The sequence below is a fragment of the Limnohabitans sp. WS1 genome, assembly GCF_003063265.1.
Taxonomy (GTDB): Bacteria; Pseudomonadota; Gammaproteobacteria; order Burkholderiales; family Burkholderiaceae_C; genus Limnohabitans_A.
Map to the genome: position 1 here is coordinate 1 of NZ_NERU01000009.1, position 57671 is coordinate 57671.

The 57671-nt window shown below is 59.7% G+C and carries 55 protein-coding genes and 1 pseudogene (1 of these 56 running past the window's edge); 50 read left to right on the top strand and 6 right to left on the bottom strand.

The window, feature by feature from the left end:
• Positions 1-349: 349 nt before the first annotated feature.
• Positions 350-508, bottom strand: coding sequence for a hypothetical protein (locus B9Z48_RS21665; RefSeq protein WP_199233505.1), 159 nt, complete (start codon positions 506-508; stop codon positions 350-352).
• A 217-nt stretch (positions 509-725) separates the two neighbouring features.
• Between B9Z48_RS21665 and B9Z48_RS12060 the strand changes: the two genes are divergently transcribed.
• From B9Z48_RS12060 to B9Z48_RS12145, 18 genes are all read left to right on the top strand, one after another.
• Positions 726-1640: a polyprenyl synthetase family protein gene (locus B9Z48_RS12060; protein ID WP_089956606.1), complete on the top strand. Its 915-nt coding sequence runs from the start codon at positions 726-728 to the stop codon at positions 1638-1640.
• Between the two features lie 32 nt (positions 1641-1672).
• On the top strand, positions 1673-2890 hold the full coding sequence (locus B9Z48_RS12065) for a methyltransferase (protein ID WP_108378694.1): 1218 nt from the start codon (positions 1673-1675) through the stop codon (positions 2888-2890).
• Positions 2891-2927: 37 nt separating this feature from the next.
• Positions 2928-3881 carry a chlorophyll synthesis pathway protein BchC gene (bchC, locus tag B9Z48_RS12070; protein ID WP_108378696.1) on the top strand — a complete coding sequence of 318 codons (954 nt, stop codon included), beginning with the start codon at positions 2928-2930 and terminating at the stop codon, positions 3879-3881.
• Positions 3878-4882, top strand: a complete 1005-nt coding sequence (locus B9Z48_RS12075; RefSeq protein ID WP_108378698.1) for a chlorophyllide a reductase iron protein subunit X — start codon at positions 3878-3880, stop codon at positions 4880-4882. Before bchC ends, B9Z48_RS12075 begins: the two co-directional genes overlap by 4 nt.
• Positions 4883-4912: 30 nt before the next feature.
• Positions 4913-6466 (top strand): chlorophyllide a reductase subunit Y, encoded by a 1554-nt coding sequence (gene bchY, locus B9Z48_RS12080; RefSeq protein ID WP_108378700.1) that lies wholly within the window; start codon positions 4913-4915, stop codon positions 6464-6466.
• Positions 6463-7989, top strand: a complete 1527-nt coding sequence (bchZ, locus tag B9Z48_RS12085) for a chlorophyllide a reductase subunit Z (RefSeq protein ID WP_089956619.1) — start codon at positions 6463-6465, stop codon at positions 7987-7989. Before bchY ends, bchZ begins: the two co-directional genes overlap by 4 nt.
• A 140-nt stretch (positions 7990-8129) precedes the next feature.
• Positions 8130-8273, top strand: coding sequence for a light-harvesting antenna LH1, beta subunit (gene pufB, locus B9Z48_RS12090; protein WP_019425952.1), 144 nt, complete (start codon positions 8130-8132; stop codon positions 8271-8273).
• A gap of 44 nt (positions 8274-8317) precedes the next feature.
• Positions 8318-8542 carry a hypothetical protein gene (locus tag B9Z48_RS12095; protein WP_089956622.1) on the top strand — a complete coding sequence of 75 codons (225 nt, stop codon included), beginning with the start codon at positions 8318-8320 and terminating at the stop codon, positions 8540-8542.
• 10 nt (positions 8543-8552) lie between these two features.
• A complete protein-coding gene (gene pufA / locus B9Z48_RS12100) occupies positions 8553-8762 on the top strand; it encodes a light-harvesting antenna LH1, alpha subunit (RefSeq protein ID WP_053168888.1) in 210 nt (69 codons plus the stop codon).
• 84 nt (positions 8763-8846) lie between these two features.
• Entirely contained in the window at positions 8847-9683 is an 837-nt protein-coding gene (gene pufL / locus B9Z48_RS12105) for a photosynthetic reaction center subunit L (protein ID WP_089956626.1), read from the top strand.
• 47 nt (positions 9684-9730) lie between these two features.
• A complete protein-coding gene (pufM, locus tag B9Z48_RS12110) occupies positions 9731-10708 on the top strand; it encodes a photosynthetic reaction center subunit M (RefSeq protein ID WP_089956629.1) in 978 nt (325 codons plus the stop codon).
• On the top strand, positions 10705-11766 hold the full coding sequence (gene pufC, locus B9Z48_RS12115) for a photosynthetic reaction center cytochrome PufC (RefSeq protein ID WP_228769183.1): 1062 nt from the start codon (positions 10705-10707) through the stop codon (positions 11764-11766). Before pufM ends, pufC begins: the two co-directional genes overlap by 4 nt.
• A 36-nt stretch (positions 11767-11802) precedes the next feature.
• A complete protein-coding gene (locus B9Z48_RS12120; protein ID WP_233261104.1) occupies positions 11803-12630 on the top strand; it encodes a hypothetical protein in 828 nt (275 codons plus the stop codon).
• Complete coding sequence (gene crtD / locus B9Z48_RS12125; RefSeq protein WP_108378702.1) at positions 12623-14155, top strand: 1-hydroxycarotenoid 3,4-desaturase CrtD; 1533 nt, start codon at positions 12623-12625, stop codon at positions 14153-14155. The genes B9Z48_RS12120 and crtD overlap by 8 nt, the downstream gene beginning before the upstream one ends.
• A complete protein-coding gene (locus tag B9Z48_RS12130; protein ID WP_108378704.1) occupies positions 14152-15015 on the top strand; it encodes a carotenoid 1,2-hydratase in 864 nt (287 codons plus the stop codon). The genes crtD and B9Z48_RS12130 overlap by 4 nt, the downstream gene beginning before the upstream one ends.
• A gap of 138 nt (positions 15016-15153) precedes the next feature.
• Entirely contained in the window at positions 15154-15306 is a 153-nt protein-coding gene (pufB, locus tag B9Z48_RS12135; protein ID WP_089956637.1) for a light-harvesting antenna LH1, beta subunit, read from the top strand.
• 13 nt (positions 15307-15319) lie between these two features.
• Positions 15320-15514, top strand: a complete 195-nt coding sequence (locus tag B9Z48_RS12140) for a light-harvesting protein (protein WP_108378706.1) — start codon at positions 15320-15322, stop codon at positions 15512-15514.
• Positions 15515-15565: 51 nt separating this feature from the next.
• Complete coding sequence (locus B9Z48_RS12145) at positions 15566-16951, top strand: PucC family protein (protein ID WP_089956643.1); 1386 nt, start codon at positions 15566-15568, stop codon at positions 16949-16951.
• Positions 16952-17630: 679 nt separating this feature from the next.
• Here B9Z48_RS12145 and B9Z48_RS12150 read toward each other — a convergent pair.
• A complete protein-coding gene (locus B9Z48_RS12150; RefSeq protein ID WP_108378708.1) occupies positions 17631-18278 on the bottom strand; it encodes a LysE/ArgO family amino acid transporter in 648 nt (215 codons plus the stop codon).
• 75 nt (positions 18279-18353) lie between these two features.
• Between B9Z48_RS12150 and B9Z48_RS12155 the strand changes: the two genes are divergently transcribed.
• Positions 18354-19247 (top strand): LysR family transcriptional regulator ArgP, encoded by an 894-nt coding sequence (locus B9Z48_RS12155; RefSeq protein WP_108378710.1) that lies wholly within the window; start codon positions 18354-18356, stop codon positions 19245-19247.
• Positions 19248-19261: 14 nt separating this feature from the next.
• Here the strand turns inward: B9Z48_RS12155 and B9Z48_RS12160 are convergent, their stop codons facing one another.
• A complete protein-coding gene (locus tag B9Z48_RS12160; protein ID WP_108378712.1) occupies positions 19262-20014 on the bottom strand; it encodes an aspartate/glutamate racemase family protein in 753 nt (250 codons plus the stop codon).
• A 444-nt stretch (positions 20015-20458) separates the two neighbouring features.
• Between B9Z48_RS12160 and B9Z48_RS12165 the strand changes: the two genes are divergently transcribed.
• The 6 genes from B9Z48_RS12165 to B9Z48_RS12190 all read left to right on the top strand — a co-directional run bounded on the left by B9Z48_RS12165 (position 20459) and on the right by B9Z48_RS12190 (position 27373).
• Positions 20459-22075, top strand: a complete 1617-nt coding sequence (locus tag B9Z48_RS12165; protein ID WP_089957001.1) for an ABC transporter substrate-binding protein — start codon at positions 20459-20461, stop codon at positions 22073-22075.
• Positions 22076-22176: 101 nt separating this feature from the next.
• Positions 22177-23130 (top strand): ABC transporter permease, encoded by a 954-nt coding sequence (locus B9Z48_RS12170; RefSeq protein ID WP_089956653.1) that lies wholly within the window; start codon positions 22177-22179, stop codon positions 23128-23130.
• A gap of 21 nt (positions 23131-23151) precedes the next feature.
• Positions 23152-24045 (top strand): ABC transporter permease, encoded by an 894-nt coding sequence (locus tag B9Z48_RS12175; protein ID WP_194944688.1) that lies wholly within the window; start codon positions 23152-23154, stop codon positions 24043-24045.
• A gap of 7 nt (positions 24046-24052) precedes the next feature.
• Positions 24053-25114, top strand: coding sequence for an ABC transporter ATP-binding protein (locus B9Z48_RS12180; RefSeq protein ID WP_199233506.1), 1062 nt, complete (start codon positions 24053-24055; stop codon positions 25112-25114).
• Positions 25111-26133: an ABC transporter ATP-binding protein gene (locus B9Z48_RS12185; protein WP_108378714.1), complete on the top strand. Its 1023-nt coding sequence runs from the start codon at positions 25111-25113 to the stop codon at positions 26131-26133. The genes B9Z48_RS12180 and B9Z48_RS12185 overlap by 4 nt, the downstream gene beginning before the upstream one ends.
• 37 nt (positions 26134-26170) lie before the next feature.
• Positions 26171-27373, top strand: coding sequence for an amidase (locus B9Z48_RS12190; protein WP_108378716.1), 1203 nt, complete (start codon positions 26171-26173; stop codon positions 27371-27373).
• Positions 27374-27403: 30 nt separating this feature from the next.
• On the opposite strand, the gene B9Z48_RS12195 is transcribed toward B9Z48_RS12190, so the two are convergent.
• Positions 27404-27931: an ureidoglycolate lyase gene (locus B9Z48_RS12195; RefSeq protein ID WP_233261105.1), complete on the bottom strand. Its 528-nt coding sequence runs from the start codon at positions 27929-27931 to the stop codon at positions 27404-27406.
• Positions 27932-27942: 11 nt separating this feature from the next.
• Between B9Z48_RS12195 and B9Z48_RS12200 the strand changes: the two genes are divergently transcribed.
• The 18 genes from B9Z48_RS12200 (at position 27943) to B9Z48_RS21555 (ending at position 48740) form a co-directional block, all read left to right on the top strand.
• Positions 27943-28665, top strand: a complete 723-nt coding sequence (locus B9Z48_RS12200; RefSeq protein ID WP_233261106.1) for a GntR family transcriptional regulator — start codon at positions 27943-27945, stop codon at positions 28663-28665.
• A gap of 17 nt (positions 28666-28682) precedes the next feature.
• Positions 28683-29945: a Zn-dependent hydrolase gene (locus tag B9Z48_RS12205; RefSeq protein WP_108378865.1), complete on the top strand. Its 1263-nt coding sequence runs from the start codon at positions 28683-28685 to the stop codon at positions 29943-29945.
• Positions 29946-30210: 265 nt separating this feature from the next.
• Positions 30211-31191, top strand: a complete 981-nt coding sequence (locus B9Z48_RS12210; protein WP_108378718.1) for a tripartite tricarboxylate transporter substrate binding protein — start codon at positions 30211-30213, stop codon at positions 31189-31191.
• A gap of 114 nt (positions 31192-31305) precedes the next feature.
• On the top strand, positions 31306-31947 hold the full coding sequence (locus B9Z48_RS12215; protein ID WP_108378720.1) for a flavin reductase family protein: 642 nt from the start codon (positions 31306-31308) through the stop codon (positions 31945-31947).
• 895 nt (positions 31948-32842) lie between these two features.
• Positions 32843-33310, top strand: a complete 468-nt coding sequence (locus B9Z48_RS12220; protein WP_108378722.1) for an SNF2-related protein — start codon at positions 32843-32845, stop codon at positions 33308-33310.
• Positions 33307-33828 carry an Abi family protein gene (locus B9Z48_RS12225; protein ID WP_108378724.1) on the top strand — a complete coding sequence of 174 codons (522 nt, stop codon included), beginning with the start codon at positions 33307-33309 and terminating at the stop codon, positions 33826-33828. Before B9Z48_RS12220 ends, B9Z48_RS12225 begins: the two co-directional genes overlap by 4 nt.
• Entirely contained in the window at positions 33825-35474 is a 1650-nt protein-coding gene (locus tag B9Z48_RS12230) for a DUF2779 domain-containing protein (RefSeq protein ID WP_108378726.1), read from the top strand. Before B9Z48_RS12225 ends, B9Z48_RS12230 begins: the two co-directional genes overlap by 4 nt.
• A gap of 95 nt (positions 35475-35569) precedes the next feature.
• A complete protein-coding gene (locus tag B9Z48_RS12235) occupies positions 35570-35866 on the top strand; it encodes a DUF1016 N-terminal domain-containing protein (protein ID WP_255419490.1) in 297 nt (98 codons plus the stop codon).
• A gap of 286 nt (positions 35867-36152) precedes the next feature.
• Positions 36153-39101, top strand: a complete 2949-nt coding sequence (locus tag B9Z48_RS12240; protein ID WP_108378728.1) for an SNF2-related protein — start codon at positions 36153-36155, stop codon at positions 39099-39101.
• Positions 39098-40528, top strand: a complete 1431-nt coding sequence (locus tag B9Z48_RS12245) for an ATP-binding protein (protein ID WP_199233508.1) — start codon at positions 39098-39100, stop codon at positions 40526-40528. Before B9Z48_RS12240 ends, B9Z48_RS12245 begins: the two co-directional genes overlap by 4 nt.
• 93 nt (positions 40529-40621) lie before the next feature.
• Positions 40622-42475 carry a site-specific DNA-methyltransferase gene (locus B9Z48_RS12250; RefSeq protein WP_158273257.1) on the top strand — a complete coding sequence of 618 codons (1854 nt, stop codon included), beginning with the start codon at positions 40622-40624 and terminating at the stop codon, positions 42473-42475.
• Positions 42476-42484: 9 nt separating this feature from the next.
• Entirely contained in the window at positions 42485-43561 is a 1077-nt protein-coding gene (locus tag B9Z48_RS12255; protein ID WP_108378732.1) for a YhcG family protein, read from the top strand.
• A complete protein-coding gene (locus B9Z48_RS12260) occupies positions 43558-46386 on the top strand; it encodes a DEAD/DEAH box helicase family protein (RefSeq protein ID WP_199233509.1) in 2829 nt (942 codons plus the stop codon). Before B9Z48_RS12255 ends, B9Z48_RS12260 begins: the two co-directional genes overlap by 4 nt.
• A 43-nt stretch (positions 46387-46429) precedes the next feature.
• The gene (locus B9Z48_RS12265; RefSeq protein WP_146186277.1) at positions 46430-46687 is read left to right on the top strand and encodes a hypothetical protein; all 258 of its coding nucleotides are present in this window, start codon (positions 46430-46432) and stop codon (positions 46685-46687) included.
• Positions 46688-46707: 20 nt separating this feature from the next.
• On the top strand, positions 46708-46998 hold the full coding sequence (locus tag B9Z48_RS12270; protein ID WP_108378738.1) for a hypothetical protein: 291 nt from the start codon (positions 46708-46710) through the stop codon (positions 46996-46998).
• On the top strand, positions 46995-47789 hold the full coding sequence (locus B9Z48_RS12275; RefSeq protein WP_108378740.1) for a DUF3800 domain-containing protein: 795 nt from the start codon (positions 46995-46997) through the stop codon (positions 47787-47789). The genes B9Z48_RS12270 and B9Z48_RS12275 overlap by 4 nt, the downstream gene beginning before the upstream one ends.
• A 218-nt stretch (positions 47790-48007) precedes the next feature.
• The gene (locus B9Z48_RS12280; protein WP_108378869.1) at positions 48008-48535 is read left to right on the top strand and encodes an HD domain-containing protein; all 528 of its coding nucleotides are present in this window, start codon (positions 48008-48010) and stop codon (positions 48533-48535) included.
• Positions 48536-48581: 46 nt separating this feature from the next.
• Positions 48582-48740 carry a hypothetical protein gene (locus tag B9Z48_RS21555; protein WP_158273258.1) on the top strand — a complete coding sequence of 53 codons (159 nt, stop codon included), beginning with the start codon at positions 48582-48584 and terminating at the stop codon, positions 48738-48740.
• 85 nt (positions 48741-48825) lie between these two features.
• On the opposite strand, the gene B9Z48_RS12285 is transcribed toward B9Z48_RS21555, so the two are convergent.
• Positions 48826-49104, bottom strand: coding sequence for a virulence factor (locus B9Z48_RS12285; RefSeq protein ID WP_108378742.1), 279 nt, complete (start codon positions 49102-49104; stop codon positions 48826-48828).
• Positions 49104-49304: a DUF5397 domain-containing protein gene (locus tag B9Z48_RS12290; protein ID WP_089956689.1), complete on the bottom strand. Its 201-nt coding sequence runs from the start codon at positions 49302-49304 to the stop codon at positions 49104-49106. The genes B9Z48_RS12285 and B9Z48_RS12290 overlap by 1 nt, the downstream gene beginning before the upstream one ends.
• A 65-nt stretch (positions 49305-49369) precedes the next feature.
• Here B9Z48_RS12290 and B9Z48_RS12295 point away from each other — a divergent pair, with 65 nt between their 5' ends.
• From B9Z48_RS12295 to B9Z48_RS12325, 7 genes and pseudogenes are all read left to right on the top strand, one after another.
• Positions 49370-49897, top strand: coding sequence for an HD domain-containing protein (locus B9Z48_RS12295; protein WP_108378871.1), 528 nt, complete (start codon positions 49370-49372; stop codon positions 49895-49897).
• 137 nt (positions 49898-50034) lie between these two features.
• On the top strand, positions 50035-50316 hold the full coding sequence (locus tag B9Z48_RS12300) for a hypothetical protein (protein WP_108378744.1): 282 nt from the start codon (positions 50035-50037) through the stop codon (positions 50314-50316).
• 68 nt (positions 50317-50384) lie between these two features.
• On the top strand, positions 50385-50576 hold the full coding sequence (locus tag B9Z48_RS12305; RefSeq protein WP_089956698.1) for a hypothetical protein: 192 nt from the start codon (positions 50385-50387) through the stop codon (positions 50574-50576).
• A gap of 73 nt (positions 50577-50649) precedes the next feature.
• Complete coding sequence (locus B9Z48_RS12310) at positions 50650-51027, top strand: hypothetical protein (protein WP_089956701.1); 378 nt, start codon at positions 50650-50652, stop codon at positions 51025-51027.
• 304 nt (positions 51028-51331) lie between these two features.
• Positions 51332-52996 carry an RNA-binding domain-containing protein gene (locus B9Z48_RS12315; RefSeq protein WP_108378746.1) on the top strand — a complete coding sequence of 555 codons (1665 nt, stop codon included), beginning with the start codon at positions 51332-51334 and terminating at the stop codon, positions 52994-52996.
• 551 nt (positions 52997-53547) lie between these two features.
• Positions 53548-53658: pseudogene (locus B9Z48_RS21830) on the top strand (phosphohydrolase); the annotation flags it as partial.
• A 128-nt stretch (positions 53659-53786) separates the two neighbouring features.
• On the top strand, positions 53787-57671 hold the 5' portion of the coding sequence (locus B9Z48_RS12325) for a DUF3320 domain-containing protein (RefSeq protein WP_108378748.1). Its footprint extends 879 nt past the window's final position; the window shows 3885 of its 4764 coding nt (coding positions 1-3885); its start codon is at positions 53787-53789; the stop codon falls past the right edge of the window.

The following is a 57671-nucleotide window of genomic DNA, read 5'->3' on the forward strand; positions in this document are numbered from 1 at the left end:
GACGTAAATATCGTTAAACTGTTTCATGACCTGCCTCCTGAGTTGTGGCACTGAGTTGATAAAGGTTTCACACCCATTAACTTAACCCACGTTTGTCAGGTGGGCAGGTCATCCATCATGTCTACAAGGGGAGGCCCTGGATTTTGTGGGATCCCCGCCCTCGGGGCGATGGGTGGTGGTTTGCGAGGCTTTTCGCGACGGGGGCGTCGCTCCTACAAGGGGAGGCCCTGCATTTTGTAGGAGCCCCGCCCTCGGGGCGATGGGTGGTGGTTTGCGAGGCTTTTCGCGACGGGGGCGTCGCTCCTACAAAAAAAATCATGGGGCTGGGTCCATGAGTTCATGGCTGTGTCTATTTGTCCAATGGCTCGCGGGTTTGCGCTTCTTGTTGTGCTTTTTCCTGTGCCCGTTGCTGCCGGGTCTTTTCCTGTGCCTTGCGCACGTCGTGCATTTGCCAAAAGGCAAACACGAACACCAGTCCAAAAATGCCCAGCTCCAACCAAATGCCCATGACCCTGCTCCCCATGTGTGACTGACATCCTAGCCGGGAATGACCGTGTCATCGGCCGCACCCGCACTGGACTGCAGCACGAAGGCTGGATGGGCTTGTTTTTCACTCGCCCAAGCGCCCGTTGGGTGTCAACACGGGTTGACATACTCAAAAATCAAGATATATTGACACTCAAGTCTGTCAGCTTGAGTTGACAGGTCTTCCCTCCGGAGGTCCCATGAGTCTGTTGACACGCGCCGAGCAAGCCCTGAGCACACATTTTGAGCAAGCCGCCGGTGTGGGCGCACCGCCTCGTTTGGTCGCCGCCATGCGGCATGCCGTGTTTTCGGGCGGGGCCCGCATACGCCCGCAGTTGTGCATGGCCGTGGCCACCGCCTGTGGTGATGACACGCCCGAGTTGACCAATGCCGCTGCTGTGGCCTTGGAGTTGATGCATTGCGCTTCGCTGGTGCACGACGACATGCCCGCTTTTGACAATGCCGACACCCGACGCGGCCTGCCCACGGTGCACAAGGCTTTCAGCGAACCGCTGGCGCTGTTGGCCGGTGACGGCCTGATCGTCATGGCTTACCGCGTGTTGTTGCAAGCCGGTGCACAGCGCCCCGAGCGTTTGATCGCGCTCATGGACAACATGACATCTGGCGTGGGCCTGCCCCACGGTATCGTGGCCGGGCAAGCCTGGGAGTGCGAGAGCAGCGCTGACCTGGGCCAATACCAGCGTGCCAAGACCGGGGCTTTGTTTGTGTCGGCCACCTGCGCTGGGGCCCTCAGCTGTGGTGTGGCCCCTGAGCCTTGGGCTCACTTGGGCCACTATTTGGGCGAGGCCTACCAAGTGGCCGACGACATCCGCGACGTGATCGCCGACGCCGCCACCTTGGGCAAACCTGCTGGGCAAGACGCATTGCATGCCCGTCCCAGCTCCGCCCAAGCGCTGGGCTTGACTGGGGCGATTGCCCATTTTGACCACCTGATCGACCAAGCTGCGGGGTCGATTCCGGCGTGTTCTTGCCGCGACATGTTGCGCCAGTTGGTGCAGGTGGAGGCCGAGCGCTTGGTGCCCAAAGCCCTGTGCGACGGCTATTTCAAGACCCACCCCGAAGTGGCCGCTGCCCGCATCAGCGCTCCCCATTGAGCGCCCGGACGGCCTCAAACCAAGGAAAAATCATGTCCCAACCTCTGGATTTGGCGGCCGTGCAGGCCCACACCGCTGGCACCTCGATCAAAGATGCCTGGCAAGCCCGTCTGGAGCGCTGGTACGCCCACCCCGGTTTGTACCGCTGGTCGCTCAGCAATCCGCTCACCCGCTGGTTGACCCGCAGGCGCACCCGCAAGCTGTTCGATTTGATGGCCGGGTTTGTGCACAGCCAGGTCTTGCTCGCTTGCGTGCGGCTGGACTTGTTTCGGACATTGCATCAGGCCCCCGCTCATTTGAACGATTTGGCCCATCGCACCGGTCTGGCCCCCGCTGTACTGCAGCGCTTGGTGCTCTCGGCTGTGGCGCTGGGCCTCCTGGAACACCGCAGCCAAGGCCGTTTTGGCCTGGGTCCGCTGGGCGTGCCGCTGGCGCAGCACGAGGGCATTGCCCAAATGATCGAGCACAACCACTTGCTCTACCAAGACATGCAGGACCCGGTGCAGTTTTTGAACAATGCGTGGAGCGGCGGCATGGCCGAGTACTGGCCCTATGCCCATCAGCAAGCTGCACCCGTGGCATCGCCCCAAGCCGAGGTGGACAAGTTCACCCGCTACTCGCAGCTCATGGCGGCTTCGCAGGGCTTTGTGGTGCAAGAGATTTTGTCGTCCTACTTTTTTGATGAGCACCGTTGTGTGCTGGACGTGGGCGCGGGCAAGGGCCGGTTTGTCAGCGAGTTGGCCGCACACGCACCGCACCTGAAATTCAAAATGTTCGACCTGCCGCCCGTGCTGGCGCTGGCCTGTGAAGGCCTGCAGGCCAAAGGTTTGACGGAGCGTGTGGCCCTGCACCCGGGCAGTTTTCTGGACGATCCCTTGCCCGAGGGGGCTGACCTGATCACCTTGGTGCGTGTGGCGCACGACCACCCGGATGTGGTGGTGCGGCAGATCTTGCACAAAGCCTTTGCGGCCTTGCCGGTGGGTGGGGTGTTGTTGTTGGCCGAGCCCATGGCGCAGCCCGAAGACGAAGCTGGACAGCCCAGTGCTTCGGCCGATGCCTACTTTCACTTTTATTTGTTGGCCATGGGAGCAGGGCGCTTGCGCACCCCTCAAGAGCTGCAAACCATGATGCAAGAGGCCGGTTTCACGCATGTCGAGCAAGTGCCCAACGCCATGCCCATCCATGCCCGCATTCTTTTGGGACGTAAATCTCAGTGTTTACCCTCGGTTTCTCAAAAAAGTGTCAATTAACTTTGACATATCTTGATGTAAAGCAAAGAATACAACCATGAGATCCCAAGCCGTCGTCTTCAACAGCCCCAGACACCTGTCCCTGCAGGCCCTGGACTTGCCCGAATTGCAAACCGGCCAGATTGAAGTGGCGGTCGAGTTCAGTGGCATCAGCACCGGCACCGAGCGCATGCTCTGGGACGGCAGCATGCCCCCCTTCCCGGGCATGGGTTACCCCTTGGTTCCGGGCTATGAGACGGTGGGCCGCGTGGTCCGCAGCGCCTCAGACTCGGGACTTCAAGCCGGACAGCGCGTGTTTGTGCCAGGTGCCAATTGCTTCACGGGTGTCAAGAGCCTGTTTGGCGGCGCGGCTTCGCGCTTGGTGGTGACCGAGCAAAAAGTGGTGCCTGTGGCCGATCACCTGGGTGCGCAATCGGTGCTGCTGGCCTTGGCTGCCACGGCGTACCACTCGGTGTCGGGCGGTGGTCAGCAAGACCCGTTTGAAGCCCCCGAACTCATCGTCGGCCACGGTGTCATGGGTCGCCTGTTGGCCCGACTGACTGTTGCTGCCGGCCTGCCTGCACCCACCGTGTGGGAAACCCAAGCCCAGCGTTCTTCAGGGGCCGAGGGCTACACGGTGGTTCAGCCGCAAGACGACCCACGCCGCGACTACCGCACCATTTACGACGTGAGCGGCGACGGCAGCCTGCTCAACAGCCTGATTCAGCGCCTGCGCCCCGGTGGCGAGTTGGTCTTGGCTGGCTTTTACAAACAAGACCTCTCCTTTGCCTACGCCCCGGCCTTCATGCGTGAAGCCCGCATGCGCATCGCCGCCGAGTGGAAGCGCCCCGATTTGCTGGCCGTCAACGAACTGGTCAACACCGGTCGCTTGTCACTGGACGGCCTGATTACCCATACCCAGCCATCGACGCAAGCTGGTTCTGCCTACGAGACTGCCTTCGGAGATGCGAGCTGTCTCAAGATGATCCTTGATTGGAGTGCCACAGCATGAACACAGATACCACCACCCAGCCCATCAAATTTGTTGAAGTGCTGCGCCGCGAGGCCGACGTCGAACCCGACGCCGTCAGCACCACCGAAGTGACCAAAGAGACACAAATCATTGCCATTTATGGCAAAGGCGGCATCGGCAAAAGCTTCACGCTGGCCAACCTGTCTTACATGATGGCGCAGCAGGGCAAAAAAGTGCTGCTGATCGGCTGCGACCCCAAGAGCGACACCACCAGTTTGTTGTTTGGTGGCAAAGCCTGCCCCACCATCATCGAAACGTCATCGCGCCTCAAACTCTCCGGCCAGGCCGTGAGCATTGGCGACGTGTGCTTCAAGCGCGATGGTGTGTTTGCCATGGAATTGGGTGGCCCCGAAGTCGGTCGCGGCTGCGGCGGTCGCGGCATCATCCACGGTTTTGAAACGCTCGAAAAACTCGGTTTCCACGACTGGGGTTTTGACTACGTGCTGCTCGACTTTTTGGGTGACGTGGTGTGCGGCGGCTTTGGTCTGCCCATTGCCCGCGACATGTGCCAAAAGGTGATCGTGGTGGCCAGCAATGACTTGCAGTCGCTGTATGTGGCCAACAACGTGTGCAGTGCGGTGGAGTATTTCCGCAAGCTCGGCGGCAACGTGGGCGTGGCCGGCATGGTCATCAACAAAGACGACGGCACGGGCGAAGCCCAGAGCTTTGCAGCCAATGCGGGCATCCCGGTGCTGGCGGCCATTCCGGCCAACGAAGACATTCGCCGCAAGAGCGCCAGCTACGAAATCATCGGCCGCCCCGACGGCGAGTGGGGTCCGCTGTTTGCTGAGCTGGCCAAGAACGTGGCCGAAGCTCCCCCCATGCGTCCGAAACCCCAAACGCAGGACCAGTTGCTGGGCCTGTTCAGCGCCGACGTGGTCGGGCGCAACGTGGTCCTTGAGCCCGCCACCGTGTTCGACATGGTCGGCAAGCACGAAGACATCAAGCCTTCGCTGGAAGTCGTCTACGACGCGGCCTGAGTTGCCAAGTCACACCCACAGGACACGGCCATGACACGCACCATTCCGATTCACCCCAGCACCGACGCTCCCAACCCCGCAGGGTTGCAAGGCGACGGCATGGGTTGCCACGCCGGCACCGAAGCCATGGTGGCCGCCGCCAAAGAAGCGGGCAAGTCCGAGGTGCTGGACCAGTACGCCCGCGACTATCCGCGCCAACCCGATGCTGGCCCGCACGATCAGCCGCAAAGTATGTGCCCGGCCTTTGGTTCGCTGCGTGTGGGTTTGCGCATGAAGCGCACCGCCACCATCTTGTCAGGCTCGGCCTGCTGTGTGTATGGCCTGACCTTCACTTCCCATTTTTACGGCGCACGCCGCAGCGTGGGCTACGTGCCCTTCAACTCCGAGTCTCTGGTCACCGGCAAGCTGTTTGAAGACATCCGCGAAGCGGTGCACGCCGAGGCCGACCCGAATCAGGTCGACACCGTCATCATCATCAACCTGTGTGTGCCCACGGCCAGCGGTGTGCCGCTGCAGCTGCTGCCCAAAGAGATCAACGGCGTGCGCATCATCGGCATCGACGTGCCCGGTTTTGGCGTGCCGACGCATGCCGAAGCCAAAGACGTGTTGGCCGGAGCGATGCTGAAATACGCCCGCGAAGAAATCATCAGCGGCCCTGTGGCCGCGCCCCGTGCCGGTCGCGGTGACAAGCCCACGGTGGCCTTGCTGGGTGAGATGTTCCCGGCCGATCCGGTCATCATCGGCCAGATGCTCGCTCCCATGGGTCTGGCCGCAGGCCCGGTGGTGCCCACCCGCGAATGGCGCGAGTTGTACGCCGCACTCGACTGCTCGGTCGCTGCCGCCATCCACCCGTTTTACACCGCCAGCGTGCGTGAATTCAAAGCCGCCGGTCGCCCTGTCGTGGGCTCGGCCCCGGTGGGGCTGGAGGGCACACAAGACTGGCTGCAAAACATCGGCCAGGCTGCAGGCATTGCGCAGGCGCAGATCGACGTGGCTCGCAACCAGTCTCTGGCGCAAATGCGTGGCCTCTTGATGCAAAAACCGATTTCGGGCCGCATCACCTTGAGCGGCTACGAAGGCTCCGAGTTGTTGGTGGGCCGTTTGCTGGTCGAGTGTGGAGCCGATCTGCGCTACGTGGGCTCGGCTTGCCCGGCCACGGAGTGGAACGCACAAGACATCGCTTGGCTGCAAGCCAAGGGCGTGCAGGTGCAAATGCGTGCCTCGCTCGAGCAAGACCTCAACGCCATGTACGAATACCGGCCACAGCTGGCCATTGGCACCACCCCGGTGGTGCAGATCGCCAAGCAAAACAGCGTGCCATCGCTCTACTTCACCAACCTGATTTCGGCCCGTCCCTTGATGGGTGTCGCCGGTGCAGGTTCACTGGTGCAGGTGGTGCAGGCCGCCATGGGCAACCAAGCCCGCTTTGACGCCATGAAGTCCTTCTTTGGTGATGTGGGCGCAGGCCACGCCGCAGGCGTGTGGGAGTCGGTGCCCAAAGACCGGCCCGAGTTCAAAGCCGAAACCCGTCGCCAGATTGAAAAGCTCTTGAAAAAGCGCAAAGCCGAGGAGATGGGTTCATGAACCAAGTCACGCCCCCTCCCAGCACCGTGGCCAAACCCAAGTCGCCACTCATCCTCGACCACGACCGCGCAGGCGGTTACTGGGGAGCGGTGTATGTGTTCACCGCCATCAAAGGCTTGCAAGTGGTCATCGACGGCCCGGTGGGCTGCGAAAACCTGCCCGTGACTTCGGTGCTGCATTACACCGACGCTTTGCCGCCGCACGAATTGCCGATTGTGGTGACGGGCCTGGCTGAAGAGCAACTGGGCCGTGAAGGCACCGAAGGCGCCATGAAACGCGCCCACGCCACGCTGGACCCCGAACTGCCCGCTGTGGTGGTGACCGGCTCCATCGCCGAGATGATCGGTGGTGGTGTCACGCCCGAAGGCACCAACATCGCCCGCTTTTTGCCCCGCACCATCGACGAAGACCAGTGGCAATGCGCCAACCGCGCCATGTACTGGTTGTGGAGCGAATACGGTCTGCGCAAAGTGCCTGCCCGCAAACCTTTTGAAGACCGCCCTGTGGGTGAAAAGCCCCGCGTCAACATCATTGGCCCCTGCTACGGCACCTTCAACAGTGCGAGTGACCTGGCCGAAATCCGCCGCTTGGTGCAGGGCATTGGTGCCGACGTCAACATGGTTTTCCCGCTGGGCAGTCACCTGGCCGATGTGTCGCGTCTGGTCGAAGCCGATGTGAACATCTGCATGTACCGCGAGTTCGGGCGCATGCTGTGCGAGGCGCTGGAGCGCCCCTATTTGCAAGCGCCCATCGGGCTGCACAGCACCACCAATTTCCTGCGCAAACTCGGTCAGTTGCTGCACCTGGACCCCGAGCCCTTCATTGAGCGCGAAAAGCACACCACATTGAAGCCCATGTGGGACCTGTGGCGCTCGGTGACCCAAGACTTTTTTGCCACGGCCAGCTTTGCGGTGGTGGCCGGTGAAACGTATTCACGGGGTTTGAAAAACTTCCTCGAAAACGAGATGGGTTTGCCTTGCCGCTTCAGCATCTCGCGCACGGCAGGCACCAAGACCGACAACGTGGCTGTGCGCGAATTGGTCAAAACGCAAACGCCTTTGATCATGTTCGGCAGCTACAACGAGCGCATGTACCTGAGCGAAATCTCAGGCGGCAGCCCCATGCGTGCGGCCTTCATTCCCGCCTCTTTTCCTGGGGCCATCATTCGCCGCCACACCGGCACGCCTTTCATGGGCTACAGCGGTGCAAGCTATGTGATCCAGGAAGTGTGCAACGCGCTGTTTGATGCACTGTTCCACATCTTGCCCCTGGGCACCGACATGGACAAGGCCCCCGCCACCCATGCGCGTGGGGTGGTTGCCCCGAACGCCAGCTGGCAAGACCAGGCCCAGCAGCGCCTGCGCGATGTGGTGCAAAGCCAGCCGGTGCTGGTGCAAATTTCAGCGGCCAAGCGATTGCGTGACCAAGCCGAACAACTCTCGCAGGCCCAGGGCCACAGCGAGGTGACAGAAGCCCATGTGGTCGCGGCCAGCCGCGAACTGGGTCTGGGGGTGGCGGCATGAAGCACACCCCTCTCAACACAACAGCAGGTGCCGCCCCATGCGGCACGGCTTATCCGATGTCGTGGCCTTTGGCTGCGGATGCCCATCTGCGCGGGCTGTGCGCAACCCGGGTCGCAAGGCCTCTTTAAAAGGAGCAAAACATGTCCACCAAGACATCAATTTCCGGACTCACCGATGAGGAAGCCCAGGAGTTCCACCATTACTGGATGCAAGGCACCGTAGGCTTTACAGCAGTTGCTGTTCTGGCCCACATCCTGGTCTGGGCGTGGCGTCCCTGGTTCTGATTCAGAGCCTGTTTTTTCAACCATAGATTGACGGAGTCACTGTCATGCAAAACACAAGCCCATTCAAAGAGGAGCATTCGCGTGCGGATGAATCCCCTGCGTATTGGTCCATCTTCCTCATCGGATTCGGATGTCTGTTTGTGGTCGTCGTACTGGCCAAACTGGTCGGCGTTCACTGGAGAGATCTGCTGCCCGGCGCAGAAGATGCCAAGAGCATGAGCCAAGGTGTGAAAGCTGCGGTGTACACCTTCATGTCCCACATCATTTAGGAGATTCACCATGTGGAGAATTTGGCGACTTTACGACCCTTTGCGTGCCATGGTACTGCAGGGCATTTTCTTGTTTGGCCTGGCCGCGATGATTCACCTCATCTTGCTCAGCACCAACAAATTCAACTGGCTCGACGGCGCGAAAAAACCCGTAGCAGCATCGGCGCAAAACTCGCCGCTGCCCACGGCTGTGGCTTCGCTGGCCGCGCCCAAGTCCTGATCCAGGACTTGCCGTTCAGGTGCCGCCATTGAACCCGTGTCAATGCGGCATCTGTTTATCCACTGAAGGCAGGAGGACCCAACCATGGCCATGCTGAGTTTTGAGAAAAAGTACCGCGTTCGCGGTGGTACCCTGCTGGGTGGTGACTTGTTTGACTTTTGGGTCGGACCCTTTTACGTCGGCTTCTTCGGCGTCACAACCCTGTTCTTTTCGTTCCTGGGCACGGCGCTCATTTTGTGGGGAGCCTCACAAGGCCCGACCTGGAACATTTGGCAAATCAGCATCGCACCGCCTGATTTGTCTTACGGCCTGCGCTTTGCGCCCTTGATGGAAGGCGGCCTGTGGCAGCTCATCACGGTGTGTGCATTGGGCGCTTTTGGCTCGTGGATGATGCGCGAGGTTGAAATCTGCCGCAAGCTGGGCATGGGCTTTCATGTGCCCGTGGCCTTTGGGGTGGCCATCTCGGCGTATTTCACCTTGGTGGTGATTCGCCCTGTGCTCATGGGCGCTTGGGGCCACGGCTTTCCTTATGGCATCTACAGTCACCTCGACTGGGTGTCCAACGTGGGCTACCAGTACCTGCACTTTCACTACAACCCGGCGCACATGATCGCTGTGAGTTTCTTCTTTGCCAGTGTGTTTGCCTTGTCGCTGCACGGCGGTCTGATCTTGTCTTCCACCAACCCCACACCCGGCACCGTGGTCAAGACCCCCGAGCACGAAGACACGTTCTTCCGCGACATCATCGGCTACTCGATCGGCACCTTGGGCATCCACCGTCTGGGTTTATTCATGGCCCTGGCGGCCGTGTTGTTCAGCGCCCTGTGCATCGTGCTCAGCGGTCCCTTCTGGAGCCGTGGCTGGCCCGAGTGGTGGAGCTGGTGGCTGAACATGCCCATCTGGTCCCAGTGGCCCGTCTGATTCGGACTGCACGCAGCACGAACCCCAAGAATTGAGGAGTACCGCAAATGGCCGACTATCAAAACCTGTTCACCACGGTGCAAGCCGTGGGTCCAGTCCACCACGGGGTGGAACTTGGACACGGCAACAGCCCACGCACCGGGCAACCCCTGATCAACTACTGGATCGGTAAATTGGGCAATGCCCAGCTCGGTCCCATCTACCTGGGGGGCCTGGGCCTGGCCTCACTCGTGTTCGGCATGATTGCCTTCACCCTGATCGGCATGAACATGCTGGCCTCGGTCAACTACGACCCGATCCAGTTCGTGCGGCAGTTGTTTTGGCTGTCGCTGGAGCCGCCACCACCGAGCTACGGCCTGAGTTTGCCCCCGCTCAACCAAGGCGGCTGGTTCCTCATCGTGGGTTTGTTCCTCACCGCATCGGTGATGTTCTGGTGGGCCCGCACTTACCGCCGCGCAGTGGAGCTGGGCATGGGCACACACATCGCTTGGGCCTTTGCAGCCGCCATTTGGTTGTTCTTGGTGCTGGGTTTGTTCCGCCCCATCTTGATGGGATCTTGGGGTGAGGCTGTGCCTTACGGCATCTTCTCCCACCTGGACTGGACGGCGGCCTTCTCGCTGCGCTACGGCAACCTGTTCTACAACCCCTTCCACGCGCTGTCCATCGTGTTCCTCTATGGCTCGGCCCTGTTGTTTGCCATGCACGGTGCGACCATTTTGGCGGTGACCCGCTTCGGTGGCGAACGCGAGATCGAACAGATCACCGACCGGGGCACGGCCTCTGAGCGTGCGGCCTTGTTCTGGCGCTGGACCATGGGTTTCAACGCCACCATGGAATCGATTCACCGTTGGGCCTGGTGGTTCGCCGTCCTGTGCCCCATCACTGGCGGTATCGGCATCTTGCTGACCGGCACCGTGGTCGACAACTGGTACCTCTGGGCCATCAAGCATGGCGTGGCGCCACCGTACCCCGAAATTTTTCCAGCGATGGCTGACCCCGCGCTGAGCACAGGAGTCAAGCCATGAACCCGAACACCACACACTCTCCCCGTTGGATGAGCCGCATGGCCAAAGGTCTGGGCCTGGCACTGGTCGGCCTCGTGCTGGCCGGCTGCGAACGCCCGATTCCTGAGACGGTGCAAAGCGGTTACCGTGGCACCGGCATGGTTCAGGTTTACAACGCCCGTTTGCTCGAAGTCAAAACCGAAAAGAACCAGCCTCCTGTGGCGATCCCTTCGGCTGGATCTGACGGGCCCAAAGCTTCACAGGTGTACAAAAACGTCAAAGTTTTGGGTGACCTCAGTGTGGGCGACTTCAACCGCCTGATGGTCTCGATGACCAGCTGGGTCGCTCCCAACGAAGGTTGTGCTTATTGCCACGCCTTGCCCAACTTTCAAGACGACACCAAGTACACCAAGGTGGTGGCGCGGCGCATGGTCGAGATGACCCAACACATCAACGCCGACTGGCAGCCGCATGTGGCCAAAACCGGGGTGACTTGCTACACCTGCCATCGCGGTGAACCCGTGCCCAACGCCATTTGGTTCAAAGCCGATCCACAGCCTTATGGTTCGAATTTCATCGGCGACAAGACCGGACAGAACAGCCCCTCACCGGTGGTCAATTTGTCTTCCTTGCCCAACGACCCCTTCACCCCGTTCTTGTTGGGCGACCAGAAGATCCGTGTCAACGGCTCCACGGCTTTGCCATCGGGCAACCGCCAGTCGATCAAACAAGCCGAATGGACTTATGGGTTGATGACACACATGTCGACCTCGCTGGGTGTGAACTGCACTTATTGCCACAACACGCAGTCTTTCCAGAATTGGGAAAACAGCCCACCTCAGCGTGTGACGGCCTGGCACGGCATCCGCATGGCGCGTGATCTGAACCTGACCTACATGGAGCCCTTGACCGAAGTCTTCCCGGCGCACCGCAAGGGCCCCATGGGTGACGTGGCCAAGCTCAATTGCGCCACTTGCCACCAAGGTGCTTACAAGCCTTTGAACGGTGCGCCCATGGCCAAAGACTTCCCCGAGTTGCTCAAACCTGCTTTGGCCGCGTCCAAAGTGGCGGCCAAGTAGTCGAACGCATCACCGTCTCTACACTGGACAGCTGTCATGGACCCCACCACCTCTCTTCATGACCCGCTGTCAGGCGTGGTGGTGGTGTTGCTGGCCGACTTTTGTCGCAAGCACCAGGGCTGGGGCTGGTTGCGTCTGGTAGCTGGGGCCACGCCTTACAAAGATGTGCCCGGCCTGACCATGATCAAAGTCATGGGCAGTGGCCATGGCGGGGGCTTCAGCTTGCGGCCCAGTGCCACACACCAAGGCCTGATTTGCACTTTCAGCCATCTGGATTTGGCCTTGCGTTTTCTGGACAGCCCCTTTGTCCAGGCCTACCAAAGCCGTGCCCGTGAGTGCTGGTCGGGTGTGTTGACGGTGCAGTCGGCACGCGGGCAATGGGACAAGCAAGCTTGGCAAGCCAGCAGCGCAGAAGCTTTGGGTGAGCAGTGGGATCAACAAGCCCAGGCCAAAGGCCCCTTTGCGGTGCTCACGCGTGCCAGCATTGTGCCCACCAAGGCCATGGCCTTTTGGCGTTACGCCCCAGCGGCACAGGCCGACCTGAGTCATGCACCAGGATGTTTGTTGGCCATGGGTTTGGGCGAGGCCCCTTTGGTCAGGCAGTGCACATTCAGCTTGTGGCGGGACACGGCCGCCATGCTGGACTACGCGCACCAAGGGGCGCATCAGGTGGCCAGTGCCGCGGCCTACAAGCACCAGTTTTTTTCAGAGTCGCTGTTTGTGCGCATGCAGGTCTTGCAAATGGCCGGGGTTTGGCAGGGCCAAGCCTACGACTTAAAAACCCCTGTGTTCAGCACGAACGATGTCGTTCCAGTGGCCCAGCCGGCCTTGGATGTCCACACCTTGGAGCCCAGCCATGTCTGAGCACAAAGTGGTCATCATCGGCGCGGGCATGGGCGGTTTGTGCAGTGCCATTGCACTGGCCCACCGCGGGCTGGATGTCACCGTGGTCGAGTCAGCCCATGCACCCGGTGGCAAGGTCCACAGTCGCGAGGTCAACGGCGCACACATCGACAGCGGCCCCACGGTGTTCACCATGCGCTGGGTGTTTGATGCCTTGCTGCGCAGTGTGGGCACCAGTGTTGAGGCCGAGATGCGCATCACACCGCTGCAAGTGCTGGCGCGGCACTTTTGGCCCGATGGCAGCCAGCTCGATTTGTCGGCCAACCCCCAAGAAAGCGAAGCGGCCATTGCCGCTTGGTCTGGCGGTGACGAAGCCCGGCGTTTTGCTGATTTTTGCAAAACCACCCGTCAGCTGTATGCCACGCTCGAAGGCCCCATGATCCGGGCCCAGCGTCCGAGCATGGGTGGTTTCATGGGGGACTTGGGTTTCAAAGGTTTGGGCGTGTTGGCCCAACTCGGTCCCATGCGCAGCCTGTGGCAGCAACTGGGACACCAATTCACGGACCCGCGTTTGCGTCAACTCTTTGCCCGCTACGCCACCTATTGTGGTTCATCGCCATGGCAGTCACCGGCCACCCTGATGCTGATCGCACAAGTCGAGATGGACGGGGTCTGGTCGGTCGAAGGCGGTATGGTGGGCATGGCCCAATCGCTGGCCCGGGTGGCCCGTCGACAAGGGGCGGTGTTCCGCTACCAAAGCACCTGCCAGCGCATCGAAAAGCGCCAGGGCCGCGTGTGTGGTGTGCACCTGCAGTCGGGCGAGTTTTTACCGGCCGACCGCATCATCTTCAATGGCGACGCGTCCGCTTTGCGTCAGGGTTTGCTGGGCGATGAGGTGCGCAGTGCCGTGCCCAAGGCGGCACCTCCGCGATCTTTGTCGGCCTTGACCTGGTCGATGCATGCCCCCGCCGATGGTGTGGCTCTGGACCGGCACAACGTGTTTTTCCAAAGCACCTACGCCAGCGAGTTTGAAGACATCTTTGAACGCCAGCGCCTGCCGCAGCAACCGACGGTTTATGTCTGTGCACAAGACCGACCTGCGGACCTTTTGCCTGGCCAGTCAGAACGCATTTTTTGTTTGGTCAACGCACCCGCCAGCGGTGATGGCAACGCAATCACCGAGGAGGCTTTAGAACAATGCCAAACGAAAACCTTTCAGCACTTGTCTCGCTTGGGTCTGCAGCTGCACCCCACAGCGACCAACAGCTTGCGCACGACACCGCAGGACTTTCATCGGCGTTTTCCGGCCAGCGCGGGAGCCCTGTACGGGCAGGCCACACACGGCTGGACCAGCATCTTCAGCAGACCTGGCTCCACCACACCCCTGAAGGGCCTGTATCTGGCGGGGGGCAGCGTGCATCCTGGGCCGGGGGTTCCGATGGCGGCGCTGTCCGGGCAGCGGGCGGCCGAAGCCGTGATGGCGAGCCTCGCTTCGACCAGCACGTCCCCGATGGAGGCTACCTTTGGTGGTATGTCGACGCCATGAGTGATTGCGGACAACACGGCATCACCCTCATTGCCTTTGTGGGCAGTGTGTTCTCGCCTTATTACGCTTGGGCGCGGCGCAGTGGCCGCGCCAGTCCAGAAAATCATTGCGCCCTGAACGTGGCCATTTACAGCAAAGGCCAAGGCCGCTGGGCCATGACCGAGCGGGGCCAGCGCCACTGCCACCGCAGCGAACGCCAATTCACCATTGGACCGAGTCAACTCAGCTGGGACGGTGACTGCCTGAGCATCGACATCAACGAAGTGTGTGTGCCTTTTCCGCACCGGATTCGGGGTCGCATCAAACTGTGGCCACAGCAACTCTTTGGCTACTCCACACCCTTGGATGTGGCAGGCCAACACCGCTGGGGACCTTTGGCACCGGCTTCGCGCATCGAGGTGGACCTGAGCGCCCCAGACCTGAAATGGCAAGGCCACGCTTACCTCGATTCCAACGAAGGTGACGAGCCGGTAGACCAGGGCTTTTACACCTGGGACTGGTCACGCGCCCGCACCCGCGATGGCTCGACCGTGGTGTTTTACGACATGCAAGCACCCGGCACCGAAGACCGTGTGCTGTCGCTGCGCTTCACACCCAAGGGCACGGTCGAGCCCATCGCCACGCCCCCGGCGCAGCGCCTGTCCAAAACGGCTTGGCGCATTGCCCGGCGCATGCGCAGCGCACACCCTGTGCGGGTGCACGAACAACTCGAAGACACGCCGTTTTACCAGCGTGCCTTGCTTCAATTTGATTACGCAGGCGAGCCCTTGCTCGCCTTCCACGAAACCCTGTCGGTGCCACGCTTGGTGTCACCGGTGGTTCAAGCCATGCTGCCCTGGCGCATGCCAAGGCGGGCTTGAGATGAACAACCTTGAACTTGTCCAGCCCGGCCCAGTGTGCCGACGTGCGAGCGCGTTCAAGGCAACCCCATTTGTGGCCATGGTGGCCATGAATAGCCCTCGTGCGGGCCTTGCACGTTTTCTTCAAGGAGAAAAACTATGTCGAACTCAGACAAAGTCTGGCCAACGGGACTGACCGAGGCCGAATCGGAAGAGATTCACCGCAATCTCATCCAGGGTACGCAAATCTTCGGCATGATTGCCGCATTTGCCCACCTGTTGGCCTTCATCTATTCACCTTGGCTCAAATAAGAGAGGTACTGCCATGATCTATTCGAAAATGTGGTGTGTGGTGAAACCTTCGGTTGGTATTCCAGTGTTCATCGCTGCTGTGGCCGTTGCGTCCTTCAGCGTGCACCTGGCCCTGACCCTGAACACCTCTTGGGTGAAAAACTTCCTCAACGGTGGCACCAAAGTGGTGGCTGCTGCACCTGCGGCCGATGCTGCGGTGAAGAAGTAACGGGTGAACCCCGCCGAACGGCCAAGCGCGAAAGCGCTTGGTCTTTCCTCCATGACCAAAACCAAAAAACCATCTTCTTTGGCGTACACGCTGGCCAGCTTGGGCCCCCGTTTTTTGCCATTCGCCGACGCTGCCAGCGAGGATCTGCCGCTGTCCCGTCTGCTGCGCTTGTCGCTGTTTCAAATTTCTGTCGGCATGGCCATGGTCATGCTGGTGGGCACCCTGAATCGCGTGATGATTGTGGAGCTGCAAGTTCCCGCCACGCTGGTGTCTTTGATGGTGGCCCTGCCTTTGCTGGTGGCCCCTTTTCGTGCCCTGATCGGTTTTCGCTCGGACAACCACCGCTCGCAACTGGGTTGGCGGCGCGTGCCCTACATCTGGATGGGCAGCTTGCTGCAATTTGGCGGTTTTTCCATCATGCCTTTTGCGCTCTTGGTGCTGGCCGGAGCAGGGCAGTCGAGCCAAGCCCCGGCGTGGGTGGGTTTGGTGGGTGCGGCAGGCGCCTTTGTGTTGGTGGGCATTGGCATGCACACCGTGCAAACGGCAGGTTTGGCCCTGGCCACCGACCTGGCCCCGCCCGAGAGCCAACCCAAAGTGGTGGGCCTCATGTACGTGATGCAACTGCTGGGCATGATCGGCAGCGCCTTGATGCTCGGCCATTTGCTGCGCGACTACAGCCCGGGTCAGCTCATTCGTGTGGTGCAAGCCGTGGCCGTGATGACCCTGGTGCTCAACGTGGTGGCCCTGTGGAAACAAGAGCCGCGCAGCCGTCTGCGCAAACCCGGCACCCCGGTTGACCACACATTCGCACAAGCCTGGCAGCTGTTTTGCCAAGGGCCCAACACCTTGCGTCGTTTGCTCGCGGTGGGGCTGGGCACCATGGCCTTCACCATGGAAGATGTCTTGTTGGAACCTTTTGGTGGCGAGATTTTGAATCTGAGTGTCTCTACCACCACCATGCTCACCGCCACATTGGCATTGGGCGGTTTGATTGGCTTTGCCTGGGCCTCCAAGGTGTTGGGGCGGGGCGGGGACGCCTACCGAATGGCCAGTTGGGGCGCATGGGTCGGTCTGCCCGCTTTTGCAGCAGTGATCGCCTCCGCCCCCTTGATGTCACCGGTTTTGTTTGCGGTGGGTATTTTCTTCATTGGCTTGGGTGCAGGTTTGTTTGCCCACGGCACCCTGACTGCCACCATGCAAATGGCCCCCCCCGAGCAAATTGGTTTGGCCATGGGCGCTTGGGGAGCGGTGCAAGCCACGGCGGCCGGCGTGGGCATGGCCGTTGGGGGTTTGGTACGCGACGGCGTAGCGCTGGGCAGCAGTTCGGTGCTGGGTTACTCGTCCGTCTACGGGCTCGAAATGGTGCTGCTCCTGCTGACCCTTTGGGCTATGGGACCTTTGATCCGCCCTGTGCGGCATTCAGCCAAGTTTGCATAATCTGTTTGTTTTAATCAACTTCACGCATTCACAAGGAATCACCATGCAAACCCATCACGTCCTCATCATCATGTTTGTTGTCTTTGGCTTGTTCATGCTGGCCAACTGGTTCAACCGTCCAAAAGGCCCACGCAAGTGATGTTCAAGGGGTCATGTCCAACCTGGATCTGACCCCCTTTTTCCAGAGACCATGCCTTGCATTTTTGGGGGCCACCATTTTGGGGGCCTTTGCATTTTGTAGGAGCCCCGCCCCCGGGGCGATGGGTTGTGGTCTGCGAGGCTTTTCGCGTCGAGGGCGTCGCTCCTACAGAGACCATGTCTTGTATTTTTGGCGGCCACCTTTTTGGGAAGCTTTGCATTTTGTAGGAGCCCCGCCCCCGGGGCGATGGGTGGTGGTCTGCATGGCAGATCGCGACGAGGGCGTCGCTCCTACAGAGACCATGCCTTGCATTTTTGGCGGCCACCATTTTGGGGGGCTTTGCATTTTGTAGGAGCCCCGCCCTCGGGGCGATGGGTGGTGGTCTGCAAGGCTTTTCGCGACGAGGGCGTCGCTCCTACATGGGAAATTGCATCTAAGCCCCCCCAATGTGAAATGTCTGCATTGTGTGGTACGAGGGGCATCCGCAGGGCCGCCGCCCTTATCGGGTCAACCAACACCACGCCGCTGCTGCAGCAGGGTTTACAGGCCAGCCCAGACATGGCGCACCAGCAAGGCCGACAGCACCCACATGGTCACACCGATCAGCGCATCCAGCACCTGCCAGGCGCGGGGCTTGGCAAACCAGGGCGCTAACCAGCGTGCCCCAAAGCCCAAGGCGCTGAACCACAGCAAACTGGCTGTGCTGGCCCCAGCCGCAAACCAGCCCTGCAAGGAGGCCGGCTGCTGTGCGCCAATGCTGCCCACCAAGAGCACCGTGTCCAGATACACATGCGGGTTGAGCAAGGTGAACGCCGCCGCTTGGGCCAGCGCCGCCCCTAGACTCAGGCCCTGGCCCGTGCTGGTCACGTCCAGCGTGCTGGCCTGACGCGCGCGCTGCAGCGCCCGCCAGCCATACACAGCCAAAAACGCCGCCCCGCCCAAAGCCAGTGCTCTTGCAAACGCTGGCCGCTCACCCAGCGCTTGCGCCATGCCCATCACGCCCGCCGTGATCAGCACCGCATCGGCCACCGCACAAAACGCCACCACGCTGCCCACATGCTCGCGGCGCAGACCTTGGCGCAACACAAAAGCGTTTTGCGCCCCAATGGCCACGATCAGGCCCAGCCCCAAAACCATGCCCTGCACAAAAACAGGCCATCCCCAATTCAGTGTGTGATTCCAATTCATAGGGCATGAGCTTGTCAGGATTGATTGATTAAGACAAACTGTCTTTCATTAACTGGCTTTAGAAAAACTCATTTCATGCTCGACTATTTTTCTCTGGCCGCATTGGCCTCTGTGGTTCGTGAAGGCAGTTTTGAGCGTGCGGCTCGCGCATTGCACGTCACGCCGTCGGCCGTGTCGCAACGCATTCGGCTGCTGGAAGAGCGGGTGGGTTGTGCCTTGGTGGTGCGCAGTCAGCCCTGCCAGGCCACCGAGACCGGCCGACGCTTGTGCCAGCACATGGACCGTGTGCGTCTGCTGGAGCAGGAATTGCAAGGCGCATTGCCCGGTCTGGCCCCCGAGGGCGTGGCGCGTGTCACGCTGCCCATTGCGGTGAATGCCGACAGCCTGGCCACCTGGTTTGCCCCGGCCCTGACCGCCTTTGCGGCCGATGCACCGGTGTTGATGGCCGTGTCGGTGGACAACGAGGACCACACCACCGAGTGGTTGCGCAGTGGCGCTGTGCTGGCTGCCGTCACAGCCACAGCCCGCCCGGCCACCGGTTGCAACAGCCGCGCCCTGGGTGCCATGCGTTATGTGGCAGCGGCCAGTCCCGATTTTGTGCAGCGCCATTTGGCGCAGGGCGTGACGGCCGGAAGCCTGGCCCATGCACCCAGTTTGGTCTTTAATACCCAAGACGAATTGCAGGCCCGCTGGGTGCGGCGTTTGTGCCACCGACATGTGGAATTGCCCAGACATACCTTGCCCTCCACGCAGGCTTTTGTGCAGGCCTCACTGGCCAGCATGGGCTGGGGCCTGCATCCTTTGACCTTGATTGCGCCGCACCTGCAAAGCGGCGCGTTGCTGGAGCTGGTGCCGGGCACACCCCTGGATGTGCCCTTGTACTGGCAGGAAACCCGCGCAGCTTCTGCCTTGCTCGATGGCTTGAGCCGTGCGGTGCTCAAGGCCGCTCAGGGCAGTTTGATGCCTTGAAGGACGGGCCGTGTTCAGCCGCGTGTGGGGACGCCCATGAAATCTGGCGGCAAGCCCACCCAGGGCGCATAAAAACCATCGTGCTTGGACGGCGCAGCAGGTGCCTGTTGTTGCAGCAAGACTTCCCAGCCGGCCTGGGCACTGTCGATCAGGGGCAGGTCGCAGTGGGCTTGCAGCAACCGGGCGTAACCAGCCAGTCCGGCACCGCCCAAAATGATGCTGGCCACGCCGCTTTGGGCGGCGTTTTGACAAGCTTGACTCAGGCATTCAATGGCCATCTTGGGGTCGGCCTGCAGCGCCGCACCCGTGGGGGCCACCGTCTCGATGTGGCGCAGTTGTGCGCCGTAACCCAAGCTGGTGGCCAGGCGCTGCAGCATGGGCTTCCAGCGCTCGCCACCCGTGACGATGGCAAATGGCCCGTGTGCTGCGGCCTGAATGAACGAGGCTTCGGCCAGTCCCGTCACCGGGCAGCCGCTGGCTTCGCGCAAGGCAAACAAACCCGGGTCGCCAAAGCAGCCAATCAACACACCGTGCAAGGCTTGTTCCGGCGTGCCTCGGTGCGAGGTCCACAGGTCCAGGCAGGCGTGAGCGGCCACGGCATGGCTGGCTTCGCAGGCAATGTAAGGCGCTCCAAATCGGGCGGTCTGCACATCGAGTTGCACGCCCGGCGGCAACTGGGGCAGCAACACGTCACGCAAGCGTTGTGTGGTCAAGGCGTTGGTGTTGGGGTTGATCAACAAATAACGGCGCATTGCGGGGGTGTTCATGCGATGGGTTCCTTTTTTTCAGTGGGGCAAGGGCCGACTTTCTTCCCCGGTTGCAGGCATGCATCGTGCCGGAATGTCGGTGTCAATGTCCGAGGTGACAAGTTGTTTATTGCATACAAAAAAATCGCCAAATTGGGGCGTGATGCGCCATGTGATGACCAGAATGGTGCCAGAAAACATCATTTTTGTGCCTGATTCTGCAGAGTAAATGGACCTTTTTCAAGATTCGCTTCGGCGTGCTGACGACGCAGGCCCTGTCTCCAAGCGGGCACGGTGATTGCATACAAAAAAACTTGCCAGACTCATTTGACGTATGTTAATTTACAGACCTGATCTGTCAGTACTCAAGGTCTGTTGCTCATTTTTCAATCCACTTTTAATGGAGTTTTGATGAAGCGGTCTATCCTTTCCCCACGTTCTTTGCCCGCATCTTGGGCGTTCACCATGGCTGTCGGGATGGGGCTCAGCGCCATCTCCATGGCGGTACAGGCGCAAGAAAAAGTCTTGCGCATTGCCATGACGGCGGCTGACATTCCCCGCACCTTGGGTCAGCCTGACCAAGGCTTTGAGGGCAACCGGTTCACCGGCATCCCGATGTACGACGCCTTGACCCACTGGGACTTGTCCAAAGCCGATGCCCCCAGTGTGGTAGGACCCGGCTTGGCCACTTCATGGACGGTGGGGGCGAGCGACAAAACCAAATGGACTTTCAAGCTGCGCCCCGGCATCAAGTTCCATGACGGATCGGCTGTCAACGCTGATGCCATTGTCTGGAACGTGCGCAAGGTGCTCGACAAAGACGCGGTGCACTTTGACGCCAGCCAGGTGGGCGTGACCGCTTCGCGCATGCCCACACTGCGCAGCGCCCGCAAAATTGACGACCTGACCGTGGAGCTGACCACCAGCGAGCCCGATGCGTTTTTGCCCATCAACCTGACCAATTTGTTCATTGCCTCGCCTGTGCATTGGCAAAAGAAATTTGATGCCGCTGCAGGCGCCACGCCCGCAGACAAATCCAAAGCGGCATGGACCGCCTTTGCCGCAGATGCCTCCGGCTCTGGCCCCTTCAAAATGGCCCGTTTTGTGCCGCGTGAGCGCCTGGAAATGGTGGCCAACAAAACCTATTGGGACCCCAAGCGCATGCCCAAGGTTGACCGCGTGGTGCTGGTCCCCATGCCTGAGGCCAATGCCCGCACCGCTGCTTTGCTCGGTGGCCAGGTCGACTGGATCGAGGCCCCCGCCCCCGACGCCATGCCGCAAATTCGCCAGCGCGGCTTCAAGATCGAAAGCAATGCCCAGCCCCATGTCTGGCCTTGGCAGTTGTCGTTTGCCGAAGGCTCGCCCTGGCTGGACAAGCGGGTGCGCCATGCGGCCAACTTGTGCGTCGACCGTGAGGGCCTGAAAACCCTTTTGGGCGGCATGATGGCCGCCCCCAAAGGCACGGTGCCTCCAGGTCACCCCTGGTGGGGCAACCCCAAATTCGACATCAAGTACGACGTGAATGCGGCCAAGGCCTTGATGACCCAAGCGGGCCACAGCGCCGCCAAACCCCTCAAGGTCAAGGTGCAGATTTCGGCATCGGGCTCAGGCCAGATGCAGCCCTTGCCCATGAACGAGTTTGTTCAGCAGTCGCTCAAGCAGTGCTTCTTTGATGTGCAGTTTGACGTGATCGAGTGGAACACCTTGTTCACCAACTGGCGTCGTGGGGCCAAAGACCCCTCGGCCAACGGTGCGCACGCCATCAACGTGAGCTACTCCGCCATGGATCCCTTCTTTGGCATGGTGCGCTTCACCAGCATGGGCACCTTCCCACCGGTGTCCAACAACTGGGGTTTATTTGGCAACCCCGAGTTTGAAAAGCTCAATGCCGAAGCCCGCACGCAGTTTGATGACAAAAAACGCGACGAAGCGCTGGCCAAGTTGCACGCCCGCATTGTCGAAGAAGCACCTTTCGTCTGGATTGCCCACGACGTGGGACCGCGTGCCATGAGCGCGAAGGTCAAGGGCTTTGTGCAGCCGCGCAGCTGGTTTGTCGATTTGGCTCCGGTGTCGATGGACTGATGGTTCAGGTGTGGGCCTTGGGGCCCACACCCCTGGGTGTGCAGTCAAGTTGTTCATGACCTGACAGCACACTTTTTAAATTGCAGTTTTGGAGTGATGGCATGCTCGGCTTTTTGTTGCGGCGTCTGATTTATTCCCTGCCCATCATGCTGGGGGTGGCGCTGGTTTGTTTTGGCTTGGTGCACCTGGCACCGGGCGATCCTCTCGTGTCGATTTTGCCGCCCGATGCCTCGGCCGACTTGCAAGCGCAGTTGATCGAGTTGTACGGCTTTAACCGCTCGTATCCCGAGCAATTTGTGACCTGGGTCTGGCGTGCCTTGCAGGGTGATTTGGGCACCTCCATTGCCAGCAACCGCCCCGTGGCGGCCGAGGTCATGACCGCCGTGGGCAACACCTTGCGACTGGCCATGCTGGCCACCCTGATCGGCTTTGTGCTGGGCAGTTTGTTTGGTTTTGTGGCCGGGTATTTCCAAAACTCCTGGCTGGACAAGTTCGCTTCTTTGCTGTCTGTGCTGGGGGTCAGCGTCCCGCACTACTGGCTGGGCATGGTCTTGGTGATTGTGTTTTCGTCCATCCTCATGTGGCTGCCGCCCGGTGGTGCAGGGCCTGGGGGGTCCAGCCAATGGGTTTGGGATTGGGAGCACGTCAAACACATGCTCTTGCCGGCCATCACCATGAGCGTGATCCCGATGGGCATCATCTCGCGCACGGTGCGGGCCTTGGTGGCCGACATCCTGGCGCAAGAGTTCATCGTCGGTTTGCGTGCCAAGGGACTCACCAATTTGGGTATTTTTTGGCATGTCGTCAAAAATGCCGCCCCCACGGCCTTGGCGGTGATGGGCTTGCAACTGGGTTATCTGCTCGGCGGATCGATCCTGATCGAGACGGTTTTTTCATGGCCTGGCACCGGCTTCTTGCTCAACTCGGCCATCTTCCAGCGCGACTTGCCTTTGCTGCAAGGCACGATCTTGGTGCTGGCCATGTTTTTTGTGGTGCTCAACCTCATCGTGGATGTGATCCAGACCTTGCTGGACCCTCGCATTGCACGCGCTTGATCTCGACCTCAAGGAATTGACATGACTTCATTGAATGCGGCCGCCAGCCCGGTGCTACCGCTGGTGTATGAGCGCTCTGCCGGTTATTGGGAAACCGTGGGGCGTCGTTTTTTGCGCGACAAAGTGGCCGTGGGTGCTGCTTTGGTGGTGCTGTTTTTGATGGTGCTGGCTGTCTTAGGGCCTTGGCTGGCCCCCATGGACCCCTACCAGTCGTCCATGCTCAAACGCCTCAAGCCCATTGGCTTTGAAGGGCACCCCTTGGGCACCGACGAGTTGGGCCGCGACATGCTCACCCGATTGATGGTGGGGGCCAAGCTGTCCTTGTTCATGGGCATCACCCCGGTGATTTGCGCCTTTGTCATCGGCTCGCTGATCGGCATCACCGCCGGTTACACCGGGGGCTGGGTCAACAGCGTGATGATGCGCACCATCGACGTTTTTTACGCCTTTCCCTCGGTGTTGCTGGCCATCGCTTTGTCGGGCGCTTTGGGGGCGGGCATCACCAACTCCCTGATTTCCTTGACGATTGTGTTCATCCCGCCGCTGGCGCGGGTGGCCGAGAGCGTGACCACACAAATTCGGGGGCGTGATTTTGTCGAGGCAGCCCGGGCTTCGGGTGCGTCGGCTTTCACCATCGTGCGGGTGCATGTGCTGGGCAATGTGCTGGGGCCGATTTTTGTGTACGCCACGAGTCTGATCGCGGTGTCCATGATCCTGGCCTCGGGTCTGAGCTTTTTGGGTCTGGGCGTCAAACCCCCCGAGCCGGAATGGGGCCTGATGCTCAACACCTTGCGCACCGCCATTTACACGCAACCCTGGATTGCCGCTTTGCCCGGGGCGATGATTTTCATGACATCGATTGCTTTTAACCTTCTGGCCGACGGCTTGCGCTCGGCCATGGAAATCAAACAGTGAGGTCCGAATGACAATGGCCAATGATGAGGCGGGTGGAACCAGTCAGCCAATGCTCTCGGTGCGTGGCTTGGTCAAGCACTTCCCGCTCAAGAAAGACCTGTTGGGGCGCGGCGCGGGTGTGGTTCGCGCCGTCGATGGGGTGAGCTTTGACGTGTTCAAGGGTGAGACCTTGGGCGTGGTGGGCGAGTCCGGTTGCGGCAAATCCACCACTGCACGTTTGCTCATGCAGCTGATCACGCCCGACCAAGGCGAGCTGGTGTTTGACGGCCAGACGGTGGGCAGCAAGTCGCTGCCCCTGAAGGACTACCGTCGCCAGGCCCAAATGGTGTTTCAAGACAGCTACGCTTCTTTGAACCCACGCTTGACCATGGAAGACTCGATCGCGTTTGCCCCCATGGTCCACGGACTGCCCGAGCGCGAGGCCATCGACCGGGCGCGTGACTTGCTCGAACGGGTGGGCTTGGCCCCGCAGCGCTTTGCCGAGCGTTACCCGCATGAGTTGTCGGGCGGGCAAAGGCAGCGTGTCAACATTGCCCGGGCTTTGGCCTTGCAGTCGCGTTTGATCATTTTGGACGAGGCGGTCTCTGCCTTGGACAAGTCGGTGGAAGCGCAGGTGCTGAACCTCTTGCTGGACTTGAAAGAGTCGTTTGGCCTGACCTACATCTTCATCAGCCACGACCTGAATGTGGTGCGTTACATGAGCGACCGGGTCATGGTGATGTACCTGGGCCAAGTGGTGGAAGTGGGCGACAGTGAAACGCTGTTCAAGCATGCCGCCCACCCCTACACCCAAGCCTTGCTCTCGTCCATTCCGACACTGGACCCGGATCGGCGCACCGAAACTCCCCCCTTGGCGGGCGACCCACCCAACCCCATCAACCCGCCCAGCGGCTGCCGTTTTCACACCCGTTGTGTGCACGCCCAAGCCATTTGCAGCGAAAAAATGCCGGTGCTGGCCCAAGCCCAGCACGGCCAGCAAGTGGCCTGCTGGATGCACGTCGCTGGCGCAGCGCACACCGGTGCACCCGCATTGCAAAGCACGGTCAAACCTTCGGAGGTTGCGGCATGAAACCGGACACTTCAACACCCGCCTATGTGGACATCCGCCAGCTGCATGTCACCTTCACCGGTGGCAAAAAACCCGTTCAGGCCGTCTCGGGCGTGGACTTGCGTGTGCAGCGCGGCGAAGTGGTCGCCCTGATTGGCGAGTCAGGCTCTGGCAAAAGCGTCACCTTGCGCACCATCCTGCGTCTGCATGCTGAAAAGAAAACCCAAATCACGGGGCAAATCCGGGTGGGTGATCAGGATGTGCTCACGCTGTCGCAAGACCAGCTCAGCCGCTTCCGTGGGCGCGTGGCGTCCATGATTTTTCAAGAGCCCTTGCTGGCGCTGGACCCGGTTTACAGCGTGGGGCAGCAAATTATTGAAACCATCCGCCGTCACGAAAATGTGAGCGAGGACCAAGCCAGACAGCGGGCCTTGGCTTTGTTTGAGCGGGTGCGCATTCCCAGCCCCGAGCGTCGTTTGCAGGCCTATCCCCATGAAATGTCGGGCGGCATGCGCCAACGCGCCATGATTGCCTTGTCTCTGGCTTGCCGCCCGCAGCTCTTGTTGGCCGATGAGCCCACCACCGCGCTCGATGCGACGGTGCAAATCCAGATCTTGCTGCTCTTGCGCGAGCTGCAAAAAGAGATGGGTTTGTCGGTGATTTTTGTCACCCACGACATCGGTGCTGCGGTCGAGGTGGCCGACCGGATTGCCGTGATGTATGCCGGCCGCATTGTGGAGGAGGGGCCTGCCCGCACCCTGATGCGCGAGCCCCGTCACCCCTACACCCGCGCTTTGCTGCAAAGCCGCGCCGACGGCGCTTTGGCCAAAGGCCAGCGACTGGAAACCATTGCCGGCTCACCGCCAGACTTGACCGACTTGCCCAAGGGCTGTGCCTTTGCCAGCCGGTGCAAGATGGCCGTGCCCGAATGCTCGGTCACACGCCCAGATGTCACCTGGCTGGCCGACGGCCACAGTGTGCGTTGCCTGCTGGTCCAGCCCCAGTCGCAGCCCCAGCCCAATTCTCAAAAAGTGGCCTGAACACATGGTCTGAACATTTTTTCATTGTGAGGTGCACATGAGCCAACACACCGATGCCCTGTGGGACCAAGCCCACGCCTTCATGCCTTACCCCGCCAGCCCGGTGGCCCACGCGGCCACAGGCCCTTTGTCGGGCCTGAGCTTTGCGGCCAAAGACATCTACCACGTCAAGGGCTACCCCACCAGCGGCGGTCAACCCATGCTCATGGCCTTGTGGGGCGTGCAGGACCGATCAGCCCCGGTGGTGCAAAGCTTGCTCGACGCGGGTGCCCGCTTTGTGGGCAAAACCGTCACCGACGAATTGGCGTTCTCCATGAACGGTCAAAACGCGCATTACGGTGCGCCCATCAACGGTGCGGTGGCCGAGCGCATCAGCGGCGGGTCGTCGTCGGGCTCGGCGTCTGCCGTGTCCAACCGCCTGTGCGATTTTGCTTTGGGCTCTGACACGGGCGGCTCGGTGCGTGCCCCCGCCAACCATTGCGGTTTGGTCGGCATGCGCCCCAGCCAGGGGCGCATCAGTTTGCAAGACACCATGGCCTTGTCGCCCAGCCTCGATACCTGCGGCTGGTTTGCCCGCGATGTGCCCACATTTGCCCGCGTGGCCGATGTTTTGTTGGGCCAGGATGCGCAGCCCTTGCCCGATCACATCCGCTTGCTGGCCCCGTCTGACATGTGGGCACTGGCCACACCCGGGGCCCTCAAAGCCCTCAAGCCGGTGCGTCAAAAAATAGAGCAGTGTTTGGGCAAGGCCAAACCGGTTCGTGTCATGAACACAGACCTGGACACCATGTACTGGCATTTCCGTGCGATTCAGGGGCGCGAGGCCTGGGATGTGCATGGGGGTTTTCTTCAGCGGTTTCAGCCAGTGCTGGGGGCTGCGGTGGCCCAGCGTTTTGACTGGTCGTCCAAAGTCACCGACGAGCAAGTGGCCAAGGCGCGGGCTTTTCGCGACGTCTGGCGCACGCACATGCAGCAGATCTTGGGCACCGACGGCGTGCTCTTGATGCCCACCATGCCCGATGTGGCCCCTTTGATTCGCCAGACCGATGCCGAGCTGGAAACCTACCGCAACCGGGCCACCAGCTTGCTGTGTGTGGCAGGTATGGCGGGTCTGCCGCAGGTGAGCTTGCCTCTGGCCAGCCATCAGGGCGCACCCTTGGGCATCTCTTTGGTGGGGCCAGAAGGCTCAGACCGCAGTCTGGTCCAACTGGCCGAACAGATCCACCGCGCCTGGTCCTGAAACCCGCACGGTCATCCCGTGCGAGCGGCTTCAAAGGGGACTCAGGCGCACGCTCAAAGGCAGTGAATGAATCTCGCAATCTTCGGTCGGGCCCTGGCGCTCCAGCACCAAAAAGGCCCCCTTGTCCAAGGCCATCAGGGGGTGGTGCCAAGTGCCTTTGTGCAGCGTGAAGCCCTGTTGACCCGAGACCTCAAAGCACTTGAGTGTGTTCAGGTCGGGCAGGTTGTGGCCCAAGGCCACCAGCAAGCGACAGCGTGCCCCCGTCAAAGGCACAAAAGTCTGGCTGCCCCGTTGGTGCCGCTCCAGCATGTGGCAAGGGCCCTCGGGGTTTTGCGCCTGCGCATGAAAGACCGCCAACACCGCTTGGCCTTGATCGCCCGCCAAGTCCAGGCCGCCGGGCAAATTGAGCCGCCCGCTGGTGCCTTGGTTGATGGTGTGCTGGGCCGGTGCAAACAAATTCAACACCTCGCCATAGGGCGAGAAAGCGTCTGCGCTCAGCGGCTGACAAGCCAGAATGCCCGAAGGCTGATCGGTGTGCATGGAATGACGGGGTTGCATGGGGGTCCATCATGATAGATGAAGGTTGGCACGGTCCCCAAGACGCTGCAGGCGTGCAAATCACAGGCGCAGACCGCGTCTACGAAGCCATTTACCAGGCCGTTCTGGAGCGCCGACTGTCCCCGGGTGAACGCCTGCGCGAGCAAGAGCTGGCCGAGCAGTTCAATGTGTCCCGCACCTTGGTGCGCCAAGCGCTGCAACGCCTGGCTCAAGAGCAGGTCATCGAGTTGCTGCACAACCGGGGCGCACGCGTGCCCATTCCCAGTCTGGAAGATGCGGGCAGTGTTTTTGATGCCCGCAGGGTGGTGGAGTGCGAAGTGGCCCGGCAACTGGCCGGGCGGCTGAGCGAGGAACAACTGCAGACCTTGCAGGAATTGGCCACCTCTGAAGCCGAGGCCGATCGCCAAGGCGAGCATGCGCTGGCGATTCGACTCTCGGGTGAGTTTCACCAAGCCATGGCCCGCATGCATGGCAACCCGGTCTTGGCCCGTTGGCTCAACGGCCTGTTGCCCACCACCTCCTTGCTCATGTCGCACTTCAAACGCCAAGGCGGGCAAGTGTGTGTGGCCCATCGCCATGTGGACTTGATTGCAGCCTTGCAAAAAAGTCCCGCATCGGCAGGCGCAGAAATGCGCAAACACCTCAACGAACTCGAACAGTCCCTGACGGCCACCGCAGCACCTCGCCGACAATTGCGCGATGTGTTTCAAGCCTACCGAGACAGCCCTGAATGAACAACTTTGGAGATCCCATGAAGCTGAGTCCCGACACCTTGCCCGCCCTGCGCATCGACGCCAACCGTTTGTGGCAATCGCTCATGACGCTGGCCCAAATCGGTGGCACCGACAAAGGCGGCGTCTGCCGCCTGGCCTTGACCGAGCTGGACCGCCAAGGCCGTGACCTGGTCACGTCTTGGGCACGCGAAGCGGGCATGACGGTCACGGTCGATCAAATCGGCAACGTGTTCATGCGCAGGGCAGGGCGACAGCCCGACTTGCCGCCCATCATGACCGGCAGCCACATCGACACCCAGCCCACCGGGGGCAAGTTCGACGGCAACTACGGTGTGCTGGCCGGACTGGAAGTGGTGCGCTGCCTGAACGAGCACGGCATCGAAACCGAGGCTCCGATTGAGGTGGCTTTTTGGACCAACGAAGAAGGCTCCCGCTTTGTGCCGGTGATGATGGGTTCGGGCGTTTTTGCGGGTGCGTTTTCGCTGGAGCACGCCTACAAAGCCCAAGACCAAGAGGGCAAAACTGTGCTGGAGGAGTTGCAGCGCATTGGTTATGTCGGCACCGAAGTGCCGGGGCAGCACCCCATCGGGGCGTACTTTGAAACCCACATCGAACAAGGCCCGGTGCTCGAAGACGCCGACGTGACCATTGGTGTGGTCAGTGGTTCTTTGGGCATTCGATGGTTTGACTGCATCGTCACCGGCATGGAAGCCCACGCTGGCCCCACCCCCATGCCCCTGCGCCAAGATGCCCTGCAAGTGGCCACGCACCTGATGCAAGCCGTGGTGAGCATCGCCCACCAGCACGCCCCACATGCCCGTGGCACGGTGGGCATGGTGCATGTGCACCCCAACAGCCGCAACGTCATTCCGGGGCGGGTCAAGTTCAGCATCGACCTGCGCAACAACACCGACGCCGGGGTGGAGGCCATGGCCGATGAAATCAAAGCCCTGGCGCAAAGTTTGCAGAGCAGCACAGGCCTGCGCATCGAGCTGACGCTGGTGTCGAGTTTCCCGGCGCAACCCTTCCATCCGGCGTGTGTGGAGGCGGTGTCTTCTGCTGCAACGCAGCTGGGTTACAGCCAAATGCGGGTGGTCTCGGGTGCCGGGCACGACGCCATCTACACCGCGCGACTGGCCCCGAGTGGCATGATTTTTATTCCCTGCAAAGACGGCATCAGCCACAACGAAATCGAAGACGCCAAGCCCGAGCACATCGAAGCAGGCTGCAACGTGTTGCTGCACGCCATGCTGGGCCAAGCCAAGGTCGTGTTCTCTTAACAGCCCCCTGCTTGCACCATGGGCGTGCATGGGGCATCCCGTCCAAAAAGGTGCGCCCTGCGCACCAAAACCACCTTGCCCCCCTGCAGGAGCGACGCCCTCGTCGCGAAATCCCCCGCAAACCACCACCACCTCCAACGGAGAAACACCTGCCTGACCCGGCAGGGTTAAAAAACGGGCACATCTCCTGCTAGTGAGACTCGGAACAAAAAAGGCACCCCGTGCCCTTTGTTTGTTTTTGAACCCCTCCACTCAAGGAAATCCCATGAAACGTCGTGAATTATTGGCAGCGGGTGCCGCCACATTGGCTGCCCCGTGGGTCCACGCCCAATCTTCTGCCTGGCCCAACAAAGGCCCCATTCGCTTGATCTGCCAATACCCACCCGGTGGCCTGGTGGACACCGTGGCGCGCATGATGGCGCCGCACCTCTCGAGCGCTTTGTCGCAAACCGTGGTGGTGGATAACCGCGCAGGCGCTGGCGGTTTGATCGGCACCGAATACGCGTCGCGCCAAGCCGCCGACGGCTATACCTTGTTGGTCAGCCACGCCTCGGTGCACATCTACGCCACCGCCACACGCCGCACCATGCCCTTTGATCCGGTCAACGACTTCACCCACATGGGCATGCTGGTCGAAGCGCCCATGCTGCTGCTGGTGCGGGCCCAGTCGCCTTACCAAACACTGGCGCAGTATGTGAGCGCCGCCAAAACCAAACCGACACGCTTTGGCACCTCGGGCATCGGCTCGGCCAATCACCTGTATGGCGAGCTGCTCAAAATCGAAGGCCAGGCCAGTGAGCATGACCATGTGCCCTACCAAGGCAGCGCCCCGGCCATGCAAGACCTGCTGGGTGGCCAGATCGACAGCGTGTTTGACCCCGTCACCACCAACGTCAACCAGCTCAAAGCCGGCTCGCTGCGTGCCCTGGCCGTGTCCACGCCCACACGCATGGCGGCCTTCCCCAACATCCCCACCTTTGCCGAGTTGGGCTATGGCTCGCTCACCGGTTCTCAGTGGTTGGGCCTGTCTGCGCCCAAGAATTTGCCTGCCCCGATTGCGCAGCGCCTGACCGCACTCATCCCTGAAATCTTGGCCAAACCCGATGTGGTGGCGCGGCTCGAAGAAGTGCAAACCTTGGCCCGCAAGACCCCCGTGGTGGGCGACGATTTCGTCAAGCTCATCCAGTCACAAATCACCACCTGGAGCGCGGTGGCCAAACGTGCCAAGGTCGAAGTGATCGCCTGAGCGCCAGCCAAGGCTTTCACGCCACCGTTTGGCGGCAGCATCCAGCGAGGGCTAGACTGGGTGCTGCCGTTTTTTTCTTGCCCCATCCTCAACCCGCACCTAGTGAAATCCGCCATGACCGAAGTCGACTTTGACCAGATCAGCAGCTACCAGCGCTACAAACTCATGGCCAGCCTGATCGTGCCCCGGCCCATTGCCCTGGTGACCACCCTTGGGGCCAACGGGGTGATCAATGCCGCGCCGTTTTCGATGTTCAACATGATCGGCGAAGACCCGCCCATCCTGATGATCAGCATCAACCGCCTGCAAGACGGCCGCCTCAAAGACACGGCCGCCAACATCTTGCACAACGGCCAGTTTGTGGTGCACATGTCCGACGAGCCCATGGCGCAAAAAATGCACAACTGTGGCGAGTCCATGCCTTCGGACGTGAGCGAGCTGACCGCCGTAGGCCTGACGCCCGTGCCCTCGCACACCGTGGCCCCCCCGCGCATCCAGGAAGCGCCGATTGCGTTTGAGTGCGTGCTGCACGAAAAGCTCGAAACCCCCAGCCGCTACGTCTTCATCGGCCGCATCCAATGGCTGGCTGCGCGTGAGGGCCTGATCGACACCGAAGCCTGGCGCGTCAACCTGCGCGACTACAAACCCGTGGCCCGCTTTGGCGCAAGTTTTTACATCCGCACCGAAGACCGGTTTTCGTTGTCGGACAAGCCGGGCGAAGCACCAGTGGTCAACACGGCGATTGACCAAATGTGAGGACCTCGGCCAGCTATTGCTCTGCACGGCGTTCTGGAGAGTGCTGGCCCAGACGGATTGATCGCGGCGAGGGCACCGCTCCTACGGGGAGATGCCCCGGCATCTTGTAGGAGCCCCGCCCTCGGGGCGATGGGTTGTGGTCTGCAAGGCTTGATCGCGGCGAGGGCGCCGCTCCTACGGGGAGATGCCCCGGCATTGCGAGGGAGGCCCCGAATTGCTTGGGAGTACAGCATTTTGTAGGAGCCCCGCCCTCGGGGCGATGGGTTGTGGTCTGCAAGGCTTGATCGCGGCGAGGGCGCCGCTCCTACGGGGAGACGCCCCGGCATTGCGAGGGAGGACCCGAATTGCTTGGGAGTGCAGCATTTTGTAGGAGCCCCGCCCTCGGGGCGATGGGTTGTGGTCTGCAAGGCTTGATCGCGGCGAGGGCACCGCTCCTACGGGGAGACGCCCCGACATTGCGAGGGAGGCCCCGAATTGCTAGGGAGTGCAGCATTTTGTAGGAGCCCCGCCCTCGGGGCGATGGGTTGTGGTCTGCAAGGCTTGATCGCGTCGAGGGCACCGCTCCTACGGGGAGACGCCCCGGCATTGCGAGGGAGGCCCCGAATTGCTTGGGAGAACAGCATTTTGTAGGAGCCCAGCCCTCGGGGCGAAGGGTTGTGGTCTGCAAGGCTTGATCGCGGCGAGGGCGCCGCTCCTACGGGGAGACGCCCCGGTATTGCGAGGGAGGCCCCGAATTGCTTGGGACTACAGCATGCCGATCATTTGGACAGCACTTTCCAATGTATTTTTGTAAACAAAAATCACAAATAAAGAGCATCTTATGACTCTAATAAGTCCTTAAAACATTACGATATGAACCTTTTGTTTCATATCCACGGCCAGTGGCCACACCGTCTTGCTGCTCACGCCCCACCAAGCCAAATACATCGCACACGACCTGACCCTGCAGCACGCAGGCGGCGGGCTTAAGCGTTTGAGCCTGGCGCTTTTTAACGCCAGCGTGGACCTGAACCCGCACCCGATCGAAGCGGCGGTGTTTGCGCTGCGCTCGCCGCTGAGCAAGGCCGTTTTGCTGGCCGACGAGGTGGGTCTAGGCAAAACCATCGAGCCCGGCATCGTGCTGTGCAAGTACTGGGCCGAGCGCAAGCGGCAGTTGCTGGTCATTTGCCCCGCATCGCTGCGCAAGCAATGGGCGCTGGAGCTGCAAGACAAGTTCAACCTGCCCGCTGTGGTGCTTGACGCCAAATCCTGGCGCGAAACCCAGCCCCTGCTGCCCCCGTATAATCTCGCGCAACAACACCCCCCACGCCTCTCCACGATGCGCACCAGGGGGGTTACTTTTTGTGGGGTGGCAAAAGCATGAAGGCTTTTGACAAACCCGCTCTGAGCACGGCCGAGCAAGTGGATTTGCTACTGAGCCGAGGCATGCAAGTTGTGCAGCCGCAACGTGCTGCAAAAGTGCTTCAGCACATCAACTACTACCGACTTCGCGCTTACTGGCTGTCGTTCGAAGTCCATTCTCAAACAGAGCGCAATCACCTTTTTGCAAATGGCACCGATTTCGACCTTGTCGTCGCCATCTACAACTTCGATCGTGAGCTGCGTTTGCTGGTCCTTGATGCGGTGGAGCGCTTTGAAATTTCGCTGCGCACACGACTTTCCAATGAACTGACCCTGCGTTATGGCCCCTTTGCTCACGAAGATGGCAGCCGCTTTACGCGGCAGGCGGTCTGGCAAACGGGTCTGGATGAACTGCGCCGCGAATACAAGCGAAGCCGCGAAACCTTTGCAGAGCATTACCGCACCGAATACCCCCACCACATGGGCTTTCCTGAACATTGGCAAACGCTTTCGGTCTGGCAAGAAAACGAAACAACATGACCAGCCCCCACCTCAGCAAATCCCTGCTCAACAACTACCGCCAATGCCCCCGCAGGCTGTGGCTGGAGATGCAAGACCGGGCCGCCCGCAAAAAGGGCCTTGCGCCTGTGGCACAAGCGGTTTACAGCGCTGACACGACCAAGCGTTTTCTGGACGGGCATGTGATTGGGCGCATTGCCCAAGCCTGCTGGCCTGAAGGTGTGGACATCGAAAAAGCCAGCTGGATCACGGACGAAGACACCGGCCACCGCCAGCGCGACCTGAACTACGCCACGCACCTCACATACCAGTGGATGCAAGACCAGCGCCGCCCCCTGTTTGAAGCCACCTTCCAGCACCAAAACCTGCTGGTCATGGCCGACGTCATGGTGTCCCGGCGGCACGGCCACCGCGTCTACTGGCAAATGATCGAAGTCAAGTCGAGCACCACCCCCAAGGACTACCACATCACCGACCTGGCCACCCAAGCTTGGGTGGCCGAACAAAGCGGCGTGGACCTGGACAGCGTGGCGCTGCTGCTGGTGAACAAAGGCTTTGAACTGCACACCGCTGGCGACTACACCGGCCTGCTGGGCCTGCACGACGACCCCGACCTGCAAGCCCAAGTGCGCCAGGCACAGCAACAAATGCCCGCCACCCTGCGCGGCGCGGCCCAAACCCTGGCGCTGCGCCAAGAACCCCTCAAACACCAGCCCGGCGACCAATGCACCAGCCCCTTTGAATGCCCCTACATCGGCCACTGCACCGGAAAAACCACTGAACAAACTGCGAAACAAACCACCCCGCAGCCCGTGCCCATCCGCTTTTACAACGACCGGGGCGGTGCCAAAGCACAAACACTCATCGACGCCGGCCACACCGACCTGCGCCAAGTGCCGCCCGCTACCATCGCCCGCTTGTGGAACGGCAGCACCGACACCCACGGCGTGAACCAACGCCTGGCCCAAGCCGTGCGTACGGGGCGAGTCGTGATGGACCGCGCCGGTGCCCAAGCCGCACTGCAAACCCTGAGCTGGCCGGTGCAACACCTCGACTTTGAAACCATCAGCTTTGTGGCGCCCGTGTGGCCCGGCACGCAAAGCGGGCAACACATCCCGTTTCAATACAGCCTGCATCGGCAAGCCCAAAGCGGCCAAGTGCTCGGTCACGCCGAATTTTTGGACACCACCGGCCAAGACCCGCGCCGCTCACTGGCGGAGCAACTCGTCAAAGACATCGTCCCCTGCTGCACCGTGCTGGCCTGGAACGACTCGTTTGAACGCACCGTCATCCGCGACCTGGCCGAGCAATTTGCCGACCTGCGCCAAGCGCTGATGCGCATCCACGACCAAGTGCAAGACCTGCTGCCCATCGTGCGGCGACACTACTTTCACCCCGACATGGCCCAAGCCGAAGGCAGCACCTTCAGCATCAAAACCGTGCTGCCGTGCATGGCGGCGCACCTGCAATACAGCCAGCTGGGCACCGTACAAAACGGCAGCGAAGCCCAACTGGCCTACCTGCTGGCCGCCGCGCCCCCCGGCGCAGAAAAAGAACCCGGCCAACCCATCACCCCAGCCGAACGCCAACAAGCCCGAAAAGACTTGCTGGCGTATTGCGGGTTGGATACGGAGGCGATGGTGGAAATCGTCAAGTCTTTGAAATGAATTCTGATCAACAACAGGCTTCACTGGCCCCAAATGGCTACACCGACTTCCTGAAGGAAGTCAAAACCCAGATACGCCAGCGGCAGTTCTAGGCCCTGCGAGCGGTCAACAAAGAACTGTTGGCGCTTTACTGGTGGCTGGGCGAAAACATCAGCCAAAGACAAGAGGCACTCGGCTGGGGCAAGGCCGTGGTCGAAAACCTGGCGCGAGACCTGCAAACAGAGTTCCCGGGGCGCAACGGGTTTTCAGCCCCAAACCTGTGGCTTATGCGCCAGTTTTACAACGAATACCGCGACAAGCCAAAACTCCAATCGCTGATAGGAGAAATCAGCTGGTCTAAAAACCTGCTCGTCATGGCCCGCTGCAAAGACGACTTGCCCAGCCCTGGATAAATTGCAGCACGCCTGCAAGGCTGGTTTTATTTGCAGGAGCCCACCCCTGTGGGCGATGGGCGTGGAACACGCCCTGCAAACCATCGCCCACAGGGGTGGGCTCCTACGAAAGGTGGCTCTGGTCTTTTTTAAAGGGCAATGCGGTTGCGGTCGCTTTCAAACCTTCTGGCTGACGAAAAGCTGACGGCTCATGCATAACAAAAAAATACAATTTTGAAAACTAAAATGTAAATAAAGACATTACGATCAGTCGTTTTTTGAATCTCTTTAGGCGCACAGCCGATTCATGCTTCTGACGCCCCACCAAGCCAAATACATCGCGCACGACCTGACCCTGCAGCACGCAGGCGGCGGGCTTGAGCGTTTGAGCCAGGCGCTGTTCAACGCCAGCGTGGACCTCAACCCGCACCAGATCGAGGCGGCGGTGTTTGCGCTGCGCTCGCCGCTGAGCAAAGGCGTGCTGTTGGCCGACGAGGTGGGTCTGGGCAAAACCATCGAGGCGGGCATTGTGCTCTGCCAATACTGGGCCGAGCGCAAGCGGCAGCTGCTGGTCATTTGCCCCGCATCGCTGCGCAAGCAATGGGCGCTGGAGCTGCAAGACAAATTCAACCTGCCCGCCGTGGTGCTGGACTCCAAAACCTGGCGCGAAGCCCAGCGCCAAGGCTTGGCCCCGCTGCGCCAAAAAGCCGTGGTGGTCATGTCCTATGCCTACGCCACCCGCATCAAAGAAGAGGTGCGGTCCATGGCCTGGGACTTGGTCGTCATCGACGAAGCCCACAAACTGCGCAACGCCTACCGCGAGAGCAACAAAATTGGCCAAGCCATCCGCTGGGCCACGGGCGACAGCCGCAAGCTGCTGCTCACGGCCACGCCGCTGCAAAACTCAATTTTGGAGCTGTACGGCCTGTCCACCCTGATCGACGACAGCATCTTTGGCGACATCAACGCCTTCAAAAGCCAGTTCACCGGGGCAGGCGGCGACTTGGCTGGCCTGCGCCAACGGCTCGACAGCTTTTGCAAACGCACCCTGCGCAAAGACGTGACCGAGTACATCAAGTACACCGAGCGAAAAGCCATCACGCAAAAGTTCCGGTCCACCGACGATGAACACCGTTTTTATGAAGCCGTCAGCGACTACCTGACCCGCGAAGACAGCTACGCCATTCCCCGCCGCCAACGCCACCTGACCGAGCTGGTGCTGCGCAAGCTGCTGGCGTCCAGCTCGTTGGCCATTGCGGGCACTTTGGGGGTGATGAAAGAGCGCCTGCAAAAACTGCGCGACCAAAAAATCCAGAACACTGCCGACTGGGAGCAAAACGACTGGATCGAAACCCTGGTCAGCCAGGAAGAAATGGAAGAAGACCTGCTGGACGAAATCCTCAACGCCAGCGATGAAACACCAGAAACAGGGACGACCGCTGCTCCCACAGACCCCGCCCAGCTCGACCGCCAACGCCTGAACGCCGAAATTGCCGAGCTGGACCGCCTGCACGCCTGGGCGCAAGGCATCGGCACCGATACCAAAACCACCGCCTTGCTGCAAGCGCTGGATGTGGGCTTCAACGCGTTTGCCCAAATGCAAACGGGCGGTACCGCCCAACGCAAAGCGCTCATCTTCACCGAGTCGCGCCGCACGCAGGAATACCTCAAACGCTTTCTGGAACAAAACGGCCACGAGGGCAAAGTGGTGCTGTTCAGCGGCACCAACTCAGGCCCCGAGGCCAGCAACATCTATGAACGCTGGCTCACGGCCAACCAAGGCACGGGACGCATCAGCGGCTCGCGAGACATCGACATCCGCACCGCGCTGATCGAACACTTTCGGGACGAAGCCGACATTCTGATCGCCACCGAAGCTGCTGCCGAGGGCGTGAACATGCAGTTTTGTTCACTCGTCATCAACTACGACCTGCCCTGGAACCCCCAGCGCGTGGAGCAGCGCATTGGCCGCTGCCACCGCTACGGCCAAAAGCACGACGTGGTCGTCATCAACTTTTTCAACGAACGCAACCACGCCGACGCCCGCGTGCTGGAGCTGCTGGCCGTCAAGTTCAAACTGTTCGACGGCGTGTTTGGCGCATCCGACGAAGTGCTGGGCAGCATCGAATCCGGTGTGGACATCGAGCGGCGCATTCTGGACATCTACCGCACCTGCCGCACGCCCGCGCAAATCGACGCCGCCTTTGCCGCGCTGGGCCAGGCCATGAAACCAGCCATTGACGAGCGCATGGCGCACACCCGCAGCCAGCTGCTGGAAGTGTTTGACGCCGAAGTGCACGAACGCCTGCGCCTGCAGCGGCAGGACACCCTGAGCCACCTCAACCAATTCAGCCGCCGGTTTTGGGACCTGACCCGCCATGTGCTGGCCGGGCAAGCCTGGTTTGACGAAGCGCAACTGAGCTTTGACCTGCCCGCGCCCACCGCTGCGGGCCTGGTCGCGGGCATCTCGGCAGGCCGCTACCACCTCATCTCGCGTGAAAAACCCAGCGACGTGAATTCACTGGCCGTGAACGACCCCAGCTTGGACGCCCACACCTACCGCCTGTCTCACCCCCTGGGCGAATGGGTGGTGCACGCTGCCTGCCAAGCCAGCACCCCGATGCAGCACCTGGTGTTTGACACACGGCAAACCGAAGCCCGCGTCTCGGTGGTCGAAGCGCTGCGCGGCCAATCGGGTGTGCTCACCCTGCAAAAGCTCACGGTGGACAGCTTTGAAAAACAGGAATACCTGCTGTTCTCGGCCCTGACCGACGCCGGGCAATCCCTGGACCAAGAGACCTGCGAAAAACTCATGGCCACGCCCGCCACGCTGCAAAACAGCGGCGACCTGTCCCAGGCCACCCGCCTGCAACAAGAAGCCCAACGCCACGCCGACGCCACCGTAGCCCTCGCGCTGGAGACCAACAGTGCGCACTTCAACGAAGGCCGCGACAAGCTCGACCGCTGGGCCGAAGACATGGTCAAAGCCGCCGAGCAGGCTCTCAAAAACACCAAAGACCAAATCAAAGTGGCCCAGCGCGAAGCCCGCCAGGCCACCACCCTGGCCGAACAGCAAGCCGCCCAAGAGCGCATCGCCAAGCTCGAACGCCAAAAAACTCGCCAACGCCGCGAGATCTACGACGTAGGAGACGAAATCGACGCCAAGCGCAACCAACTGATCGACCAGCTCACCCAGCGCATGAAGCAAAAAGTGCAGACCGAACACCTGTTCACCCTGCAATGGACGGTGACATGACCGCCAACACCACTTTGTCAGCGCTGCAAGCCATGGAGCCAGGTGCCAGTGCCGATGCCTGGCCAGACGCCTTGCCCTCCGGCGAATCCGAAACCGTCGAATTCAAAACCAGCCTGGCCGAACTCAAGCAAGGCCTGATCTCGCTCGTGGCCATGCTCAACAAACACGGGCAGGCCGATCTGTGGTTTGGCATCGCCCCCAGTGGCAAACCAACGGGCCTCATGGCCAACGAGAAAACCTTGCGCGACGTATCGCAAGCCCTGGGGGCGCACATCGATCCTCGGCTCTACCCCGAAATCACCTCGGTCGACGTGGCGGGCAAAACCTGCCTGCGCGTGCAAGCCACAGGCCACCAAAAGCCGTACTTCGCGCATGGCCGCGCCTACATCCGCGTGGCCGACGAAGACCGGCAAATGAGCGCCCGCGAACTCGAAAGCCTGATCCTCAAGCGCAACAGCGCCGCCCTGCGCTGGGACAACGAGCCCTGCACCACGCCCCTGGCCGAGCTGAGCGAAGACAAAATCCGCCACTTTGTGGAACGGGCCGGACTGCCTTGGGACAACCCGACCAACGCCCTGACCAAACTCGGCCTGCTGCCCGGTGGGCAACTTCTCAACGCCGCCCGCCTGTTCTTTGCGCACCAGCCCATCCAGCTGCGCTGCGCCTTGTTTGCCAGCACCACCAGCGCCACCATCCTCGACCGCCACGACTTCGATGGCGACGTGCTCGAACTGATTGAAGAGGCCGAAAAATACATCCTCAAACACATCCACATTGGCATGCGTCTGGAAGGCATGCGCCGGGTGGATGTGCCCGAAATCTCGCGTGCGGCCCTGCGCGAAGCCATCATCAACGCCTTTTGCCACCGCGACTGGCGCGACCCGGATTACATCCAGATCGCCGTTTACAAAAACCGGGTCGAAATCCGCAACCCCGGCGGCCTCTTTGACGGCCTGACCTTTGAACAAATGCGCCGGGGCAACGTCTCACACCGCCGCAACCCGCTGCTGGCAGACCTGTTCCGGCGCATTGACATGGTCGAAGCCTGGGGGCGCGGCATGCCCCTGATTCTGCAAAACGCCCCCGATGTCGAGTTCCGCGAGATCGCCCGGTTGTTTGTGGCCAGCTTTGAACGGCCCAGTGCGGCCGCAGTCAACACCCCAAAAACCGAGGCGACTGCCCCAAAAACTGGCCTGGAACCACCAGAAAACGCCAAAGAAACACCAAAGAAACACACAAGAAACACCAAAGAACTGGTGTTGAAAGCCTTGCAGGCGCAGCCCGACATCACCGCCAAAGCCTTGGCTTTGGCACTCAAGCTGAGCGAAGCCAGTGTGCGCCACCACCTGCGTGTGCTGCAGGCCGCTCAACGCATTCGGCATGTCGGCCCGACCAAGGGCGGGCACTGGGAAGTGCTGGACGCATAAACATTCCGTGAATCAAGGGACACCATGAACAACAACACACAAACCGACGACCTGGGCCACAGCCCCGATGCCCTGGCCCAACGCAAAGCCGAGTTGCTGGCCCTGCTGGCGCAAACCGCGCCCGAACTCATCAGTGACAACCAGCTCAATGTGGCCAAGCTGCAAGAGCTGCTGGGCGAAGACCGCGTGGCATCGGACGAGCACTATGAACTGTCTTGGGCGGGCAAAACCGCCGCCCGCCGCGAGATTCAGAAAACCAGCAGCCACACCCTGCGGCCCGACGCCAACAACCCGGCGCAGGCCCAGCACATGCTGATCGAGGGCGAAAACCTGGAAGTGCTGCGCGTGCTGCAAAAAAGCTATTACGGCAAGGTCAAGATGATCTACATCGACCCGCCGTACAACACGGGCAACGACAGCTTTGTGTATCCCGACAACTACTCAGAAACGCTGGACGAATACCAGCGCCGCACGGGCGAGAAAAACGAAGCGGGCTATTTGAACAAGCAAAGTTTGTGGAAAAAGAACAGCAAGGAAAGCGGTCAGTACCACAGCGCCTGGCTGTCCATGATGTACCCGCGTTTGTATTTGGCTCGAAATTTGTTGCGCGATGACGGGGTGATTTTCATCAGCATTGATGACAACGAGGCAGCGAATTTGAAATTGCTTTGCGATGAGGTTTTTGGGTCAGAGAACTTTATTGCAAATGTACTTTGGCAAAAAAAATATGCAGTATCAAATGACGATCCAGGAATCGCTCCGATGCACGATCATATTTTTGTTTATCAAAAAACTCCAAGTTTCGAAAGAAACCTTTTGCCACGAACTGAAAAGCAATTGTTAAGATATAAAAACCTTGACAACGATCCGCGGGGAGATTGGGGTTCTGATAATTATGTAAGTAATAAATCAAGGTTTGAGCGGCCGACATTATGGTATCCAATTAAACACCCTAAAAGCGGTGCTGATGTTTGGCCCGATGAGAGTGCAGTTTGGCGTTATTCAAAAGACCGACATGAAACTATGGTTGCTGAAAATCGTCTGTATTGGGGCCCGGGTCAAAGTTATGAAAAACCACGGCTCAAAAGATTCTTGACTGAAATACAAGATGGAACAGTACCGTCAACTTGGTGGCCATTTGAAATGGTTGGCCATAATGATGAAGGACAAAAAGAAACTGGTGAATTAATTGGAAAAAAAATATTTAGCACCCCAAAGCCCGTTCGTCTTTTGAATCAAATATTAAGCATAGCCACAAAAAGTGATTCATTAATTTTAGACTTCTTTGCAGGCTCGGGAACTATAGCCCAAGCCGTGATGGAATTAAATCTCAAAGATGGTGGAAGTCGTCAGTGTATTTGTGTACAAATGCCCGAAGTCCTCGACGAAGACAGCGAAGCCTACAAAGCCGGTTACCGCACCATCGCTGACATCACCCGTGCCCGCATCGACAAAGTCATCGCCAAGCTCAAAGCCGAGCACCCCGACAAAACTGCCAAGCTGGCCTGCGCCCACTTCACCCTAGCCCCGTCCAACTTCAAGGTCTGGCGTGGCGACGCCAACAGCGCCGAGGCGCTGCGCGAACAGCTGCAACTGTTCCAAAGCGCCGAAAAGCAGGCCACAGGCACACAGGACCAGCCCGCCCAAACCGCCATGCTGGCCGAGCTGCTGCTCAAGCACGGCTTGGGCGCATTGGGCGTGCACGCCATCAGCAAGCCCACGGACATGGCCGGTGCCACGGTGTACCGCGTCCTCATGCCCGACAACACGCTCATGTTGTTGTGCTTTGACCCCTACACCGAGGCGCTGAAAACAGACATCGTCCAAGCCAAGCCCGCTCAGGTGGTCATGCTCAATTCGTGCTTTGTGGGCCCCAAAGCCGACGAACTGCTGGCCAACCTGCAGCTGGAACTGGCCGGGCTGGACATCGGTTTGACGGTGATTTGAGGAGTCGCCATGCCTAAAAATGCACCCGAGCGTTCGCTGCTAGCGCTGACACAGCCTGTCTTGGCTGATTTGCGCCTGCTCATTGAGCAGGCCCGGAGCCATGTTGCCAGCACGGCCAATAGCACGCAGACCTTGCTGTACTGGCGGGTAGGGGACCGCATTCGCCGCGAGGTGCTGGGCCAAGCCCGTGCGGAATATGGCGAGCGAATTGTGTCGACGCTGTCGACACAATTGATCCGGGAGTACGGGCGGGGGTTTGGGCTGCGCAGTTTGCGGCGCATGGTGCAGTTTTCCGACGTCTTCCCTGACGCGCAAATTGTTGCGACTTTGTCGCAAGTATTGCGATGGAGCCATTTCATTGAAATTCTTCCGCTCAAAGCACCAATGGAGCGCGAGTTTTACGCCGAAATGTGCCGGATTGAGCGCTGGCCTGTGCAGGTTCTCAGGCAACGCATCGCCAGCCAGCTGTACCTGCGCTCGGCCATTGCCAAACAGCCCGAATCGGTGATTGCCAGTGAGCTGAGCCAGCTGCGTGAGGGCGGCCAAGTCACGCCCGACCTGGTGTTTCGCGACCCTTACATGCTGGACTTTTTGGGCCTGCCCGATGGTTACAGCGAGCGCGATCTGGAAAGCGCCATCTTGCGCGACATGGAGCGTTTTTTGTTGGAGCTGGGCGCGGGCTTCACCTTTGTGGCCCGGCAAAAGCGCATCAGCGTGGGCGCAGACGACTTTTACCTGGACCTCCTTTTCTACCACCGCCACTTGCGCCGCTTGGTGGCCGTGGAGCTGAAGCTGGAAAAGTTTTCGCCGTCGCACAAGGGGCAGATGGAGCTGTACCTGCGCTGGCTCGATCAAAACGACCGTGCCGAGGGCGAAGCTTCGCCCATTGGCCTGATTTTGTGCGCCAGCGCCGATGCCGAGCAGGTGGAGCTGATGGACCTGGACAGCGCCAACATCCGCGTGGCGCAGTACCTGCACGCATTGCCCGAGCTGCAAGTGCTGCAGACGCAATTGCACCGCGTGGTGCAGCTGGCCCGTGAACGGCAGGCCACTTTGGACCAGCCAGACAACAAGGACGAGACATGACGATGCAACTGCAATTCAGCCACCAGGACTACCAAAAGAAGGCGGTCGATGCGGTGGTGAAGGTGTTCGACGGCCAGCCACTGGCCAAAAGTGAGTTTTCGCTGGCCGGGCAAAACGCCAGCGTGCGCTATGCGGCCGACGGCACCATTGGCAACGCGCTCAAGCTGTCCGATGCGCAGTTGTTGGTCAATGTGCAGGCGGTACAAAAGGCCAACTTTCCTGGCCCGGACGGTGACATCAAGCCCGGTTTTTTGTCAACCGAGTTGCAGGGCGATACCTTGGAAACGCTGGTGGACGGCGTGGCCGAGACGCGCATTTGCCCTCATTTGTCCATTGAAATGGAAACCGGCACGGGCAAGACCTACACCTTCATCCGTACGATGTACGAGCTGAACAAGCAGTACGGCTTCAAGAAGTTTGTGGTGGTGGTGCCCAGCGTGGCGATCCGCGAGGGCACCATGAAAAATCTGGAGGTCACGCGCCCCCACTTTTCCAACGACTACGCGCATGTGCCCTGCGTGCCTATTCTTTACGACAGCAGCAAGTTGTCGGCCTTGCGCGATTTCGCGCTGAGCGACGCTTTGAGCGTGCTGGTGATCAACATCGACAGCTTTGCCAAAGACGGCACCCGCATCAAGCAAAAGGGTGAGCGGGCGTTTGCGCCCATCGAGTACATCCAGGCGGTCAACCCGGTGGTGATCGTGGACGAGCCGCAAAACTTTGAAACCGATTTGCGCCGCACCGCCTTGCTGGACCTGAACCCGCTGTGCACGCTGCGCTATTCGGCCACGCACCGCAACCCCTACAACCTGCTGTATTCGCTCAACCCGGTGCAGGCTTACGACTTGGGGCTGGTCAAACAGATCGAGGTGGACGGCGTGCTGGCCGACGCCGATCACAACCAAGCTTTCATTGAGCTGCTGAGCATCGAGGCCAAGTCCAAAATAAGCTACACAGCCCGCCTGCTCATAGACGTGAACAGCCCGACGGGCGTGAAGCGCTCGGAGGTGTTGCTAAAAGTAGAAGAAGATTTGTATGCCAAGTCCAAACAGCGCGAGGCTTATCAGCACGGCTACATCCTCAACGAGATTTATGCCGAAGCAGGCGAGATCGAATTTTCGGGCGGGCGGATCTTGAAGCTGCACGAAAAGCAAGGCGGTCTGACGGATGACGTGATGCGCTACCAGATCGAGCGCACAGTGGCCGCGCACTTTGCCAAGCTGAAACTGTTGCAGCCCATGGGAATCAAGGTGCTGAGCTTATTCTTCATTGACAAGGTGGCCAATTACCGCGCCTTCGATGCCGACGGCAAACCCACAACGGGCAAGTTTGGTCTGTGGTTTGAAGAGTCCTTCAACAAGTACAGCAACATGCCGAAGTATCGTGGCCTGATTCCGCACGCGGCCAGCCAGGTGCATGACGGCTATTTTTCGGGCGAGAAAAAAGGCAAGGGCGTGAAGGCCAAAACCGTGTGGGTGGACACCACCGGGCTTGTGGCCAAAGACGACAGTACGTATCACTTGATCATGCAGCACAAGGAGCGGCTGCTGTCCATCGACGAGCCGCTGCAGTTTTTGTTCAGCCACACTGCGCTGCGCGAGGGCTGGGACAACCCCAACGTGTTCCAAATTTGCACGCTCAACGAAACCAAAAGTGCCATGAAAAAGCGCCAGGAAATTGGCCGTGGCCTGCGCCTGTGCGTGAACCAGTCGGGCGAGCGGGTGATGGACAAGCGGGTGAATGTGCTCACCGTGATCCCCAACGAAAGCTACGAAGCTTTTGCCAAATCTTTGCAGCAAGAGATTGAAGACGAAACCGGGGTGAAGTTCACCGGGCGCGTGAAGAACGCACGCGCCAAGGTGAAGGTCAAGCCGAAGGATCTGGACGCCGAAGAGGCCGCGCTGTTCGAGGCGATCTGGAAAAAGATCAACTACCAGACGCGCTACAGCGTGAAGCTGGACACGCCGGAGTTGATTGATGCATGCAAAGCGGCGTTGGCAGATACGAACCAATACCCCAGGGTGCAGGCACCCAAAATCCGCTCGGCCAAGGCCAAAATTGTGATGACACATGAAGGTGTGCATGGCGTGCAATCTGGGGCGGCCAACACCGATGTGCGCAACTTCAATGTGACGGTGCCCGACGTCTATGCCTACATCCAGAACCGTGTGCACCTGTCACGGGCCACGCTGTTCGCCATCCTGGACGGCTCGGGCCGCTTGGAAGAGTTGCTGATCAACCCGCAGGCGTTTCTGGACACGGCCATCGCGGCGATCAAGAACAGCTTGCAGGTATTGCTGGTGAAAGGCATCGAATACCACGAGATCAACGGGCAGCGCTATGAAATGACGCTGAGCGAAGAATTGGCAGAGCTGTGGGGCGAAGTGGAAACTTACCAAAGCAGCGTGTACCCGCCCGTTGCTGACGACATGACACCACCCGTCAGCAAAACCCTTTTGCAGGCGTGTCCACTGGATGACCAAAAAGCCGAAATGGGTGAGCCGTTTTCATGCGTTCTGACCGACAGCACGCCCGAAAACAAGTTTGCGCAGAACTGCAGCGACGACGAGCGCGTGCGCTTCTTCTTCAAGCTGCCCAACCGCTTCAAGATCCCGACACCGCTGGGCAACTACAACCCCGATTGGGCTGTGGTGTTCGAGGGCGACGCCCGCGTTTACTTCGTGGCTGAGACCAAATCCAGCACCGTCGAACAAGATCGCCGCCAAGCCGAAAACCTGAAGATCGCCTGCGGCCGCAAACACTTTGAACTGTCTAAGGACGTGGTGTTCAAGGATGTGACGGAGTTGGAAGGGTTGGTGGCTTGATATGGGACAAATTTGTATTGATCTATCCAAGCTATTTCGGTGGATGGACGTAGTTGGATTTTTATTGGCTGGCTTGGGCGCTTTACTCATTCTTGCCTCAGTGGCTTTCACAGGAGTCGTTAAAAATGGCGATGCCTTTGATGATGATGACGAGGTAGATCAATATATTTTTGAAATGAAGGCTAAAAAAATTTGGCTACGCGAGGTCGTATGGTGGTTGATTAAAAAAGGCAATACATGGTTTTTGTTTATTTCTTCGGTCGGTTTTCTTTTGCAAATTCCTGAAAAGTTTTGGAAATAATTTTTTGATTTGAGCTTGTGATGACCAAAGAAAGTGACTTGAGACAATTCCAAGCCTTGGCCGCGCAACTGGCCACCACCCGAGCCCAAGTCAAGGCCCACGGCGGCTTTATGGGCGACCGTGATCTGCACCAATGCCCCGCCTGCAGCCTGATGGAGGATGTGCTCTGTGGCGGCAAGTTGGTGACCTGTTGGCACCTATCAGCCCAGCCCGTGGATACGGGTTTGCTCTTCAAAGAGGTTGGTGCCGAACAGCTGGCTTGCCCAGGTTGTGGGTGTGTGTCATTGGCACTGGAAACGGATATTGAATGACCGCCAGCTTTGTCGCCTACGTAGACGAATCGGGAGACGAGGGTTTTAAGTTCCTGCCCAATGAGAAGGGCAGCTCGCGTTGGTTTGTTCTGTCGGCCATGGTCATTCGCAAGGAAAACGACCTGCAAGTGGTGCAACTGGCCCGACAGGCCCGCGAGTTGTTAAAGAAGGATGCCAAAAAGGCCCTGCATTTCCGTGAGTTGAGGCACGAGCAACGCGTGCCCTTGGCGCGGTTGATCGGCGATGCCCCTGTTCGCACGGTCAGCGTCTTGGTGCACAAGCCGTCCATCAGCGAGCCAGAGGTGTTTCAGCAACAGCCTTACGCGCTTTACCACTACGCCACTCGTTTGCTGGTCGAGCGGGTGTCATGGTTGTGCCGCGATCACTACCGTACTGGCCAAGGGGATGGCACGGTCGAGATGGTCTTTTCCAACCGCAGCGCCATGTCTTACGACAACTTGCGTGGGTATTTGAGCAAGCTCAAGCTCGGGCAGGCGGGCAGTGATGTGCGAGTGGATTGGAGCGTGGTAGACCCTCAGCGCATTCGTGCAGTCAACCATGACCAGTTGGCTGGATTGCAACTGGCCGATGCCGTGGCTTCCGGGGTGTTCTTTTCAGTGCATCGCAATCCGTATGGCGATTACGAAGACCGCTATTTGCGCCTGATGGGTAAAACCATTTATCGCAACAAGGGAACTGTGGACGGCTATGGGCTGAAGCTGTGGTGCGCTGATCCTGCAGAAACTGCCCGTGTGTTGCAGGCGGCATGTGCAGTGCGGCAGTCTGGGTAATTGATGCACCCAAAAAAAAGCCCGCCGATGCGGGCATTTGAAAAAAGTGCAGGTCCTGAGTTCGAGGGGTCCACCCGTTCGGGCTGTTGCCATGGCTGGCAACCTCTACAAGTCTCACGCTCACCTGCGCAGATGATTTTAGTAGAAAACTTAAATCCGATGCCTATAACTTTGTAACCCGTTGAAAGAACAGACCCATGAAAACTCCCCCCCACCCCCTGGCCGCTCTGCTCCAAGCCGTGGCCTTTGCTGCCGACAAGCACCGCAACCAAAGGCGCAAAGACGCCGATGCATCGCCCTACATCAACCACCCGATTGCGCTGGCCAATGTGTTGGCCAACGAGGGCGGCGTGCAGGATGTGTCGGTGCTGTGCGCCGCAGTGCTGCACGACACCATCGAGGACACCGAGACCACGGCCGAAGAGCTGCGGGACTTGTTTGGCGATCAGGTGGCGTCTGTGGTGCTGGAGGTGACCGACGACAAGTTGCTCGAAAAATTGGTGCGCAAGCAGATGCAGATCGAGCACGCGCCACACATTTCGCCCCAGGCCAAGTTGGTCAAGCTGGCCGACAAGATCAGCAATGTGCGCGACATCCTGGCCTCGCCACCCGCCGATTGGTCGCCCGAGCGCAAACAGGCTTACTTTGACTGGGCCGCCGCCGTGGTCGCAGGTCTGCGCGGTGTGCACCCGGGGCTGGAGGCGGTGTTTGATGACTTGTATGCGCGTAGGTTGGGCTTGGGGTGAAGCGACGGATTCGTCACGAGGTTCGTGACAAATTGGGCTTTTTGGCATGGATGTCGGATCAATGGCCTGCAGCATTCAGGTGGTGGTGTGGCTGGCCGTGCGCACCGAGTGGTATGTGCTGCTGGCCTTGCAGGCCACCGATGTGGTGGCGTCGCTGGTGGTGTCTTTGCAGGCCAATGGCCAAGATGTGTATGTGAATCGGTGAGGCGATTGTCGCGACACTGTGGCAACAATTGAAGAAGCAATCAAGGGGATGGAGATTGCGAACAGCGGATTAACTGTTGTTTAGATTAAGACTTGACGACAGGTGTGAAGTCTGACCATTGTTCAATTCTGAAGGCACGAATATCACGCACAGACTTCGGGAACCAAGGACGGGCACGCAAAGATTGAATTGCAAGAAACAGATTAGCCATGTCTTCGTTGTCGTTGACATACAAACTGCCTTGTACCCTTCGGAACCCGTGCTCTGCGAGAATGGCGCCGATTTCTGTGTAAGCCTGAGTAACCCCCTTGGGGTGATGAGTTTCGGTATCAGCAACCACCAGATCGAAAGCTACTGCGTACATCAGTGCGCCTCCGGATCATCGGACAGGTGTGTCAGACGGTATTCGGCCTTTTCGCCTGTTTCCACCATGGTGACTTCAATCATCCAGTCGCCATCATCCAAAGGATGTAGCGCTTGGCCAACCTCATACTTGGGCCCGAAAGGCCCGAAGCTCTTGATCTTGCCAACCGGAATGGATGGCGGCGCGGCAGCTACTTGCATAACAGTTCTCCCTCAAATAAACCCAATTGAATGATAGTCTAACCATGATCAACACCCCCAATCCCTTGGCCACTCTGATCCAAGCCGTGGCCTTTGCCGCCGACAAGCACCGCAACCAAAGGCGCAAAGACGCAGAGGCTTCGCCCTACATCAACCACCCGATTGCGCTGGCGAATGTGCTGGCCAACGAGGGCGGCGTGCAGGATGTGACGGTGTTGTGCGCCGCCGTGCTGCACGACACCATCGAAGACACCGAGACCACGGCCGAGGAGCTGCGGGCCTTGTTTGGCGATCAGGTGGCGTCTGTGGTGCTGGAGGTGACCGACGACAAGTTGCTCGACAAGGCGGTGCGCAAGCAGCTGCAGATCGAGCACGCGCCACACATCTCGCTCCAGGCCAAGTTGGTCAAGCTGGCCGACAAGATCAGCAATCTGCGCGACATCCTGGCCTCGCCACCCGCCGACTGGTCGCCCGAGCGCAAACAGGCCTACTTTGACTGGGCCGCCGCCGTGGTCGCAGGTTTGCGCGGCGTGCACCCGGGGCTGGAGGCGGTGTTTGATGGCTTGTATGCGCGGAGGTTGGGCTTGGGTTGAAGCGACGGATTCGTCACGAGGTTCGTGACGAATACATATCGGTCCCTACCCCATCAACCTTGATCACTGCACAGGAAAAATCTCAAAAAGACCCATTAAGTATTCATAAAATCACGGGCAAACACCAAGGAAAGCCAATGTTAGACCCCGACGACATGAACGAACTGAAAGCCCTGGTCGCGCAACTGGCCGACATCCAAGCCCAAGTCAAGGCGCAAGGCGGCTTTGTGGCAGACCGCGATCTGCACCAATGCCCCGCCTGCGGCCTGATGGAGGATGTGCTCTATGGCGGCAAGCTGGTGACTTATTGGCGGCAATCGGCCCAGCCCGTGGACACGGGTTTGCGTTTCAAAGAAGTCGGGGCCGATCAACTGGCTTGCCCGTGTTGTGGGTATGTGTCGTATGCCGAGGGTGTTTGATGCACAAGCCCGGTGCTCCCTACAGTTTGTGTCGATGGCGTCGACACCATTTGATTGAAAGCCGCTGCATGACCAACAAACCTCTCACACCTGCCTTGCCTGTCTCGGTGGTGATTCGCGCCGATGAGGATGTGGTCATCCCGATTGATGTGGCCGAGCATGCCTTTGAGGGCGTCTGGCGGCCAGAGGCTGGGCAGTACGTGACGGGCTCGCTTGGGTTGCAGGCGTATGCCTTGGGTTTGGAGAAGTCGCCCACATGAGCCGTGCTGTCCCTGGCGTCTTTGATGCCCCCCATGACCGCCATTTTTTGATAACTCTTCAATTGGAAACCCCATGAAATCCATCCCTCTTTTGATCATCCCTTTTGCGATCTACAACTTTTTCGTGTTTGCGGGCATTGACTTTATTGACGTGAAGTTTTTTGACTTGTCCAGCACCGCTGCTTTGACGGGCGGCGGTGTGCTGTTGTTGGTGGGCGTGTTGCTGCTGTGCATCGACATCATCAAAACCGCTTTGTTCGCACGCGGCTCGGTGACCGAGCAATTGCTGTCCATCGTGTTGCTGCTGGCGTGCAGCATTCAGGTGGTCATTTGGCCCGAGGTGCGGACCCAGTGGTATGTGCTGCTGCTGGCCTTGCAAGCCGCCGATGTGGTGGCCTCGCTGGTGGTGTCTTTGCAGGCCAATGGCAAAGATGTGTATGTGAGTCGGTGAGGCGGTTCGGTTCAATGCGATGGGTGGTGGTCTGCGGGGCTGATCGCAACGAGGGCGTCGCTCCTGCAAATACCCCGTAACGGATGGTTTTTTGCCTTTGTAGGAGCCCCGCCCTCGGGGCGATGGGTGGTGGTCTGCGAGGCATGCTTGTTGCCGGGTTTGATGGGCGGATCAGCCGACTTCGATTCCAGTGTTTCTCGTAAGATGCTGACCATTCAAAGGATGTTCCAAGATCAAAAATCGCCAATATTTTTGGCGTTTTTTGTTTCCTTTAAAACTACTATTTTCAAGGATGAGGTCACACATGAACCCAACTGCGTTAAGCGCCGTGCTGGATGAACTGATGGCCACTTGGGAAAACGAGGTGGTCGAGTTCAAGCAGGCGGGCCATGACTACGACACCGACAAGATCGGTGAGTATTTCTCTGCCTTGGCCAACGAGGCCAATTTGCGTGGTGTGGACCGGGCGTGGCTGGTGTTTGGCGTGAACAACAAAACCCGCAGTGTGATGGGCACCGATTACAGGCCAGAGCCTGAGCGTTTGCAGAGCCTGAAGGCCCAGATTGCCGACAGCACAGAGCCCAGCATCACGTTGCGCAACATCCATGTGCTGCAACACGCCGCCGGCCGCGTGGTGCTGATGGAGGTTCCGCCCGCCCCAAGGGGCATGCCCATTGCCTGGAAGGGCCACTACTACGCCAGAGCGGGTGAAAGCCGTACATCCTTGGGTTTGGACAAGCTCGACGAAATTCGCCAGCAAACGCTGATGACGGATTGGACGGCTCAGCTGGTGCCCGGTGCCACGTTGGCACATTTAGACGCGCCCGCTTTGCAGTTAGCACGCAACGCTTTTGCAAAAAAGTACGCCAACCGTTTTGCCACCGGAGAGGTGATGGCCTGGCCAGTGGCTGTGTTTTTAGAACGTGCGCACTTGTTGCGCGATGGCCAGATTACGCGGGGCACTTTGCTGTTATTGGGCAAATCAACGTCTGCGCATTTGCTTTCGCCACACCCCGCGCAACTGACCTGGAAGCTGGAAGGGCCAGAGCGTGCCTACGAGCATTTTGGCTTGCCGTTTTTGGTGGCGACGAGTGAGTTGTATCAACGCATACGCAATGTTCAGGTTCGCATCCTGCCGGACAACGTGTTGATTCCGGTGGAGGTGTCCAAGTACGACCAGCGTGTGGTGCTGGAGGCTTTGCACAACTGCATTGCGCACCAAGACTACAGCCGCTGTGGCCGCATTGTGGTGACTGAAACCCCTGCCACCTTGGTGTTTGAGAACGAGGGGCAGTTTTTTGAAGGCCATCCCGATGATTACATTGCGGGCAACAAAACACCCCGCCGTTACCGCAACCCGTTTTTAGCCCAGGCCATGGCCGAGCTGAACATGATCGACACCATGGGCTACGGCATTCACTGGATGCACCGGGAGCAAGCCCGCCGCTATTTCCCCATGCCCGACTACGACCTGAGCGAAGCAGGGGTGGTGCGCATGACGGTGTATGGCAGCGTGGTGGATTTGTCGTATAGCCGTCTTTTGATCCAAAAGACGGATTTGCCTTTGGCCGATGTGTTGGCCTTGGATCGGGTGCAGAAAAAGCTGCCCATTCCCACGGAAGCGGCCGACCGCCTGCGCAAATCCGGCTTGATTGAGGGGCGCAAGCCCAATTTTCATGTGGCCGCGCACATTGCCAAGGCCACGGGCAGCGTGGCAGCCTACCTGCGCACTCGTGGGCAAGACGACGCTTTCTACCTCAAACAGATCACCGACTACTTGGCGGTGAACGGCGAAGCCAGTCGTGCCGACATCAACCAATTGCTGCTGAACAAACTCAGCGACGCTCTTAGCGATGGGCAGAAGTACACCAAGGTGAGCAATTTGCTGGGCAAGTTGCGCCGCCGGGGGGCAATTGTGAATGTGGGGTCGGACGCTGCACCACGCTGGCAATTGATCCAGATGAATTAGAGATTTGCAGAGAAAAATGAGAGATTTGCCGAGAGATTTTCAATTATTCCCAATGAAATCAATAACTTATTTCGTTCGGCATACATCTCAAAACCATGTAACTGAAGAGAGGTTGCAGAGAAAAAAAGAAACACTTGTGGAGCCTGAAACCGTTTTGAGGCTCCACAAAACAGTTTGTGGCGTTTACAGACTCCACAAACGCTGGCAAAAAGTAATCGCTCAATGAAGATCAAGTTCAAAACCCAGGCCTCCCAATAGGCCCCCGTGAAGGCGGTTGTGGATTGCTTTGCGGCTCCGGCTTCATCTGTGCGCGAAGATCAGAAAATTTCTGAGCCATGGGTCTTGCCTTCCTTTCGAAGTTGCTCCAAGTGTTCGTCATCAAGACGTTTTAGATTCTGAGGAAAAGGCCTGGTTCATGCGGCTTTGAGAACCATGTCGATGTGCATGGACGAGTAAGGACAGACCACCCCGCCAGACTCAGTGCGCTCCAGCAGCCCCAAATCAGCCAGCGCCACCACGTCTCCTGCACGCGCTTGACGTCGCGGTCCACCAAGCAGGCCAATTTCGACTGGGCCGCCGCCGTGGTTGCTGGTCAGCGCGGCGTGCATCCGGGGTTGGAGGCGGTGTTTGATGGCTTGTATGCGCGGAGGTTGACTGTGTAAGCGAAGAGTCAAATCGGGTCCTTTAACCCTGCTGCGCAAGGCCATAGGTTTTGACGTAATTTGTTGGCTTGGGGCTTGCTTTCTCAACAATAGTATTCTTCGGGCTTGCCAAAACCTACCCGCCCAAAATGAGCCAAGACATTCACGCCAAGTTGCAAACCAGTCGCAAAGAGTTGCTTGACATTGGTTTGCGCAACAACCTGATCAGTTTCAAGAAGAACGCCAAAAATTTAGCCATTGTTCAGCGGTTGGGCACCGAGGTTTTTGAGGCGTTGTATGTGGCCGAAAAAGCCTTGGGTTTTGTGGGCATGGCCAAGACGGCGCAAGCCAAAATCGCCGATGCGGGCGACTCGCTCGAAGAGGGTCAGGCGCAAGACCAAGAGTTGCTGGAAGAGCTGAGTCTGGCCGAGGAGCCGGTGGCTGCACCCGATGTGGCCACTGAGGGTGCGGGCAGCACGCGTCGTGCGCCCGCGCAGATGTTGCAAACCGCGCTGGAGTCTGAGCGCCTGTTTTTGCAGCTGCTCAAGATGCAGGCTGAGGCCAAGACTTTTGTGGAGGAGCAAGGCGTCAACATCTTGTTTCTGGCGGTAGGTTTTTTGCATTGGTACGAAAGCGAAAGCGCCTCCGAGGCACGGCGTGCGCCCTTGGTGCTGGTGCCGGTCAGGCTGGAGCGGGCGTCTGCACAAGACCGTTACAAGGCCGCTTACACCGGTGACGACTTGGTGTTCAATTTGTCGCTGGCCGCCAAGATGCGCAGCGATTTCGGGATTCAACTGCCCGAGGTGGACCCCGAGGCCGAGATGGATGTGGCGGCATTGCAGCGCTACATGGCGGATGTGCAAAGTGCCGTGAGTCCCCAGCCGCGCTGGTCTGTGCAGCCCGACGACATGGTGTTGGGGTTTTTCTCATTCGGCAAGTTCTTGATGTTCAAGGATTTGGACCCGCAAAGCTGGCCCGCTGACAGTGCGCCCGCCAGTCACCCGCTGATCGGGCGCTTGATGGGGCAGGGCTTTGGCGATGCACAAGCGGCGTTTGACGAGGATGTACGCATTGACACGGTGATTGCGCCGGGCGAGGTGCATTTCGTCAAGGATGCAGACAGCAGCCAGACGCAGGCGATTTTGGAGGTGCGGGCGGGCTCCAACCTGGTGATTCAGGGGCCGCCGGGCACGGGCAAGTCGCAGACCATCACCAACTTGATCGCCGAGCTGACCAGCCAGGGCAAGTCGGTTTTGTTTGTGTCAGAAAAAATGGCGGCGTTGGAGGTGGTCAAGCGTCGCTTGGACGAGTGCCATTTGGGCGATGCGGTTTTGGAGCTGCACAGCCAACGCGCCACCAAGACGTCGGTGCTGGCCGAGCTGCGGCGCTCGTTGGAGCAAGGCAAGCCCTTGAACGACAGTGGCCAGCGTGACATCGAGAGCCTGCGCGTGGTGCAGGAGCAGCTCAACCGGTATTGCGATGCGGTCAGCGCCAATGTGGGCGCGAGTGGCTTGCCTTTTTTGGTGGTGCTGGGGCATTACCTGCGCTGCAAGCGTGAGTGGCCGATGTTGTCACCTTTGGCGTTTGCACCCATGGCGGCGTGGACGCAAGACCATTTCCATACACAGCGTGAAAAGTTGCAGGCGCTGGCGCTGCAGGTCAAGGCCATGGGCCGGCCGGATGGCAATCCTTTTTGGGGATCGGAGCGCACTTACCTCACACCCATTGAAGAAAACGAAGCCGCCGTGGCCTTGGCGCAGGCGCTTTCGCATGTTCAAGCGCTGCAGGCCCACGCGACGGCTTTGTCGCAGCGCCTGATGCTGGGCCAACCGGCCACGCTCCAGGACATGGCCGTGGTGTGCCGTGCAGCTCGCCGGGCGCAAGAGGCGCCCAAGCTGACAGGGGTGCATTTGTCGACGCAAGACTGGCAGTTGCGCCGCGATGCTTTGCTCGCCCTGTTGGCGGCTGGGCAGGCGATGAGCCAATTGCATTCGGCGTTTGCGCCGCGCTTGATCGATCTGGCCTGGGAAAAGGATTTGTTGTCTGTGCGGCAGGCCTTGCTCAGCCACGGCAGCAAATGGTGGCGCTTTTTGTCGAGCGAGTTCAGGGCGGCCAAAGGGCAGCTTCAAGCGTTGGCCAAAACAGAGTTGCCCAAGGCCGTGCCCGAGATGTTGGCCATGGTGGATGCGGTGCTGGCGTACCAGCAGCATCAAAAGGTGTTCGACCAGCACCAGGGTTTGGGCCAGGCTTTGCTGGGTGCGCAGTGGCAGGGGGTGCAGTCCGATTGGCCGGTGCTGCAGCGCATCACCGAATGGGTGATGGTGTTGCACGACGATTTGGGGCGAGGCACTTTGCCTGCGGGCATCGTGGACTTTTTGGCGGGTCATGCCGATGCGGCGGGTTTGGGGGCGATGGCCGACGAGGTGCAAGCGGGCACGGCGCAGCTGCAGGGGGTGTTGGGCCAGGTGCGCGTCATCCTGGGGCTGGCGTCTAAAGGGGTGGCAGAGGTGGGTGAAGGGGTGGGTGCAGATTTGCAGACCACGCCTTTGCCGGACTTGGCGGCGCAATTGCAGAAGTGGCAAGCCTCGCTGGCCGATCTGTACCAGGTGGCCCGATTCAATGCTTTGGCAGGGCAGGTGCGCGAGGCCACGCTGGGCGCATTTGCAGATTGGGCGGTCCGCTGCGAGCAGGCGGAGCAGATCACGGCCTTGTTGGATCTGACTTGGTATTCGGGCTTGATTCAGGGGGTGTATGCGAGCGAGCCTTTACTGCAGCGCTTTGACCGCATTCAGCACGAACACCAAATTGAGCGTTTCAGGGCCTTGGACTTGGCGTCCATGCAGCATGCGCAAACGCAGTTGGCTGCGCAGGTTTGGGCCCGAAAGCCAAGCTTGGGGCAGCCGGGTGAGATGGCGGTTTTGCGCACCGAGCTCAACAAAAAGCGCAAACATTTGCCCATTCGGCAGTTGATGGCGCAAGCGGGCCGGGCCATTCAGCAGATCAAACCCGTGTTCATGATGAGCCCGATGTCGATTGCCAATTTTTTGCCGCCGGGCAAGATGTCATTTGATGTGGTGATCTTTGACGAAGCCTCGCAGGTCAAGGCGGTGGACGCGTTCGGGGCCATCATGCGGGGCAAGCAGTTGGTGGTGGTGGGGGACGACCGTCAAATGCCGCCGACTGATTTTTTTGGGCGCGAGATGGATCTGGACGACGAAGAGAGCAGCACCGCCGACATTGAGAGCATTTTGAGTCTGTGCAAGGTGGCCGGTTGCCCAGAGCGTTACTTGCGCTGGCATTACCGCAGCCGACACGAGTCTTTGATCGCGGTGTCCAATGCCGAGTTTTACGAGAGCAAGCTGGTGATTTTCCCGAGTGCGGGCACCAACGCATTGGCCAGTGGCATTCACCTGACGCATTTGCCTGAAACGGTGTACGACCGGGGCCGCACCCGCACCAACAAGGAAGAGGCCAAGGCCGTGGCGCAAGCCGTGATGGCGCATGCACTGAGCCAGCCACACATGACGCTGGGCGTGGCCGCTTTCAGCGTGGCGCAGCGCGACTTGATCAGTGTCGAGGTGGAGTTGCTGCGTCGCAAAACACCCGAGGCCGAGGCCTTTTTCTCTCGCCATCCGAACGAGCCGTTCTTTGTCAAAAACCTGGAGAACATCCAAGGCGATGAGCGCGATTCGATTTTTATCAGCGTGGGCTACGGGCGCAACGAGTCGGGCCGGGTGGCCAAAGAGTTTGGGCCGCTGAACAAGGACGGCGGGCACCGCCGTCTGAATGTGTTGATCACCCGGGCCAAGATGGTGATGCGGGTCTTCAGCAACTTCAAGGCCGATGAACTGGAGCTGGATGCAACGGCCAAGCACGGTGTGCGTGCCCTGAAAAACTTTTTGAAATTTGCGGAAACGCGTGAGCTGGAAGTGGCTCAGGAAACAGGGCGGGGTGTGGATTCGCCCTTCGAGTCCGAGGTGCTGTCCGCCCTGCGTTCCTTGGGCTACAACGTCGAGCCGCAGGTCGGGACAGCG

Coding starts and splice junctions, on each gene's coding strand:
- B9Z48_RS12210 (WP_108378718.1), top strand. CDS start 30,211: ATGAAACGTCGTGAATTATTGGCAGCGGGTGCCGCCACATTGGCTGCC.
- B9Z48_RS12315 (WP_108378746.1), top strand. CDS start 51,332: ATGAACCCAACTGCGTTAAGCGCCGTGCTGGATGAACTGATGGCCACT.
- crtD (WP_108378702.1), top strand. CDS start 12,623: ATGTCTGAGCACAAAGTGGTCATCATCGGCGCGGGCATGGGCGGTTTG.
- B9Z48_RS12265 (WP_146186277.1), top strand. CDS start 46,430: ATGGACGTAGTTGGATTTTTATTGGCTGGCTTGGGCGCTTTACTCATT.
- B9Z48_RS12120 (WP_233261104.1), top strand. CDS start 11,803: ATGGACCCCACCACCTCTCTTCATGACCCGCTGTCAGGCGTGGTGGTG.
- pufA (WP_053168888.1), top strand. CDS start 8,553: ATGTGGAGAATTTGGCGACTTTACGACCCTTTGCGTGCCATGGTACTG.
- B9Z48_RS12310 (WP_089956701.1), top strand. CDS start 50,650: ATGAAATCCATCCCTCTTTTGATCATCCCTTTTGCGATCTACAACTTT.
- B9Z48_RS12095 (WP_089956622.1), top strand. CDS start 8,318: ATGCAAAACACAAGCCCATTCAAAGAGGAGCATTCGCGTGCGGATGAA.
- pufM (WP_089956629.1), top strand. CDS start 9,731: ATGGCCGACTATCAAAACCTGTTCACCACGGTGCAAGCCGTGGGTCCA.
- B9Z48_RS12215 (WP_108378720.1), top strand. CDS start 31,306: ATGACCGAAGTCGACTTTGACCAGATCAGCAGCTACCAGCGCTACAAA.
- B9Z48_RS12225 (WP_108378724.1), top strand. CDS start 33,307: ATGAAGGCTTTTGACAAACCCGCTCTGAGCACGGCCGAGCAAGTGGAT.
- pufC (WP_228769183.1), top strand. CDS start 10,705: ATGAACCCGAACACCACACACTCTCCCCGTTGGATGAGCCGCATGGCC.
- B9Z48_RS12075 (WP_108378698.1), top strand. CDS start 3,878: ATGAACACAGATACCACCACCCAGCCCATCAAATTTGTTGAAGTGCTG.
- B9Z48_RS12255 (WP_108378732.1), top strand. CDS start 42,485: ATGCCTAAAAATGCACCCGAGCGTTCGCTGCTAGCGCTGACACAGCCT.
- B9Z48_RS12290 (WP_089956689.1), bottom strand. CDS start 49,304: ATGCAAGTAGCTGCCGCGCCGCCATCCATTCCGGTTGGCAAGATCAAG.
- bchY (WP_108378700.1), top strand. CDS start 4,913: ATGACACGCACCATTCCGATTCACCCCAGCACCGACGCTCCCAACCCC.
- B9Z48_RS12300 (WP_108378744.1), top strand. CDS start 50,035: ATGTTAGACCCCGACGACATGAACGAACTGAAAGCCCTGGTCGCGCAA.
- B9Z48_RS12230 (WP_108378726.1), top strand. CDS start 33,825: ATGACCAGCCCCCACCTCAGCAAATCCCTGCTCAACAACTACCGCCAA.
- B9Z48_RS12275 (WP_108378740.1), top strand. CDS start 46,995: ATGACCGCCAGCTTTGTCGCCTACGTAGACGAATCGGGAGACGAGGGT.
- B9Z48_RS12165 (WP_089957001.1), top strand. CDS start 20,459: ATGGCTGTCGGGATGGGGCTCAGCGCCATCTCCATGGCGGTACAGGCG.
- B9Z48_RS12185 (WP_108378714.1), top strand. CDS start 25,111: ATGAAACCGGACACTTCAACACCCGCCTATGTGGACATCCGCCAGCTG.
- pufL (WP_089956626.1), top strand. CDS start 8,847: ATGGCCATGCTGAGTTTTGAGAAAAAGTACCGCGTTCGCGGTGGTACC.
- B9Z48_RS21555 (WP_158273258.1), top strand. CDS start 48,582: ATGGATGTCGGATCAATGGCCTGCAGCATTCAGGTGGTGGTGTGGCTG.
- B9Z48_RS12060 (WP_089956606.1), top strand. CDS start 726: ATGAGTCTGTTGACACGCGCCGAGCAAGCCCTGAGCACACATTTTGAG.
- bchC (WP_108378696.1), top strand. CDS start 2,928: ATGAGATCCCAAGCCGTCGTCTTCAACAGCCCCAGACACCTGTCCCTG.
- bchZ (WP_089956619.1), top strand. CDS start 6,463: ATGAACCAAGTCACGCCCCCTCCCAGCACCGTGGCCAAACCCAAGTCG.
- B9Z48_RS12140 (WP_108378706.1), top strand. CDS start 15,320: ATGATCTATTCGAAAATGTGGTGTGTGGTGAAACCTTCGGTTGGTATT.
- B9Z48_RS12270 (WP_108378738.1), top strand. CDS start 46,708: ATGACCAAAGAAAGTGACTTGAGACAATTCCAAGCCTTGGCCGCGCAA.
- B9Z48_RS12260 (WP_199233509.1), top strand. CDS start 43,558: ATGACGATGCAACTGCAATTCAGCCACCAGGACTACCAAAAGAAGGCG.
- B9Z48_RS12065 (WP_108378694.1), top strand. CDS start 1,673: ATGTCCCAACCTCTGGATTTGGCGGCCGTGCAGGCCCACACCGCTGGC.
- B9Z48_RS12305 (WP_089956698.1), top strand. CDS start 50,385: ATGACCAACAAACCTCTCACACCTGCCTTGCCTGTCTCGGTGGTGATT.
- B9Z48_RS21665 (WP_199233505.1), bottom strand. CDS start 508: ATGGGCATTTGGTTGGAGCTGGGCATTTTTGGACTGGTGTTCGTGTTT.
- B9Z48_RS12205 (WP_108378865.1), top strand. CDS start 28,683: ATGAAGCTGAGTCCCGACACCTTGCCCGCCCTGCGCATCGACGCCAAC.
- B9Z48_RS12245 (WP_199233508.1), top strand. CDS start 39,098: ATGACCGCCAACACCACTTTGTCAGCGCTGCAAGCCATGGAGCCAGGT.
- pufB (WP_089956637.1), top strand. CDS start 15,154: ATGTCGAACTCAGACAAAGTCTGGCCAACGGGACTGACCGAGGCCGAA.
- B9Z48_RS12285 (WP_108378742.1), bottom strand. CDS start 49,104: ATGTACGCAGTAGCTTTCGATCTGGTGGTTGCTGATACCGAAACTCAT.
- B9Z48_RS12170 (WP_089956653.1), top strand. CDS start 22,177: ATGCTCGGCTTTTTGTTGCGGCGTCTGATTTATTCCCTGCCCATCATG.
- B9Z48_RS12175 (WP_194944688.1), top strand. CDS start 23,152: ATGACTTCATTGAATGCGGCCGCCAGCCCGGTGCTACCGCTGGTGTAT.
- B9Z48_RS12150 (WP_108378708.1), bottom strand. CDS start 18,278: ATGAATTGGAATCACACACTGAATTGGGGATGGCCTGTTTTTGTGCAG.
- pufB (WP_019425952.1), top strand. CDS start 8,130: ATGTCCACCAAGACATCAATTTCCGGACTCACCGATGAGGAAGCCCAG.
- B9Z48_RS12240 (WP_108378728.1), top strand. CDS start 36,153: ATGCTTCTGACGCCCCACCAAGCCAAATACATCGCGCACGACCTGACC.
- B9Z48_RS12145 (WP_089956643.1), top strand. CDS start 15,566: ATGACCAAAACCAAAAAACCATCTTCTTTGGCGTACACGCTGGCCAGC.
- B9Z48_RS12200 (WP_233261106.1), top strand. CDS start 27,943: ATGATAGATGAAGGTTGGCACGGTCCCCAAGACGCTGCAGGCGTGCAA.
- B9Z48_RS12180 (WP_199233506.1), top strand. CDS start 24,053: ATGACAATGGCCAATGATGAGGCGGGTGGAACCAGTCAGCCAATGCTC.
- B9Z48_RS12160 (WP_108378712.1), bottom strand. CDS start 20,014: ATGAACACCCCCGCAATGCGCCGTTATTTGTTGATCAACCCCAACACC.
- B9Z48_RS12195 (WP_233261105.1), bottom strand. CDS start 27,931: ATGCAACCCCGTCATTCCATGCACACCGATCAGCCTTCGGGCATTCTG.
- B9Z48_RS12190 (WP_108378716.1), top strand. CDS start 26,171: ATGAGCCAACACACCGATGCCCTGTGGGACCAAGCCCACGCCTTCATG.
- B9Z48_RS12130 (WP_108378704.1), top strand. CDS start 14,152: ATGAGTGATTGCGGACAACACGGCATCACCCTCATTGCCTTTGTGGGC.
- B9Z48_RS12155 (WP_108378710.1), top strand. CDS start 18,354: ATGCTCGACTATTTTTCTCTGGCCGCATTGGCCTCTGTGGTTCGTGAA.